Annotated in this window: 53 protein-coding genes, 1 pseudogene and 1 riboswitch (1 of these 55 running past the window's edge); of the genes and pseudogenes, 27 read left to right on the top strand and 27 right to left on the bottom strand. The window is 39.1% G+C overall.

Going from position 1 to position 57,671, the window contains the following annotated elements; all coding sequences use genetic code 11:
- The 4 genes in view from BI291_RS15135 to BI291_RS15120 are tightly spaced (at most 25 nt apart) and all read left to right on the top strand, a layout consistent with a single transcriptional unit that may run on beyond the window.
- A protein-coding gene (locus BI291_RS15135; RefSeq protein ID WP_083602099.1) for a DNA-binding domain-containing protein crosses the window boundary here: on the top strand, positions 1-209 show its final stretch. It extends 1,660 nt beyond the left edge of the window; only the last 209 of its 1,869 coding nucleotides appear in the window; its start codon lies off the left edge, out of view; its stop codon occupies positions 207-209.
- A gap of 16 nt (positions 210-225) precedes the next feature.
- Positions 226-1,182: a TniB family NTP-binding protein gene (locus BI291_RS15130; protein WP_074499606.1), complete on the top strand. Its 957-nt coding sequence runs from the start codon at positions 226-228 to the stop codon at positions 1,180-1,182.
- Positions 1,182-2,864: a TniQ family protein gene (locus BI291_RS15125; RefSeq protein ID WP_074499605.1), complete on the top strand. Its 1,683-nt coding sequence runs from the start codon at positions 1,182-1,184 to the stop codon at positions 2,862-2,864. The genes BI291_RS15130 and BI291_RS15125 overlap by 1 nt, the downstream gene beginning before the upstream one ends.
- A 25-nt stretch (positions 2,865-2,889) precedes the next feature.
- The gene (locus tag BI291_RS15120) at positions 2,890-3,102 is read left to right on the top strand and encodes an MbcA/ParS/Xre antitoxin family protein (RefSeq protein ID WP_074499604.1); all 213 of its coding nucleotides are present in this window, start codon (positions 2,890-2,892) and stop codon (positions 3,100-3,102) included.
- 477 nt (positions 3,103-3,579) lie between these two features.
- Here BI291_RS15120 and BI291_RS15110 read toward each other — a convergent pair whose 3' ends face one another.
- Positions 3,580-4,893, bottom strand: coding sequence for an AAA family ATPase (locus BI291_RS15110; RefSeq protein ID WP_217693842.1), 1,314 nt, complete (start codon positions 4,891-4,893; stop codon positions 3,580-3,582).
- A gap of 423 nt (positions 4,894-5,316) precedes the next feature.
- Here BI291_RS15110 and BI291_RS15105 point away from each other — a divergent pair, with 423 nt between their 5' ends.
- Positions 5,317-5,589, top strand: a complete 273-nt coding sequence (locus BI291_RS15105; protein WP_217693841.1) for a hypothetical protein — start codon at positions 5,317-5,319, stop codon at positions 5,587-5,589.
- A gap of 58 nt (positions 5,590-5,647) precedes the next feature.
- On the opposite strand, the gene BI291_RS15100 is transcribed toward BI291_RS15105, so the two are convergent.
- From BI291_RS15100 to yihA, 3 genes are all read right to left on the bottom strand, one after another.
- Positions 5,648-5,863, bottom strand: coding sequence for a hypothetical protein (locus BI291_RS15100; RefSeq protein ID WP_139302635.1), 216 nt, complete (start codon positions 5,861-5,863; stop codon positions 5,648-5,650).
- A 32-nt stretch (positions 5,864-5,895) separates the two neighbouring features.
- Positions 5,896-6,123, bottom strand: coding sequence for a hypothetical protein (locus tag BI291_RS15095; RefSeq protein WP_074499600.1), 228 nt, complete (start codon positions 6,121-6,123; stop codon positions 5,896-5,898).
- A gap of 1,079 nt (positions 6,124-7,202) precedes the next feature.
- The gene (yihA, locus tag BI291_RS15090) at positions 7,203-7,838 is read right to left on the bottom strand and encodes a ribosome biogenesis GTP-binding protein YihA/YsxC (protein ID WP_074499599.1); all 636 of its coding nucleotides are present in this window, start codon (positions 7,836-7,838) and stop codon (positions 7,203-7,205) included.
- Between the two features lie 195 nt (positions 7,839-8,033).
- On the opposite strand from yihA, the gene BI291_RS18340 reads away from it, so the two are divergent.
- The 5 genes from BI291_RS18340 to BI291_RS18225 all read left to right on the top strand — a co-directional run bounded on the left by BI291_RS18340 (position 8,034) and on the right by BI291_RS18225 (position 15,345).
- Positions 8,034-9,266, top strand: a complete 1,233-nt coding sequence (locus BI291_RS18340) for a cytochrome c (RefSeq protein ID WP_074499598.1) — start codon at positions 8,034-8,036, stop codon at positions 9,264-9,266.
- A 119-nt stretch (positions 9,267-9,385) separates the two neighbouring features.
- On the top strand, positions 9,386-10,009 hold the full coding sequence (locus BI291_RS15080) for a paraquat-inducible protein A (RefSeq protein WP_074499597.1): 624 nt from the start codon (positions 9,386-9,388) through the stop codon (positions 10,007-10,009).
- Complete coding sequence (locus tag BI291_RS15075; protein WP_074499596.1) at positions 10,002-10,628, top strand: paraquat-inducible protein A; 627 nt, start codon at positions 10,002-10,004, stop codon at positions 10,626-10,628. Before BI291_RS15080 ends, BI291_RS15075 begins: the two co-directional genes overlap by 8 nt.
- A complete protein-coding gene (locus BI291_RS15070) occupies positions 10,621-13,629 on the top strand; it encodes a PqiB family protein (protein ID WP_074499595.1) in 3,009 nt (1,002 codons plus the stop codon). Before BI291_RS15075 ends, BI291_RS15070 begins: the two co-directional genes overlap by 8 nt.
- A gap of 189 nt (positions 13,630-13,818) precedes the next feature.
- On the top strand, positions 13,819-15,345 hold the full coding sequence (locus BI291_RS18225) for a DUF418 domain-containing protein (RefSeq protein ID WP_083602095.1): 1,527 nt from the start codon (positions 13,819-13,821) through the stop codon (positions 15,343-15,345).
- Positions 15,346-15,356: 11 nt separating this feature from the next.
- Here the strand turns inward: BI291_RS18225 and thiE are convergent, their stop codons facing one another.
- Genes thiE through thiC form a run of 5 tightly spaced genes read right to left on the bottom strand, consistent with a single transcriptional unit; the run spans position 15,357 to position 20,963 of the window.
- Positions 15,357-16,853 (bottom strand): thiamine phosphate synthase, encoded by a 1,497-nt coding sequence (thiE, locus tag BI291_RS15060; RefSeq protein WP_074499594.1) that lies wholly within the window; start codon positions 16,851-16,853, stop codon positions 15,357-15,359.
- Positions 16,850-17,656, bottom strand: coding sequence for a thiazole synthase (locus BI291_RS15055; protein WP_074499593.1), 807 nt, complete (start codon positions 17,654-17,656; stop codon positions 16,850-16,852). Before BI291_RS15055 ends, thiE begins: the two co-directional genes overlap by 4 nt.
- A gap of 2 nt (positions 17,657-17,658) precedes the next feature.
- Positions 17,659-17,868, bottom strand: a complete 210-nt coding sequence (thiS, locus tag BI291_RS15050; RefSeq protein ID WP_074499592.1) for a sulfur carrier protein ThiS — start codon at positions 17,866-17,868, stop codon at positions 17,659-17,661.
- Positions 17,852-19,018, bottom strand: a complete 1,167-nt coding sequence (gene thiO / locus BI291_RS15045; protein ID WP_254849594.1) for a glycine oxidase ThiO — start codon at positions 19,016-19,018, stop codon at positions 17,852-17,854. The genes thiS and thiO overlap by 17 nt, the downstream gene beginning before the upstream one ends.
- Positions 19,005-20,963 carry a phosphomethylpyrimidine synthase ThiC gene (thiC, locus tag BI291_RS15040; protein WP_074499591.1) on the bottom strand — a complete coding sequence of 653 codons (1,959 nt, stop codon included), beginning with the start codon at positions 20,961-20,963 and terminating at the stop codon, positions 19,005-19,007. Before thiC ends, thiO begins: the two co-directional genes overlap by 14 nt.
- Before the next feature lie 98 nt (positions 20,964-21,061).
- Positions 21,062-21,160, bottom strand: a riboswitch (TPP riboswitch).
- A 146-nt stretch (positions 21,161-21,306) separates the two neighbouring features.
- On the opposite strand from thiC, the gene BI291_RS15035 reads away from it, so the two are divergent.
- Together BI291_RS15035 and BI291_RS15030 are read left to right on the top strand one after the other, a co-directional pair.
- Positions 21,307-22,983 (top strand): M1 family metallopeptidase, encoded by a 1,677-nt coding sequence (locus tag BI291_RS15035; protein WP_139302634.1) that lies wholly within the window; start codon positions 21,307-21,309, stop codon positions 22,981-22,983.
- 15 nt (positions 22,984-22,998) lie between these two features.
- The gene (locus tag BI291_RS15030) at positions 22,999-23,958 is read left to right on the top strand and encodes a lipopolysaccharide assembly protein LapB (protein WP_074499590.1); all 960 of its coding nucleotides are present in this window, start codon (positions 22,999-23,001) and stop codon (positions 23,956-23,958) included.
- Positions 23,959-23,993: 35 nt separating this feature from the next.
- Here the strand turns inward: BI291_RS15030 and BI291_RS15025 are convergent, their stop codons facing one another.
- Together BI291_RS15025 and BI291_RS15020 are read right to left on the bottom strand one after the other, a co-directional pair.
- Positions 23,994-24,287 carry a hypothetical protein gene (locus tag BI291_RS15025; RefSeq protein WP_139302633.1) on the bottom strand — a complete coding sequence of 98 codons (294 nt, stop codon included), beginning with the start codon at positions 24,285-24,287 and terminating at the stop codon, positions 23,994-23,996.
- 102 nt (positions 24,288-24,389) lie between these two features.
- Entirely contained in the window at positions 24,390-25,571 is a 1,182-nt protein-coding gene (locus BI291_RS15020) for a trypsin-like serine protease (RefSeq protein WP_074499588.1), read from the bottom strand.
- Positions 25,572-25,825: 254 nt separating this feature from the next.
- Between BI291_RS15020 and BI291_RS15015 the strand changes: the two genes are divergently transcribed.
- Positions 25,826-26,209 carry a PleD family two-component system response regulator gene (locus BI291_RS15015; protein ID WP_074499587.1) on the top strand — a complete coding sequence of 128 codons (384 nt, stop codon included), beginning with the start codon at positions 25,826-25,828 and terminating at the stop codon, positions 26,207-26,209.
- A 68-nt stretch (positions 26,210-26,277) separates the two neighbouring features.
- On the opposite strand, the gene rpmG is transcribed toward BI291_RS15015, so the two are convergent.
- The 6 genes from rpmG to radC form a co-directional block, all read right to left on the bottom strand.
- The gene (gene rpmG, locus BI291_RS15010; RefSeq protein ID WP_044834320.1) at positions 26,278-26,433 is read right to left on the bottom strand and encodes a 50S ribosomal protein L33; all 156 of its coding nucleotides are present in this window, start codon (positions 26,431-26,433) and stop codon (positions 26,278-26,280) included.
- A 10-nt stretch (positions 26,434-26,443) separates the two neighbouring features.
- Positions 26,444-26,680 (bottom strand): 50S ribosomal protein L28, encoded by a 237-nt coding sequence (rpmB, locus tag BI291_RS15005; RefSeq protein WP_074499586.1) that lies wholly within the window; start codon positions 26,678-26,680, stop codon positions 26,444-26,446.
- Positions 26,681-26,932: 252 nt separating this feature from the next.
- Positions 26,933-27,316 (bottom strand): hypothetical protein, encoded by a 384-nt coding sequence (locus tag BI291_RS15000; RefSeq protein ID WP_074499585.1) that lies wholly within the window; start codon positions 27,314-27,316, stop codon positions 26,933-26,935.
- Positions 27,303-27,971, bottom strand: a complete 669-nt coding sequence (locus tag BI291_RS14995) for an AAA family ATPase (RefSeq protein ID WP_074499584.1) — start codon at positions 27,969-27,971, stop codon at positions 27,303-27,305. The genes BI291_RS15000 and BI291_RS14995 overlap by 14 nt, the downstream gene beginning before the upstream one ends.
- A 155-nt stretch (positions 27,972-28,126) precedes the next feature.
- Positions 28,127-28,432 carry a PilZ domain-containing protein gene (locus tag BI291_RS14990; RefSeq protein WP_074499583.1) on the bottom strand — a complete coding sequence of 102 codons (306 nt, stop codon included), beginning with the start codon at positions 28,430-28,432 and terminating at the stop codon, positions 28,127-28,129.
- A 94-nt stretch (positions 28,433-28,526) separates the two neighbouring features.
- Entirely contained in the window at positions 28,527-29,198 is a 672-nt protein-coding gene (radC, locus tag BI291_RS14985; protein WP_074499582.1) for a DNA repair protein RadC, read from the bottom strand.
- Positions 29,199-29,285: 87 nt separating this feature from the next.
- Here radC and coaBC point away from each other — a divergent pair, with 87 nt between their 5' ends.
- The 4 genes from coaBC to BI291_RS14965 all read left to right on the top strand — a co-directional run bounded on the left by coaBC (position 29,286) and on the right by BI291_RS14965 (position 33,469).
- Positions 29,286-30,494, top strand: coding sequence for a bifunctional phosphopantothenoylcysteine decarboxylase/phosphopantothenate--cysteine ligase CoaBC (gene coaBC, locus BI291_RS14980; RefSeq protein ID WP_074499581.1), 1,209 nt, complete (start codon positions 29,286-29,288; stop codon positions 30,492-30,494).
- 62 nt (positions 30,495-30,556) lie between these two features.
- On the top strand, positions 30,557-31,141 hold the full coding sequence (slmA, locus tag BI291_RS14975) for a nucleoid occlusion factor SlmA (RefSeq protein WP_074499580.1): 585 nt from the start codon (positions 30,557-30,559) through the stop codon (positions 31,139-31,141).
- 115 nt (positions 31,142-31,256) lie between these two features.
- Positions 31,257-32,717, top strand: coding sequence for an aminoacyl-histidine dipeptidase (locus BI291_RS14970; protein WP_074499579.1), 1,461 nt, complete (start codon positions 31,257-31,259; stop codon positions 32,715-32,717).
- Between the two features lie 95 nt (positions 32,718-32,812).
- On the top strand, positions 32,813-33,469 hold the full coding sequence (locus BI291_RS14965; RefSeq protein WP_175573137.1) for a response regulator transcription factor: 657 nt from the start codon (positions 32,813-32,815) through the stop codon (positions 33,467-33,469).
- A gap of 46 nt (positions 33,470-33,515) precedes the next feature.
- Here BI291_RS14965 and BI291_RS14960 read toward each other — a convergent pair whose 3' ends face one another.
- The 3 genes from BI291_RS14960 to BI291_RS14950 all read right to left on the bottom strand — a co-directional run bounded on the left by BI291_RS14960 (position 33,516) and on the right by BI291_RS14950 (position 38,068).
- Positions 33,516-36,959, bottom strand: a complete 3,444-nt coding sequence (locus tag BI291_RS14960) for a PAS-domain containing protein (RefSeq protein ID WP_074499577.1) — start codon at positions 36,957-36,959, stop codon at positions 33,516-33,518.
- 150 nt (positions 36,960-37,109) lie between these two features.
- Positions 37,110-37,619, bottom strand: a complete 510-nt coding sequence (locus BI291_RS14955; RefSeq protein WP_074499576.1) for a flavodoxin family protein — start codon at positions 37,617-37,619, stop codon at positions 37,110-37,112.
- Positions 37,616-38,068 (bottom strand): VOC family protein, encoded by a 453-nt coding sequence (locus BI291_RS14950; RefSeq protein WP_074499575.1) that lies wholly within the window; start codon positions 38,066-38,068, stop codon positions 37,616-37,618. Before BI291_RS14950 ends, BI291_RS14955 begins: the two co-directional genes overlap by 4 nt.
- 231 nt (positions 38,069-38,299) lie before the next feature.
- Here BI291_RS14950 and soxR point away from each other — a divergent pair, with 231 nt between their 5' ends.
- Positions 38,300-38,743: a redox-sensitive transcriptional activator SoxR gene (gene soxR, locus BI291_RS14945; protein ID WP_074499574.1), complete on the top strand. Its 444-nt coding sequence runs from the start codon at positions 38,300-38,302 to the stop codon at positions 38,741-38,743.
- A gap of 16 nt (positions 38,744-38,759) precedes the next feature.
- Here soxR and BI291_RS14940 read toward each other — a convergent pair whose 3' ends face one another.
- The 3 genes from BI291_RS14940 to BI291_RS14930 all read right to left on the bottom strand — a co-directional run bounded on the left by BI291_RS14940 (position 38,760) and on the right by BI291_RS14930 (position 41,339).
- Positions 38,760-39,200: a hypothetical protein gene (locus tag BI291_RS14940; RefSeq protein WP_074499573.1), complete on the bottom strand. Its 441-nt coding sequence runs from the start codon at positions 39,198-39,200 to the stop codon at positions 38,760-38,762.
- A gap of 148 nt (positions 39,201-39,348) precedes the next feature.
- A complete protein-coding gene (locus BI291_RS14935) occupies positions 39,349-41,088 on the bottom strand; it encodes a sodium:solute symporter family protein (protein WP_074499572.1) in 1,740 nt (579 codons plus the stop codon).
- Positions 41,088-41,339 carry a DUF4212 domain-containing protein gene (locus BI291_RS14930; protein ID WP_074499571.1) on the bottom strand — a complete coding sequence of 84 codons (252 nt, stop codon included), beginning with the start codon at positions 41,337-41,339 and terminating at the stop codon, positions 41,088-41,090. Before BI291_RS14930 ends, BI291_RS14935 begins: the two co-directional genes overlap by 1 nt.
- Positions 41,340-41,622: 283 nt before the next feature.
- On the opposite strand from BI291_RS14930, the gene BI291_RS14925 reads away from it, so the two are divergent.
- The 4 genes from BI291_RS14925 to BI291_RS14910 all read left to right on the top strand — a co-directional run bounded on the left by BI291_RS14925 (position 41,623) and on the right by BI291_RS14910 (position 46,571).
- On the top strand, positions 41,623-43,476 hold the full coding sequence (locus tag BI291_RS14925; protein ID WP_074499570.1) for a putative nucleotidyltransferase substrate binding domain-containing protein: 1,854 nt from the start codon (positions 41,623-41,625) through the stop codon (positions 43,474-43,476).
- A gap of 4 nt (positions 43,477-43,480) precedes the next feature.
- A complete protein-coding gene (locus tag BI291_RS14920; protein WP_074499569.1) occupies positions 43,481-44,179 on the top strand; it encodes an exonuclease domain-containing protein in 699 nt (232 codons plus the stop codon).
- Positions 44,180-44,269: 90 nt separating this feature from the next.
- On the top strand, positions 44,270-45,289 hold the full coding sequence (locus BI291_RS14915; RefSeq protein ID WP_139302632.1) for an ABC transporter substrate-binding protein: 1,020 nt from the start codon (positions 44,270-44,272) through the stop codon (positions 45,287-45,289).
- A 10-nt stretch (positions 45,290-45,299) separates the two neighbouring features.
- Positions 45,300-46,571: a GGDEF domain-containing protein gene (locus BI291_RS14910; protein WP_074499567.1), complete on the top strand. Its 1,272-nt coding sequence runs from the start codon at positions 45,300-45,302 to the stop codon at positions 46,569-46,571.
- 12 nt (positions 46,572-46,583) lie between these two features.
- Here the strand turns inward: BI291_RS14910 and BI291_RS14905 are convergent, their stop codons facing one another.
- The 4 genes from BI291_RS14905 to prlC form a co-directional block, all read right to left on the bottom strand.
- Positions 46,584-48,545, bottom strand: a complete 1,962-nt coding sequence (locus BI291_RS14905; RefSeq protein WP_074499566.1) for a methyl-accepting chemotaxis protein — start codon at positions 48,543-48,545, stop codon at positions 46,584-46,586.
- A gap of 170 nt (positions 48,546-48,715) precedes the next feature.
- Positions 48,716-49,510 carry a class I SAM-dependent methyltransferase gene (locus BI291_RS14900; RefSeq protein WP_074499565.1) on the bottom strand — a complete coding sequence of 265 codons (795 nt, stop codon included), beginning with the start codon at positions 49,508-49,510 and terminating at the stop codon, positions 48,716-48,718.
- Between the two features lie 11 nt (positions 49,511-49,521).
- Positions 49,522-50,208, bottom strand: coding sequence for a DNA-3-methyladenine glycosylase I (locus BI291_RS14895; RefSeq protein WP_074499564.1), 687 nt, complete (start codon positions 50,206-50,208; stop codon positions 49,522-49,524).
- Between the two features lie 12 nt (positions 50,209-50,220).
- A complete protein-coding gene (prlC, locus tag BI291_RS14890; protein ID WP_074499563.1) occupies positions 50,221-52,269 on the bottom strand; it encodes an oligopeptidase A in 2,049 nt (682 codons plus the stop codon).
- Between the two features lie 162 nt (positions 52,270-52,431).
- Here prlC and gorA point away from each other — a divergent pair, with 162 nt between their 5' ends.
- From gorA to BI291_RS18620, 5 genes and pseudogenes are all read left to right on the top strand, one after another.
- The gene (gene gorA / locus BI291_RS14885) at positions 52,432-53,784 is read left to right on the top strand and encodes a glutathione-disulfide reductase (protein WP_074499562.1); all 1,353 of its coding nucleotides are present in this window, start codon (positions 52,432-52,434) and stop codon (positions 53,782-53,784) included.
- A 414-nt stretch (positions 53,785-54,198) separates the two neighbouring features.
- A complete protein-coding gene (locus BI291_RS18510) occupies positions 54,199-54,582 on the top strand; it encodes a hypothetical protein (protein WP_217693840.1) in 384 nt (127 codons plus the stop codon).
- Positions 54,583-54,647: 65 nt separating this feature from the next.
- Positions 54,648-55,825, top strand: a protein-coding gene (locus tag BI291_RS14870; RefSeq protein ID WP_139302631.1) for an IS3 family transposase whose coding sequence is annotated in 2 segments (ribosomal slippage) — positions 54,648-54,906 and positions 54,906-55,825 — 1,179 coding nt in all. Because the reading frame shifts where the segments join, the coding sequence is not laid out codon by codon here.
- 102 nt (positions 55,826-55,927) lie between these two features.
- A complete protein-coding gene (locus BI291_RS14865; RefSeq protein WP_074499559.1) occupies positions 55,928-56,617 on the top strand; it encodes a hypothetical protein in 690 nt (229 codons plus the stop codon).
- A 325-nt stretch (positions 56,618-56,942) separates the two neighbouring features.
- A pseudogene (locus BI291_RS18620) lies at positions 56,943-57,512 on the top strand (transposase); the annotation flags it as partial.
- Positions 57,513-57,671 lie beyond the last annotated feature (159 nt).

The following is a 57,671-nucleotide window of genomic DNA, read 5'->3' as shown; positions in this document are numbered from 1 at the left end:
AAGACTTACCTGTGAGTAAAACCGTTCAACAAATTAAGAATGAAATTAAGCAAAAACGCGCCAATGGCACCTTGGTACCAAGTGACTCCCTAGTGCGCGAAAACGAAATATCACAAAACACACAAACTGACATGGAGACTGACTTTGAGCAGCACACAACAATCACCGATGAAGAACGCGAATCCGCAACTGGCTTTGGCTTGGAATAACGAGGAGACAAATACTATGGCTAAACTGCTACCCAATGACTCACCTAAACTGCTTGATGAGACACATGCATTTTTGGCGCAAAAAATGAGAACACCTGATATTGAAATCGTCAGGAGAGCATTTGATGCTTGCCGCGCAACTCGTCATACAAGTTGCATTCAAGGCATGTATCTTACGGGTGAGTCAGGCGCTGGTAAATCGCACATAGCAAGAGGCTACGCTGAATTATCGCCACCTTATCAAACAGAATTACAAAAAATAGTGCCTATTCTGTACGTTAACTTGCCAGAGAAATCGACATCTAAAGCCATGATACAGCGACTTTATCGAAAGCTTACGGGGCTGAAGCGAATTACTGGCAGTGAAGAGGAAATTCAATCACGACTAATTTCTCGCCTTATAACCTGCCAGACCGAGTTAATTATCATCGATGAAGCTCAGCATTTAGTTCGAGAAACATCGAGCGTAAGCGCTCAACATGCTGCTGATGCAATTAAAGCACTCATGGATGATGAAGACGGCGCTGGAATTCCAGTCATTTGTGTCGGTATCGATTCAGCGGCTGAGTTGTTGACTGGCAAAGCTAAGTTTAAAGCGGAAAAGCAGTTGCAGCGCCGCAACAGAAAGCTTCACCGTATCACATCATATGCAGTGGGTACCGCCAACTGGCAAAGTTTAATTGAGATGTATCAGCAAGCGTTAGGCTGCAAAGCAAACCTTTGCACAGACAACATGCTTAAACGATTGCACATTGCCACTAAAGGCCTATTCGGTAACTTAACACCGTTATTTAAAGAAGCTATAGAAATTGCAGGCTCAAGACATGCTATTACCCAAAAAACACTGGCAAGTGCATTTGAGGTATTTCAGCCTAAAAACAAGCTAGGTTTCAACCCATTCGATACCACAATGTCAACCATCGAAATGGCAATTACCACACAACTAATTTCTCACAATAAGGATGCCGCATAATGACGTTAATGACCGAACTTTATCCTATAGAGAATGAAAGCATTCGCAGCTTTCTTATTCGCTTAGCTGTAGCCAATGATTATGAGCTTAGTAATCGCATTTTCAGAGAGTTTCAGGATACAAAAGCGATAAACATGACAAGCACTGAGGATAGCCTCGTGACATTTGCCTGTCAGCTTACAAACACCTGCACGGTAGAATCATTTGCACCGGTTCAGCAAAGTACTCATGAGGGCGGTAAGCAATTAGGGCATAATGCAATAACGCAGCGCACCCCCCAAGTGTGCCCTGATTGCATGATACAACAAAGTCATACGGACGCTCATTGGCAACTCTATCCAATCACACATTGTCACAAGCACCACAAAGGCCTGATTTCACATTGCCCTTGCTGTGGAGAGGCACTGCGCTGGGATGAGGATTTATTAAATTTTGGATGTAGTCATTGCGATACCCCATGGCATGAAATCGCGGCAATTATGCCGCAAGGGAAAGTACCGAATTTTATTGAACATTTTCATGGGTTATCTGGCGATAAACGAGCTGACTACCTAGAAGACTTGTTAACTGCCGCTATGCGAGCGTTACGTCCATATGACTCCGTGCATCATGGTATCAAACAACTCCCTCATCTTAATCTGGATTGGGAAAAACTATGTAGCCAAGGATATGCGCTACTAACGGATAAAAGCTTCATTGAACAGTGGTGCCAGTCATTGATTGACCAAAGACAAACATACGCCGTTATCAGCTCAGGCGCTGTCTTTTACCCTTTAAAGACCATGCAGGAAACACTGAAACTACAATGGTTAGTGCACGCATTTAATCCAACGCTGGCTAATACGAGCCCTACAAACAACCTATTGATGTGTCATGACATTACTCCATGCAATGCAAGAAATAAGGCAGTCAGCAGCCTAAATCAAGTTGAGGCGAACCAGCAACTTATTCATCACATTGACCAAAATGCCTTTGCTCACTTATTAGGCGGCGATGTAACACTGGCGAGAGCACTGTTTAAGGTGCCTTCTATATCATCCGTCACACCTGTTGGTCGAGGTCGATATAGCTTTATTGATATTCGTGACTTTATCGAACAAACGAAAGCTCAGTGCGTCGCTAAGTCATATGAAACGGTAAAGCTTGAGCAGGTAAGCGACTTGCTTGATGTTTACATGTTAAGTCCGGAAGAAATTGTGGTAGAAATATACCAATACAAGCTTCCTATTTTTATCGATAGAGCAGCTGAAAAATTGCTAGACGCCATAATGATAAGTGAAGACGTATTGATGAATCATTTAGAAACAGTCCACCTTCAGAGCTCAAGCGTTATTTCACTGACAAGAGCGTCAAGTATCTTAAAGCTGCCACGTCATCGAGTTAAACGACTCGGGGCTATAGGGTTGCTAAAAGAGGTAACAGTTAAACCATTTACTCACGATTATACCGGTGCATCTGTAGCCGCTTTTTTAACAAACTATATCTGTATTGAGCAGTGGGCGAGTCAGCATCACCTTTCAGAGCAAAAAGTAATTAATACGCTTCAAGTGAAAGGCGTACTTGCAGCAATGTCACCGTTTATCTATCTCAGAACTCCTGTATTGGAAAATATACTGCACGAGCAAACAAACTATGCTTGGCAGATTCAAGAACAGCTAGAGCTCTTCCTAGAAGCCGCGTAATCCAGACCTTAATTGGAGTATTAAAATGAAAAATGATGATTTAGCAACAATACTTGCTCGCCACCCTAAAATACATTCATCTCTTTTGGAGGTATTTAAAAAAGAGGACGTTGCTCTTCGTTGGCTAAAGTCACCTCGTATTCAACTAGGCAATAAAGCCCCTATCGATGTTTTGGCAGACGATGAGTCTGCCGTAGAAGATCTATTGTATCGGATAAAAACAGGAGATTTTTCTTGAGTTATTGTTATCGAAAATCAATCTAATAATACTAAAAACAGATAGCTATGTTACTTGCACAACACCTACAAAACTATGCCGAGAGCAAGTACTTAAATATTATCAACCATACTCATTTCCGTATGCAAGACTGTTACGTTTTCACAGCTAACCGCCTTCTTGCGGAGCTTAACAAATATGGCCGTTGCAACGATTTGAAAGTCGAAATCATTACTATCGAATATGACAATAAAACAGGCATACCCACCTTTATACTATTGGCAAATCACAACCTTAAATTTTTACTCAATAAATACGAACTAGAGTTTACAAGCAATTATTCAGAATAGTTTTTTAACCGTCTTGACCATTATCCTGCGGTAATTATTATTTAGCCATAAGGGGCTGCTAATAGCGAACTACGGACATTTAGCGTAGGTATACAAGTATCTAGGTTACTTAGTGTCAATTTAGATGTCTATTAATCACACATCTAAACTAATCCTTAATAAACATATCAACAATTTCCCGAATTGTCTCAAAGATGTTTGGCAGGCTTGTTCTCTGCTTTCTCCACCTGATAAAGAACAAAAATGACGGCTCTAACACGAATATAGTTTGATCTCTTTTACTCCACTCTAATAATCTAAAACCGTTATTTTCTTGAAACTTTTGTAAAGCTGATAACGTACTATTGATTGACGCTGCGGGTGGGGTTTTACCCTCTTCCAAAGAAAGTTCTTGTATCCTTGAATCTATTTCTTCACGGCTTAATTCAAACTTCAGTGGATCTAAAGTAAATATCATTAATATGATTTCATAAGTATTGAATTTTCTTGCTTTCTTACGTGGCCCTTTTGTTAATCTTAAATACCATGAGTCAAACTGTTTGTATCGACTGATTGCCACGTTGTGTAGAGCTTTAAATGCGCATTGCCTAGTAAATTCAATTACAGTGCCATGTTTAAAATGCTCGATACGTTTATCAATAAATAATTGAGCACAAGCTTGTTGAGTGATTATAGGTAACCCTGAAGACTCTTTTGCAATTAAATTTAATACACTTACAGATGGCGCTATTTTAAGTTTCTGAAACCCCTTAATAGATATCTTTTTTAGATCATCAGTAGACCACCTTTTTAAATCAATTTGTTGAATTCTCCCAACCAAATCTGAATTTGCATGTGCTAGATCTACGCCGTGATGAGTCGTTCCGACAACAATAACAGATACCTCATGATCTGTGAAAGTCTTCCATTGTTGGAATATATGTTCTTGAACTTTTTCAGTGAGGTAATGAAAATCTTCAACAACCAATATAGCATTAGAATTCTGTAGGAGCGGAACTAAGTGTGAAGGGGAAGGTTTAGCTAAAATTTTTTCTCGAATCTCTATTTCTGATTTAGTGTTCTTAATGCCTAGTTTCGCTTCACCGATAAGGCCAGCTAGCCAAGGCCAACCTATGCTACCTCCAATTTTCGCTTCACCTGACGATTCCGTAGCATCGCCTTTTTGAACTTCTTTAAGCCGACTAAAATCAACTTCTTCTAGGAGTCGAGCCCAAAATTCTTCTGAATTAACAGTTCCATCACACCTAACTACTAAAGGTACTTTATCTATTGATTTTAGTACTTTACGATATAAAGTAGTTTTACCAGTTTTAGAGGAGCCTGTAATAAGGCAAAGCGTTCCTTTTTCTTTTATGCTTTGGCGAAGTGAAAATTCATGCTTTCCATCATCTTGGGCTACGTAAGTGTTACTGGGTACACTTTGTCCGTTAAATATGTCGCTTATGTCGTACGTGTTAGCCAATATTTACTCCGTTAAAAATCAGTAATTTAGTAAAAAAAGTGCACTAAAGATTATGCTCTAATAAAAATAATACAGAATTAAATGTAAATTAAAAAGACAATAATAGAACTGTTTTGTTTAAAAGTAGGTCAAAAGTTGGTTATTCCCACTCCTTTTAACTTTGTAAATAGTATCACAGAATAAGTGACGTGATAAATAACAAAAACCCTAAAAAACAACACCTTAAGAGCAACCCAAGAGTTGTATTATCGGTTGTTTTTTGTTTCCAAACTTAATGATTCACAATCAGGGTTCACCGTCCGCTATTGGCACTTTACCGAGATTTATTCGTTTATTTTTAAACCATAGATAAGTTATGCTGACATTAATGAAAATAATAAGTTTATATCGTTAACAATGAAGCAGATATATAAAATAACATACTTGGCAACTAACAAAATTTATATAGGTAAACTTGCCTATGAGAGTTTTAGATATTTCGGTAGTCCATCAAAAAAAGTAGTTGATGAAGATTTTAGAAAACTACCTATCGAACAGCAAAAAGACTATTCAGTACGAAAAGAAATATTGTGGGAGTCAGCCACTTGCACAGACTCTGAATTGTCGGATAAAGAGGTTGAATATATAAAAATGTATCAATCTAATAACCCAAGTATAGGCTATAACAGGTGGCCAAAATTTAATGATAATTGTTAATGACGAAAGTCGCCTTATGGCACGAGGCAGAAATGGGCTGTATGCGATATCAAGCCCCTTATAAATCATCTATATTAACTTCTATTTCTTCTTGATCTACCCTTTGAGAAACAATGTTTGCTAACTCGTAATCTTCGATTAATTGCGTAATTATAACAAGCTCTTCTCCTTCAGGAGTGTTAGGTTCCGCAACGTCCCACAGCTTATCTACACGCTTGAGTGCATTTTCTAAGTCTTGTTTTGAGTTAATTGATTTTATCGATCTGATAGTCATAACATACATATTTTCGGAAAGATCAGAATAAATTACTCAAAATCTTTGGGGTTAAGTTCTTCTACACGACATAAATAGCCGTGAGCTTTAATTTCTTCATCATTTAAAGATTGATCTGAAAACTTTTCAAGCTTAATCGAGCGTTTATCTTTCATAAGTGTACATTGCAAAATGTCACCAATTTTTAATTTGTTTTCTTCATTGAAATCTTCGTCAGGGGGCAAAGGAATAGCCCCGTTTTTACCAACAGTTACAATCATAATTTAACCTATGTTTACAGCGTGTCGATTCAACGTTTAGCTTTAATTATACTTCAATTTCTTGAATTTCTCCTTATGGCACGAAACAGTCATTATAGGATCATTAGGCGGGAATGATATTGGTGCCTAGCAACGGAGCGGATGCTAGGTATAAGCGCAGCAGACAAAATACATAACAAAATAATTCCTACTCATTTCTTAATTCCCAATCTTGTGAATCAAAACATGCTGTTTTTTGATTCACAAGGTAGAAGTTTATGAATCACTTTTTAGCTAGATACAATGCCATTAACTACTCTTAAATACATTTAAGGCGTAAATACTTATTGTATGAGAATGGAAGATCACGTGTTAAGAATGGGAAAGCGAGATAGCAGCTAATCAAGCAGCAAACTATAGCTTTTAACTTTATTCAAAATGTAAAAGTAACCGTTTTACACAAAAAGACTCACTTACCTCATAACATCTTTTATATTTGAAAAAACCTCCTTTTATTAGAAGAAAGAACATGCCAATATATCAGGCAAGAGATACTGTGACTTTGTGTTATAAATTTTCTGATAATTTTTGGAATTTTTTATAATTTTCTTACCGCTACTGACGCAATAATCTTTACCATTTTTTCAAAATTTGGCTACAGCGCAAGAACTACCATACAAGAATTCTCATAATTTCTGACGATCCACACATTACATAAATATAACATCATTGTATAAACTCAAATATTTTAGAGTAAACACTTTACTTTTATAGAGTGGATACTCTATAATCAGTTTTGTTCCTAGCGAACACCTGTTGTAAAAATTTTATATTCTAGCTTTCCCCAAAGCTATCAAGCCGAAGATGATTCATCTTCGGTTTTTTTTTGCCTAAAAATGACTGTTTAAATTTCCTTAATAATTACAGCGTTTACCCGTAAAATTACAATAATGCTAAAATTTGACTACGGTAAGGGATGATAGGTTTGTTTGAAAAGGAGTTTCTCTATTGAGTAACCTCAGCTTTGCATAAGCAATGCGTTTATAGCATTGATATTATACAAACCTGAGTTTAAGTAGTACTTAATAGAGCATCGTGATTTATGCTTCAATCAGTTTTTCTGGGTCCATCCATTGGCAAATCACTTGGGTTGCTTGATCAACACCTGTTTTTTTCAATGACGAAAAGGCTTGCACCTTAATGTCGCCGCCAAGGGGTTGTAGGGTTTTCTTAACTTTTAATACTTCTGCGCTCGCCTTTCCTTGAGATAACTTATCTGATTTGGTTAACAACGCTAATACAGGTAGTTCACTGTCTACCGCCCATTCAATTAGATCACGATCTAAGTCTTTTAGTGGGTGGCGAATATCCATTAATACCACCAAGCCTTGTAAGCTTTCACGCTTTTCTAGGTATTCACCTAACGCTTTTTGCCACTTTTTTTTCATTTCGAGCGGTACTTTTGCAAAACCATACCCTGGTAAATCTACAAGTCGTAACTGTTCTTCAACTTCAAACACGTTAATTAATTGAGTGCGACCTGGCGTTTTACTGATACGTGCTAAACTTTTCTGGCGTGTTAACGTGTTTAATGCGCTTGATTTACCTGCATTAGAACGCCCTGCAAACGCAACTTCAATACCGGTATCTTCTGGAAGTTTTCGAATATCAGGCGCACTGATCACAAAGGATGCTTTATTTAAATTAACTGCAAAAGTAGACAAAACCGTTTCCATCTTTAATCTTTAGTAATGGGCCTATTATATCTGTTTTTGAAAAAAATTAGTGAAAACCTTACTTTTTTTAGCGTTTTTTTCTCACACAGGCTTAAAAAGCCTTTGGTTTCGTGTAAAATGCCGCGATAATTAAAAAACTAACAACGATGCTTGATTGGCTATGAATCAAGCGCAATATGAAACAGAGAGCAATCCATGAAAAACGTTTTATTTTCAATGGTCATCGGGTTGGGCATGATGGCTCAGGCTTATGCCTTTGCGGGTGACGCCCAATCAGGAAAAACAAAAGCAGCTGTTTGTGCAGCTTGTCATGGTAGTAACGGTATGGGTACCGCAGACAGCTACCCAAACTTAGCGGGTCAGCACGCTGATTATATCGTGAAACAGTTAAAAGCGTTTAAGGCTGGTGATCGTAACGATCAATTAATGTCACCAATGGCAGCAAATTTATCTGAGCAAGACATGGCTGATTTAGCCGCGTATTATTCAGCCTTTGGCATAGACGGCTCTGCTCCTGCAGGGGGAGGTGATGAAAGCACAACCCAAACAGCAGCTGCTCCAGTACCGGAATATCAACCAAATGCTAGTGCCGGTAAAGCCTTATATGAGCATGGTGATGCAGAACGTGGTATTACAGCATGTATCACTTGTCATGGTAAAGACGGTAACAGCAAAGTGTTGATTAACCCTAACTTATCTAATCAGCACCCTGAATACATTGAAAAGCAATTAAAAAACTTCAAAGACAATGCGCGTCATAACGCGTCAATGAATCAAGTGACAGCAAACTTATCTACCGAAGATATTGCTAACCTAGGCGCTTATTTTGCAGACACTGCTGCGGTAGGTGAAGTAAAAGCGTCTACAGGTAAAGTAGCCGTCAAATCATTTGTTGGTGATGCAAAATTAGGTAAAGAAAAATCTGCAACGTGTATTGCTTGTCATAATGCAGACGGTAACTCAACTAATGCAATGTATCCTTCAATTGCTGGACAAGGTGAAGCTTACCTTTACAAACAGTTGAAAGAATTTAAATCAGGCGTTCGTGATAACGCAATTATGGCCGGTATGGTTGGCGCGTTAAGTGAAGAAGATATGCAAAACGTTGCTGCATATTACGCTTCACAAAAGTTAAAGCCTGTTGCAGGCGATGCAGATGCTTTTGGTAAAGAGCTTTACGTTGGCGGTGATGCTGAGCGAGGCATTACAGCCTGTATCGCGTGCCACTCTGTCAATGGTGGTGGTATGGACAGTGCTAGCTTCCCTGCTGTTGGCGGCCAGCATCCGGGCTATTTAAAAGCCCAGCTTCAAGCCTTCCGTTCTGGTACTCGTGCTAACGATAAAAACGGCATGATGCAAGATATTGCCAGCAAGCTTTCTGATGCAGATATATCAGCACTTGCTAATTATATGTCTACATTAAAATAATAATTAACATCTCTTAAAAAGCAGCGTCATCGCTGCTTTTTTTATGTTCAAAATAAGTTGCGATTATATCAGGATCACATAAACTAAAATTACTTCCAATTTTACAAAGGGTTATATCAATGACAGCGTCGCTACCAACGGATACCTTAGCTGCCTGTCAACGCTGCGATACCTTGGTAAATCTTCCCAAGCTCTCAAACCACCAAAAGGCGCTTTGCCCCTGTTGTAATACGGTGTTACATTCCCCTAAAAAGCACACCCTTGATAAAACATTCGCTATTTCATTTGCAGGATTATTATTATTAATACCCGCTACTGTCATGCCGTTAATGGGCATATATGCCGCAGGTCAGTATAACCAAGCGTCATTATTTACATGTATTGTTTTATTAGCGAATGAAGGTTTTTATTTTATTGCCTTTTGTGTCTTTATTTTTGCCATTGCTGTACCTGCTGTTCGTTTATTCACAGCGTTTTATTTAACTTTTTGTTTGAAGTATACGAGCAAAAAACCTCACTTGATCGTGTTTTTCCGCTCTTATCATCTACTGAATAACTGGGCAATGATTCATGTATTTTTTCTAGGGATCATCGTGTCATTATATAAATTAGTGGATATTGCAGATATTGCTATTGGCACGGGTATTACCAGTATCATTCTATTGTTGATGTGTTCAACCATGCTATCCATCACGTTAGACCATCGATTTATATGGCAACAGCTGGAGCAAATCAATGACTAGAACAGCACTTTCGAATGGTTTAGGCAGTTGTCCTAGGTGCCAAAAAATTAATAAAATGCACAGTGAAAAACAACAATGTTCTCGCTGTGCTCATTGGTTTTACAGTCGTAAACCAAACAGCTTACAACACACCCTAGCGTGGACAGTGACTTCTTTAGTCTTATTTATACCTGCCAATATCTACCCCATGATGACACTCCATACCTTTGGCAAGACAGAGGCGTCAACTATTTTACAAGGTATTGCAACGTTCATTCAAACAGGGCATTACCCTATCGCGTTCATTATTTTTATGGCTAGCTTTATTATTCCGTTAGGGAAAATTATTGGATTATTTTTTCTGGTTTATCACGTTAAACATCGCAGCAATATGAGCCTGAAAAGGCAAAGCCATTTATTTCATATCGTTGAAAATATTGGTCCGTGGTCAATGCTTGATGTATTTGTCGTCGTAGTGATGGCGTCTGTGGTGAATTTAGGTTTTATCAGTAATATTGAAGTTTCTTTAGGGGCAAGTTACTTTGCCTTAATGGTTATCGCAACGCTGATGGCAGCACATAGCTTTGATTCTAGATTGCTATGGGACAACAACAATAAAAAAGAGCAAACACATGAGTAATAAACAACACCATCCGCTTGACGCAATTATATCATCAAAAGAAAGCGTTTCTGCTGTTTGGTTGGTACCAATTATTGCGTTGCTATTTGGTGCGTGGCTAATTGTAAAAGCGGTGTATGAACGAGGCGTTTATATCACCGTACAATTTAATCAAGCAAGCGGCATTGTCGTTGGTAAAACAGAAGTAAGATATAAAGGTTTACCGATAGGTGTTGTCAAACAAGTAGAAGTCACTGATGATCTACAAAGTTTATTAGTACAAATTGAAATGGTAGCGAGTAGTGAAGAATTACTCACTGACAATACAACGTTTTGGTATGTCACTGCTGATGTGTCATTTCAAGGTGTTACTGGGTTAGATACTTTAATATCAGGTAGTTACATAAATGTTCAACCCGATTTAGAGCACAGGGGGAACCCTAGCAGGTTTTTTGTCGCATTAAATGAAGCGCCAGAACTCGATAAATCTACCCCTGGTTTACACATTACTTTGAAAACCAATACTCTTGGGTCAATTAACACCAACTCACCGGTTAGCTTTAAGCAAATTCCCGTTGGCCATGTGTCAGGCGTGCAGTATAACGTTGACGATGCTACCGTCGACATTTCAGTGTTTATTAAGCCTGAGCATGCCTATTTGGTAAAAGAAAACTCTATTTTTTGGAACGCTAGCGGATTCGAATTTACCGGTTCTTTAACCTCAGGCATTAACATTAAAACCGAATCAGTAGGTTCCATTATATCGGGTGGTGTTGCCTTTGATGATCCTAAATTTTCAACACCGTTGCCCTCCGCAAAATCAGGTCATGAATTTACTTTGCATCCTGACTTTCAAACCGCCGAAATGGGGCATGAAATTACCTTAAAGCTTGATTGGGACACCGGTATAGATAAAGGAGCTTTAATTGAGTATCAAGGACTGACCTTAGGGGTCATAGAATCATTTAGTAAAATTGACCCAACGTCTCGTAAAATTACAGCTATCGCGAAAGTGAGCCCTCGTGTTGTTCCTTATTTAACAAGCGACTCGCAGTTTTATACCGTTACCCCAGAATTAGATTTAGGCGGGGTGACCAATTTACGCACATTACTAAAAGGTTCACATCTTAGTTTACGACCATCATTAAAAGGGGAGCCTCAAACACAATTCAATGTGTATGCACATAAGCCAGCTTATGATTATGACGAGCCAGGCTTACATATTATGTTAACCGCTAGCGATGTTGAATCTTTAAAAATAGGTACCAATATTTACTATAAAAAACAGCCTGTTGGTACCGTTCAAGCCATTGAAAATAAAACCTCTGAACAGGTAATTGTGCATATTCATATTAAAGAACAATATAAACAATACGTTAAAAGTAACACTCGCTTTTGGAATACCAGTGGCGTAAGAATAAAGGCAGGAATACAAGGTGTAGACGTTAAAGCACATTCATTACAGTCTATTTTAGCCGGTGGTATCGCTTTTGATACGCACGAAACCGTTAATGCTAAATCAGTGAATAATGGTGATCTATTCCCATTACTTTCATCGAGAAAAATCGCGAAACAATCATTGCCCCTAACACTGTTAGTTGCTGACGCTAAAGGTATAAAACGTTCAACACGTATTATTCATCGCGGCAACGTTATTGGTTCAGTTCACGCTATTCATCATAAACAAGATCATCACGAACTCGTTGTCGGGCTGTTACCAGAATTTGACTATTTATTGAAAGAATCTACAAAATTTTGGTTGGTAGATCCGCGGTTAACTCTCTCTGGCGTTACTGATACAGAAGCATTTTTCGGAGGAAGCTATATAGCGATATTGGCGGGAAAAGGAGCATTTAAACAACGCTTTCATATGTATCAAAAACCACCCGCTAAAGAACTACATGCCAGTGGGTTACAGCTCACATTAATGAGTGAAAACGGTGCTAGTCTTGTACCAGGGAGCCCAGTAACGTATAAAGGTATTTCAGTTGGTCAAATAGACAGTGTAGATCTCAATAAAAATGGCGATAGTACATTAATTACCATTACTATTGATGAAACTAACCAACATTTAGTTAATCAATTTTCCCGGTTTTATGTTTCCAGTGGCATTTCATTAACAACTGATTTAACCAGTGTTTCATTACAAGCAGAGTCTGCCGAAACAATTTTACGTGGAGGGTTGAGTTTTTATAACCCAAAAGAAGGTGCAGCTCCGTTAACGAAAGAAGGCGAAAAATTCACGTTATTTTCCAGTCGTCACAAAGCCAAAGTAGCCGGCCAGGCAATTAGCATAAAATTTACCAATATTGCCGGCATTAAAGCTGGACTAAGTATTAAGTTTCATCAACAAACCATTGGTTCAATTTCTTATGTTGACTTTATTAATCAAGAGCAAGGAGCCATTGCATATGGCTATTTAACCGATTACGGCAAGCGATTCGCGGTGGAAGGCTCAAGCTTTTATTTTGATGAAGCCAGTATTGGCCTCACCGGTAATAAACACATAAGTTCAGCACTACAGGGTGGCTTTATTGGTGTATCTCCAGGCAAAGGTAAGGCTAAAACGCATTTTATTGCTGCCAATTCCGCTCCTGCAACTAAAGCACTTCCTTTTGGCTTAAATTTAACCTTAACGGCTAATTCACTCGGGTCGATTCGAGTTGGTAACCCTGTGCTTTATAAACAAGTAGCTGTTGGCAGCGTTATTGGTATCGATCTAGCAAATAATGCAGACAAGGTTAATATTTATATTAATATTACCGATCGATATACCCCCTTAGTTACCCCTGAATCCAAATTTTGGAACACAAGTGGCTTTAGCCTTGAAGCGGGTCTTTTTTCGGGCGTTAATGTTGAGTCAGAATCATTAGAATCACTCATGTCTGGCGGTATTGCATTTGCAACCCCAAAGAGAATGTCGGCTGAACAGTTGGTTTTGCCAACTGTCTTTGATCTTTATCAATCCGTTGAGCCCAAATGGCAAACTTGGTCACCTAGAATCCCATTAGCGCCACAGTAGTAAATTTGTACTCGAAAGTTCAATACGTCCTAGTATTGATCTTCATCATTTAGTAAAACCTGGTATTTTTTAGTGAAAAAATTAACACTTTTATTAACTAAAATTAAAAAAACATTACTATTCAACGATATAAATATTGGAATATTAGTTGCTTAGATCACAAGAATCGATAATAAAAAATATAATATTATGACAACACAATCCCACGATTTATCACCAGTACATGCGCAACAACGGATCAATTTATTAGATTATTTAAGGGGTTTTGCGCTTATTGGCATCCTCTTTATGAATGTTGAATGGTTCAATCGGCCTGATGTTGATTTATTACAATTTGACTTTACACAAACCGGCGGAAACTGGGCAGCAAGCTGGCTCGTGAAAGTGTTTATCGAAGGAAAGTTTTATAAATTATTTTCTTTATTATTTGGTATGGGCTTCGCCGTTATGCTCATTAGAGCACAAGAAGTTGGTCGACCTTTTGGCGCTTGGTTTACTCGTCGAATGATAGTCCTTTTCGTTATTGGCATGTGCCACTTAGTGTTTCTTTGGGGTGGCGATATTTTACATGATTATGCCGTCGCTGGGTTGATGTTATTAGGCTTTGTATTTATATTACGCTGGAAAAAATTATCACGTTTTAATACCCCCACAGCCTTTGCAAAAACTGGATTCACGCTTATTTTACTGCCCTTTATCATATTAACTTTTGTTGGGATCGGATATGGCGTAACTCACGATAACCAAAAAACGTCAGCCTCTTGGCAAGAAAAGAGCGAAGTCATCGCGCAAGTTGAACAACGTATACTTACCGCACAAAGTGTAGGAGAGTTTTTATTAACATCAGCCGAGTATAAAGCGTTAAACGAAAACTCAAATAAGCAAGATGAAACTAAAAAGAGCGAAGCTCTTACTAAAATCCCCGAACAAGAGCAAACTAGCGATCACACTGAAAATTCAGACCTTGATCAACACACAGAAGAATCAACACCTGAAGAGCGTATTGAAAAAAGTGTCAATAAACAATATGAAAGCAAGCAAAAACGCCATTATCGTTCAGTTGAAGAGGAGCGCATATTTACAGAAGGCGATTATTGGCAAGCAACCCAACACCGGTGGGAAAAGGCGATTCGAGCATTAGGCAATACTCCATTCTTTGCACTCTTTATTTGTTTACCTTTATTTATGGTAGGTTATTGGTTGATCGCAAGTGAACGATTAAAACACCCAGAAAAACATCAGTCTTTTTTCAACACTTTATGCTACGGCGGGCTTTTCTTTGGATTAATATTAAGCGTATCAGGAGTTTACCTTAATTTACATCCAGCAACTAAAGCGGCACCTGAATTACAAGCTGTCGGTAATAACCTGTTTTTCCTTGGTCAATTTGTATTGTGTGCTGGCTATGTGGGTTTATTCGTTAAAGTACATCAAAAACGTTGGTTTACACGTGCGTTTTCTTGGTTGTCACCGTTAGGTAAAATGGCGCTAACAAATTATATAAGTCACTCTATTATTTTTACTACGATTTTCTATGGCTATGCTGGTGGTATGTTTGGCCAAATAGATCGCACGCAACAAATGCTTTTTGTAGTCGTCGTCATCATCTTCCAAGTGATTGTTAGTTTAATTTGGCTATCATACTTCAGGTTTGGACCACTTGAATGGTTATGGCGCAGCGCAACATATTTAAAACTTCAACCCATGAAACGCTAACCGCCATGTCTTTAACTAGGTTGCAAGCAACGTTGTAACCTAGTAACTGTTTTTTGGTAATCGTCAGCTTCTGTTATTGCGGTAACCACCGCAACGGCATCTACGCCCGTTTGCCAAACTTGTTCAGCATTCAAATGGTTTATACCACCAATAGCCACTACCGGAATATTGTCTGCGATAGTGAGTATATGGCTTAAATTATCAATGCCTTGAATTTGTCCTGTCATGTTCTTCGTTTTCGTCGGGAAAATAGCACCAATCGCTAAATATGAAGGGTTAAGTTGTTTAGCAAGAATAAACTCATAACAACCATGGGTACTAATGCCCAATCGAAGCCCTGCTTGGTTAATAGCAAATAAATCAGCATCGAGCAGATCTTCTTGACCTATATGAACCCCATAAGCCCCATGTTTGATCGCCAATTGCCAATGATCGTTAATAAACAATCTTGTTTTATAATGCTTGCTCAACGCTACGGCCTGCATGATGAATGCATCTAATTCTTCATCAGATAGATTTTTTAACCGAAGTTGTATGATTTCTAAACCTAATGGCAGTAATTTTTTTAACCACTCTACAGAGTCAACCACAGGGTATAACCCGAGTGATTGTTCCCCTTGAAAACTGCCAATAGCAGGGAATGGTGCTAAATCATGGTATTGTTGATTAAGGACAGATTCAACCGATGGAAATGCCGATGATACAAGCTTATTCATTTTTGGCTGATCAAATGCACCATATTGTTCAAGCTTATTTTCTTGTGCTTTCAGCCCCTGATGTATATACGTTTTTGTTAAGGTAAACGCATCTCTTAATAAGTAACCTTGTGCGATATATGATGCAATTGCCATGGCAAAACTACAACCACCGCCATGACTGAAATGCGTATTAACCCGAGATGAAGACAACCGAAACACCTGATCTTTCAAGCTATCATAGGCTAGGTCAGTCACCTTGTCTGACTCGCTATGGCCGCCTTTAATGATGGTAGTTTTAGCACCATATTGGCAAAGCCTTCGCGCTAATAAATTTTCATCATTAATCGTTGATTGAGTCAGCATTTTAGCTTCATCAAGGTTAGGTGTTACGATATCAATATACGGTAATATATCGCGAAAATGCGAAAATTGTAGCGTGGTTAACTTACCACCAACACTTGCGCTACCGACTGGATCAAATACCACAATTAACGTGGGATTTTCTTTTTTTAAGGCCATTAATATCGTAATCAACCATTGCACTTGATCAATTGTCGCAATTAAGCCTATTTTAATCACCGCAGGCTTTTTATCTTCTTTTAGTGCATCTACTTGTTCAGAAAGTAGAGATATATTTACTGGATTAATCGAATACAACTGTTGAGAATTTTGCACGGTATTGGCAGTGATCAGGTGACAAGTTTCAACGTTTAGGCTATGGCCTGTTTTAATATCTGCAGCAATGCCTGCCCCTCCGGAACAGTCTGCTCCAGAAATGGTCCAAACAATTGGTTTATCAGAACCCGTCATTTTGTTGCTCCATGATGGTGCCAAAAGGGCGTATCTAATGTAGGCGTACTAGGGTGTGCTGTTTGTCTTTCAGGCATAAGCCCCGCAACGTATGCTTTTTCACCTGACGCTACTGCCAATGAAAACGCTTGCGCCATTGCCACGGGGTTATCTGCCAATGCGATAGCAGAATTTAATAACACACCGTCGTAGCCCATTTCCATGGCTAAACACGCATCTGAAGGTTTACCTATTCCTGCATCTAAAATTAACGTGGCATTTGGTAATCTTAAGCGTATGGTTTCGAGGTTATAAGGGTTCATTAACCCTTTACCCGTACCAATAGGTGACGCCCAAGGCATGATCACCTGACAACCTAAATCATACAATCGCTGGCATAACACCAAATCATCAGTGCAATAGGGTAGCACTTTAAACCCATCAGCGATTAGTTGCTCTGTAGCCACTAGCAATTCAATCGCATCTGGTTGTAAGTTGTAGTCATCACCAATGACTTCAAGCTTTATCCAATCGGTCGCGAATATTTCTCTGCTCATTTTTGCAAGGGTGACCGCTTCTTTTGCCGATTTGCATCCCGCCGTATTCGGTAATAAAAAACCTTGTTTAACGTTAACGATCTCTTGGATATATCGCCAAATTTGTTCACCGCCCATGGCATTAGGGTTTTGCCTTTTTAATGAAAGCGTCACCACTTGTGAGTCACTGGCTAGAATCGCTTTTTTCATGATCTCAGGTGAGGGGTATAATGCGCTGCCAATTAATAGTCGACTGGATAAGGCTTGGCCATAGATAGAAAACGACATGACTACCCTCCCTGAATTGGAAATAACACATCTAGTGTGTCATGTTCCGTTAAGCATGTTGTTGCATAATCACTATTTGCGACAAAATCACTGTTTAATGCCACAGCAAACGTTAACGCTTGCTGTTGTTCCGTCAAATATTGTTGTAGAGCGTCAGCAACACTTGCTTGTTCAAACAAGGAAACTTGCTCACCATTAATGAATATATTCATGGGAAAAATTCACCGGTAATAAATGTTGATAAGAAGAATGTACGCTTTGTTCAGCTGAAAGTGTGGCATTCACAGCAGAGAGTAGTTGCGCCAAAACCACTGGGGCAATTAAAAAGCCATGCCGATAGAGTCCATTGATTTGAATAACCTTGTTGTCAATACTGATTTTTGGCTGGTTATCACTAAACGCAGGACGTAATTGGCTGATATGCTGACGAATATTAGCTTCTGCAAAACCAGAATGCACACTATAGGCGGCGCTTAATAGTTCCATCGCCGACCGTACTGTCATAGGTGAGCTATCATCACTTTCAATTTCAGTCGCGCCTACCACAAAATAACCATGTGTTTTTGGTGCAATATAGAGTTGATACCTTGGATGCATTAGTCGTACAGGACGCTGAATGTTTACATCAGGCGCGAATAACTGAAATAGTTCACCACGAACTGCTCGTAAATCATTTAATGGCATTGCCTGTTGGGCTACAGCCTGTCTCGCACCAGTACCTCGGCAATCTATCACTAACTCAACCGTACGTTGCTCGTCATTAATCGTTAGCTCAACACAATTATTTACTTGCTTTATTGCGCTTACATTGGATACGGTTAGCCACTCAACAGCTAACGTTTTTATTTCTTCTTCTAGCGCTAACAGTAATTTACGATTTCCAAGCTGCCCTTCTTCCGGTAGAAAAAGTCCCTGATTAAAGTGCCTTGAGAGCTCTGGCTCTAGATTCACCAATCGCTGACGATCCAGCTCTTGCACTGCGTGATTAGCATAGTGTTGTTGTAAAAATCGCTTATATCGTAGTAATTCAGAATGGTCTTGCTCGTGCGCAACCATAATAGAACCTTGTTGCTGAAAGTAAGTATAACTTGCAAGATTTGATAATAAAGTGGGCCAAAGTGCTAACGAAATAAAGCCCATTTCAACAATATTTGCATCACAATGCATTGCCTCACCTAAAGGGGTTAGCATGCCAGCCGCCGCATAAGCGGCGCTGTTTGTCCCGTTGATATCATCTTTATCAATTAAAGTTACTTTATGTCCTTCACGTGCAAGTGAAACCGCAGCTAAACGCCCCATTAAACCCGCACCAACAATGGCAATTTCAGCCATATGTCCCGACTGATGCTTATTTGGCAACATGGTATATTTCGCTGCCTGAATCTTTAAATTCCTGCGACTTTTCTGCCATCCCTCGTTCAGCACTTTCTAAGGCTGAAAGATCAGCAGTAACCGTTTCATCTAGTAATTTTATCGAAATAGATTCACCATTTTCTGCCTCTAATTTAGCAGCATAATCCCTTACATCTTGCGTGATTTTCATCGAGCAAAATTTAGGCCCGCACATAGAACAAAAATGCGCAATTTTTCCTGACTCTTGCGGTAACGTTTCATCATGATATTGGCGTGCACGTTCAGGGTCTAAACCTAAGTTGAACTGATCATGCCAACGAAATTCGAAGCGTGCTTTTGATAATGCATTGTCACGAATTTGTGCCCCTGGATGTCCTTTCGCTAAATCACCAGCATGAGCGGCAATTTTATAGGTGATCAAACCTTCCTTAACATCTTCTTTATTCGGCAACCCTAAGTGTTCTTTAGGCGTTACATAACACAGCATAGCGCAACCATACCAGCCAATGTTAGCCGCACCTATACCAGATGTAATATGATCATATCCTGGCGCAATATCCGTTGTTAATGGGCCTAACGTATAAAAAGGCGCTTCGTGACAATGTGTAAGCTGCTCTTCCATGTTTTCTTTGATCATATGTAATGGCACATGACCAGGGCCTTCAATCATCACTTGAACATCGTGCTGCCAAGCAATTTTAGTTAATTCACCTAACGTTCTTAACTCACTAAACTGTGCTTCATCATTGGCATCAGCAATAGACCCTGGGCGTAAACCATCACCTAATGAAAAGGCAACATCATATTGTTTGCATATTTGGCAAATATCTTCAAAATGCGTATATAAAAAGCTCTCTTTATGATGAGACAAACACCATTTAGCCATGATTGAACCACCACGAGATACAATACCTGTTACACGTTTTGCCGTCATTGGTACATAGCGCAATAATACGCCAGCATGAATGGTAAAATAATCCACACCTTGTTCTGCTTGTTCAATTAGGGTGTCTCGAAAGACTTCCCAAGTGAGATCTTCTGCTACCCCATTTACTTTCTCTAACGCTTGATAAATAGGCACTGTACCAATAGGGACCGGTGAATTACGAATGATCCATTCTCGTGTTTCATGAATATATCGGCCTGTTGACAGGTCCATTACTGTATCTGCACCCCATTTAGTAGACCAAACCAACTTTTCAACTTCTTCTTCAATGGAAGATGACACCGCTGAATTACCGATATTAGCATTCACTTTAATGAGAAAGTTTCGCCCTATAATCATTGGTTCAGTTTCAGGGTGATTGATATTTGCAGGGATAATTGCACGCCCTTCTGCAACCTCTTTACGGACAAACTCGGCCGTGATCTGCTCAGGTATTTGAGCACCAAATGATCGACCAGCATGTTGGTGCTTTAAAATTTCATCCTTCATTTCAGCACGCTTGGTATTTTCACGTATCGCAATGTACTCCATTTCAGGTGTAATGATGCCTTGGCGTGCATAATGCATTTGCGTGACATTTTTACCTTGCTTTGCCTTACGAATTTTCGGTAGATTTTCAAAGCGAATATGGTCTAAGCCTTCATCCGCTAACCTTGTTTGACTATACCCGGATGATGCTCCCGGGATACATTCGCTATCTTCACGTGCTGCAATCCATTCAGCACGTAATTTTGGTAAGCCAACATGTACATCCACGTTAACCGCTGGATCGGTATAAACACCAGAAGTATCGTATACACGTATAGGTTCGTTAGGCTCGAATAGCGGGTTTTCTTCACTGCCACCAACAAAAGTGTCTGCTACTGATATTTCACGCATCCCAACACGAATATCATGTAAGTTGCCCTCGACATAAACTTTATTTGAATTTGGATAGCTTTGACCAGAAACATTTTCTAAGAATTGTTCTGCTTGTTGACGACGCTCACGTTTTGTTAATGAACTCATTGTTCTCTCACCTTTTATTTGATTTCGTATTGCGTTAATGAAATTAACAGCAATGCAGATTTATAAGGCGGAGTTGGGGTAGATCAAGAAAATATAAAATCGATATTTCCCTTGTTTCCTTCGCTGAAATTACTCAGATCAGGTTCTACGGATCCCGCTTACGCGATCTCAGCCCAATGGCACTCCGACAAGATTGATAATGTTAGTTTTACTTTTTCAAGTAACATTACTCACCTTACTAATTCTAGAGAATGTTACGGTAGCCTGCAAGATTAATTCAGGCTAAGATAGAGAAAAACCAACAAAAATTATACAGTATACATAAAATCAAAAAGAAGACATTATGATGAAAAAAATTGCACTGAGTTTACTCACTTTAACAACAGCTCTTACACTACAATCACCTATCACAATGGCTGATAATTTATTTGGCACTAATGGCGAAACTACACGCCAAGACGTGTTACGCGGTTCAATCACACCTGAGCGTCAGTGGTGGGATTTAAGTCATTATCATTTAGCGATTGAAGTAGATCCTTCTACTCGAACCATCGCAGGTACCAATACTGTAAGTTATCGTGTTATTAGCAAAACTGATCGTCTGCAAATTGAATTACAACCCCCGATGAAGCTGACAAAAGCGACACAAAAAGGCCAAGTATTAAACATCGACCAAGATGGCTACAGTTATTTTATCCACACGTTAAACAACGCTCCTATAGGTAGTGAACAACAAGTAGTCCTACACTTTTCAGGTAAACCGCAAGTGGCAAAACGTGCCCCTTGGGACGGTGGTATCACATGGAAAAAAGATAGCAACGGTATTGATTTTATCGCCTCAAGCAATCAAGGCATTGGCGCAAGTATTTGGTGGCCTAATAAAGACCATGGCTACGATGAGCCTGATCAGGGTATCAAGATGAGTGTTGAAGTACCAGAACACTTAGTTGACGTATCTAATGGTCGTTTGTTAGCAATTGATCATAATAAAGAAAAACAAACCAAAACCTACCACTGGCAAGTTGTTAATCCGATTAATAATTACGGGGTAAATATTAATATCGGTGACTACGTCCACTTCGGTGAAAAGTATCAAGGGGAAAAAGGTGTGCTTGATATGGATTACTGGGTACTGCGTGACAACCTTGAAAAAGCTCAAGAACAATTTAAAGATGCTAAGCGCACCATTGAAGCGCTAGAACACTGGTTTGGACCATATCCTTTTTACGAAGACAGCTATAAATTAGTTGAAGCCCCTTATTTAGGTATGGAACACCAAAGCTCTGTAACCTATGGTAACGGATATCAAAATGGCTACCTTGGCAGAGATCGCAGTTTGACGGGTGCAGGTATGTTATTTGATTTTATTATCGTGCACGAAACGGGTCATGAATGGTTCGCCAATAACATTACCAGTAAAGACATTGCTGATATGTGGATCCACGAAAGCTTTACCAATTACTCTGAAAGTTTATTTTTAGAATACCACTATGGCAAAGAAGCTGCGTTTGGTTATACGCGTGGCCAACGTATTAACATACAAAACCAAAAAGCTATTATTGGTGAATACCACGTGCATAGTGAAGGCTCTAGCGATATGTATGATAAAGGCGGAAATATGCTGCATACCATTCGTCAAATTGTAAATAACGATGATTTATGGCGAGAAACCTTACGTGGTTTAGGAAAACAATTTTATCATCAAACCGTGACAACGCAGCAAATTGAACAATACATGGAAAACAAAACAGGTAAGTCGCTATCGAACATTTTTGATCAATATCTGCGTGACAACCGTGTTCCCACGTTAGAATATTTTTTAAAAGGCGAGCAATTACGCGTACGTTGGAGCAATGTAAAGCCTGGCTTTGATATGCCTGTAAAAGTAAAAATTAACGATAAAATGCAATGGCTTAGCCCAACAACTACATGGACAAATGTACAAATTAGTCAAAAAGATCCAACTTTTGTTGTTGATAAAAACTTTTATATCAATACTATGAACATATTAGGTAGTTAAACGGCTGTATGAAAAATGAAGCAACGATTGTTAAAAACGTTAACGTTACGTTATGCTTTTTTAACGATAAGCGTATTTAATACGCTTGTTGCTCATGCCTTAACTAAGTCATCTACCGATAATTTCAAAGAAAAATCGATAGACAGTGTATGTATTACTTCACCTTTCGATTGCTTGTCTCGAATAGACCTTGAGCTCAGTAAAAAAAACCAAAGTGAATTGGTTAAATATGACTTACTTCAATATCGATTTGTTGCGTTATTTAACTTACAACGTAATAAATCGTTACTCGAAGAAACAACTAAATGGCTAAGCCACGACAACCTACCAATCCCCTTTAAGATTACCGTTTATATTTACCATGCAAAATCGTTAAGAGCTTTCGGAAAATCCGAAAAAACAAAAATATATGCCGAAAAGGCGATAACCTTACTCAAGCAGATGAATGAAATATTTCCCTCTCCTATGCGACTTGTAGAGTTAGCCAATTTAACAATGCAATACGGCGAGGTACAGCAGGCCTATTCACTGTTGTCTCAGTTAACCGTGAAATTTAAAGACAGTAAAAACGCGCTCTTTAAAACCGAATTACATGGTAATTTAGGGCATGCGGCTGCAAAATTGCAAAAGTATCAAGAAGCTGAGCAGCGTTGGAAGGCAGCACTTTATTGGGGAGACATAGTAGGTAATAAGCAGCAACAAGGGGTTATTCGATATAATCTTGCCGATATTTATGAACAGTTAGCACAGTTAAACACGGCTACGTTGTATTTTGAAAAAGCACTGTCATTTTCCCAACAAGCGCAAGATTCAAATAAAATTTTGCTGATAAAATTTAGATTAAGTCAATTGTACGTCAAACAACAGATGAACTGCCAAGCATATCAGTTAATCAATTCGATAGAAAAGTCAGCCTTATCGTTAAGCAAACAACAAACGTATGATACGCTTATCAAGCACCTTAAACCATGCTAACTACGCAACTCAATTAGTTATTTTTATTGAGTAAGTTACTTTGTTTTCATTGGCTTAACTTGGTATTGAACTTTATGTTTTTTGATCCAATACTTAATTGGTACCCCCTGTTCGTACTTAACAGGAAAACTCGTCTTTTTCGTACGAAGCAGTGCAAATTGGTTAAAAGAATTATATTGTTCAGCATTCGATAATTTTACCTCTTCGACCTTACCATGTTCATTAACAAGTACATTTAGAAAAATAACGCTATTTGATACCTTGCCAAACGTTTCAGGATGTTTTGGTAGTTTTACCTCAGGTTGTTCCTGTGCGTGAAATACACTCATTAAGCAAACCAGTATAAACAACACACCTCTAAACATGTTTACACTCCAAATAAAAAAGGGCTAGCCTCAGCTAACCCTTATAATAACACAACAAGCACGTACTTACGCTTTACGACGCGCCGTTGCTAAACCTGCTAATGCTAAACCAAATAGCATAATTGAACCAGGAGTAGGAATTTGCGATACCTGTGCTGCAATCCAATTTGCGTATGGATTCATCAAAATTCCGCCAAAACGATCGCCATAAGCACCTGGTGCTACTGGAGATGTACGCGCACCAAAGGTATTAATACCCGCAATTTCGTATGTATCAGTTAAGCTATTATAAACAAATGACGGACCACCTGAGTCACCACCACCAATGTTTGCTTCTATGCCTTCTGGTAACCAAGAACTACAAATACCATACACATCACAGAAAAAGTCAAAATCGTACTCTTCGCCAGCACCACCACCAAACAAATCATCATTATCGGTGTATGTGCCATCAAAGTCTGCATGCCATACTTCAGCTTGACCTGAACCATCATCATCAAAACTAATCGCATCAACAATGTTCATGCCCACAAGCTTTGAGAAAAAGTCAGGAGAACCATCTGCATCACCATCATTAGTGTAATAGCCTGAATAGCCATCGCCACGCGTACCATAACCTACCATAGTAAACAATGAACCGTCACCACCACCTTGGTTAGCTAAGTTATTAGTATCAAATACTTGGCCTGAGAATAAATCGTATGTTTTTGTGCCCGCAGGAATATCGCGATCTAATTCAATGATAGCAACATCATCGTTTACACAGCCAATTGAACCATCAGGACATACATTAAAACCATCGTACCCCGGGTGTATATCAACTTTTTGAGCAGTAATAATATCGTTATATGTACCATCACTATTGAAAATAACACGGACATTGTTGTTCGGATCAGCTAGATTAATCGTGGTACCTTGATCATTTTCATCAACACAGTGTGCTGCACTCAATATATGGCGTTTATTTAACGCTGCGCCGGTACAAATGAAGCCAGAGCCATTCATTTCAATAAAAATACTCACGACACCACTAAAAGGCGAGCTCGCTGTATTAGGGTCAGTAATGCTGGCTAAATTATCACCGCGAGTAACTGAATTATCACCATTACCAGAAGCGATATACGCTTGTGCATTTGAGTTATCGATATCAAGGCTTAGAAGGTCTGCGTTTGCTTGGCCCATCACTGCCATTGAAGCAAGTGACATAGCACTAATCAGTTTGCGCGTCTTCGTTTTAATATTGGACATATTTGCTCTCTTTCTAGCTATTATTATTAACATTATAATTACAAAGCCTGTGATGCAAAAATAGCGCCAACAGAAATTAACAATAAATATCAAATAGTTAAAAAAAACAAAATATTTTGCTGTAAAAATAACTGACACAATTACATTGAGTTAACATCATCATTGTATTCTCATGATGTTAAACTTTAGTTGATTAGTTATGCTATGTTGTTCTACGCTTAATAATACAAAGTGAATTATTGAGTAACTGCGTTATGGATGACCAATTAACATCAAGCATACTAATTGTCGATGATAGCTCTACCAATATCCGTGTTATTTGCAATCAAATTAAAGAATTAGGCCATAAAATTCATATTGCTAAAGACGGCGTTCAAGCACTTAAATTATTGACAGAAATTAAGCCCACCATGATCTTAATGGACATCAGTATGCCTAACATGGACGGCTTCGAATGCTGTAAACGTATCAAACAATCAAAAAGTCGCAGAGATATTCCCGTGTTGATTATTTCAGGCTCTAACGATGAAAAAGACATGCGCCGAGCGTTGAATGTTGGCGCGAGTGCATATATGACAAAGCCCATTGATGCGCAGCAATTACGTACCAATATTGATTTTCATATGCCTTGGCATTGAAATATTTTCACAACCATCAGGCAATAAAAAACCCGGATAAACCGGGCTTTTAAATTAGATAACCAAAACTACTTAATTTTAGCTTCTTTGTACATAACATGCTTACGAGCTTTTGGATCAAACTTTTTGATTTCCATCTTCTCAGGCATAGTCTTTTTATTCTTATCAGTAGTATAAAAATGACCTGTGCCAGCACTAGAAACTAAACGAATTTTATCACGCATGATTTATTCCTTAGACTTTTTCGCCACGGGCACGAATATCAGCTAATACTGCATCAATGCCTTTTTTATCGATAATACGCATTCCTTTCGGAGTTAAACGTAATTTAACGAAACGGTTTTCACTTTCAACCCAAAAACGATGGGCTTGAAGGTTAGGTAAGAAACGACGACGAGTGGCGTTTCTTGCGTGAGAACGATTGTTCCCTACAACTGGTTTCTTGCCGGTTACTTGGCAAACTCTAGACATGTGAGTCACTCCAAAAATTAATTTCAGCTCGAGCTACAATTTCCCATGGCCGTCGCCTTGGGATCCTGAAAAAGGTGGCATATTATAGTGAAACTGATTACTTAAATCTAGCTTTTATCTACTTAATAAAGATAAATATAATTTTATTGTTATTTTTCAAAACATTAGTAAGATATCAACGGCCATTTATGCAATGTTTCACTCGCAATTTACGCATAAATTCTGAACTTTATGGCGATCAAACAAACGAATTTAGTCTACATTAGAGGCTAATAGTTTACTGAGCATTTTTTGTTGCTCTTCATTACATAATTCATTTATTAAAATACGGATAATATGTGATTTCGCAAGATTGGTATCTTTTGACAGAGTATGCAGTTGTTCAATGGCATCTTCACTCAAGGTAAATGTAGCGTGTCTAAACGGTTTTTTACTTTTTTTCTCGGCGTTTTCTAATTGAGCAGCAGCCGCTAAAGCTTCTTCTAATTTAGCGGGTCGATTAATGCCCTCACTTACCAAAGTAGGGCGCCCTTTAGCATAATTTTCAGCATCCGCAATAAAGTCATCAACCGTGAAATCTTTCTTTTTTTTACTTTGATTACCGTCCTTGGTTTTTTTTAAATCAGTTAAACTCATGCGAGTTATCCGGTTTCATGGCAATCAGTTCTTCAGCAATCGATATGATCTCAATTGCGGCTTTACTTTCACTGTCTATTTCTAACACCGAAGAGCCACTTTCTTCGCTATCATCATAAATGTTCCTGCTATAAGTCACAGCATTCAATACATTGATACCATATGACTTACACACATCTTTAGCTTCAATAATGCGATTGGCTTGGGTCGGTAATGCTGGGCATTGTGTGATCACAAACGAGGCAAGCATTTTTGGATTAACCATTTTACAAGTACTAAGCATATCTTCCATATGCGGTACAGTTTTCAAATCTCTGCGCTTTGGTCTTAGTGGAATAATAACATGATCAGCAACCGACATAGCAGCACGCAGCGCAAGATTATCTTGGCCGCCACAATCAACAATCACATAATCATAGTGTTGATTAAGGCTCAGTAAGTCATTGCGAATTTTACCATAAAGCTGAATACAATTAATCGCAGGTAATGAAGGATCTGTATTTCGTGCCTGAATCCAATCCGATGTTGTGCGTTGTGGGTCACAATCAACCATTAGCACGATACCCTTTTTAATCTTGGCAAAATATACAGCTAAGTTCTGAGCTAAGCAGCTTTTACCGCTACCGCCTTTTTCGCCACCAACTAAAATCATCATCTTGTTGATTTCCTTAATTACAACATACTTATACGAAGACTAATAAGTATAGACCATATCTAGGATCTGTTATTATTAGAGGTTAACTTTTGCTCAAACCTCGGAGGTGATAATCTTTGCAGTACTTATTTATTTGAAATAAATAAATCGTTCAGCTAATCATCAAGACGCAATGCAATTTCATACCAACCACTATCTTGCTTTAAACACCTAACAACTTGCCCAGTAAGTTTTTGACTTTGTGGCGCCGCCGCTTTAAAAATGACCGTCGCTTGCACATTAACTGGAATTTCCTGATCACAATCCAGTTTTAAACCGCCTCTGGAAAAATCTAAACAGGCAATCGTTTTATTAAATTCTGTACCTGAAGCATCTCGCCATTGAATATTGACTAATTCCTTTTCCATATCCAGTCGAAAAGACTGTCTTCGCTCAATTGGCGTATCACTTTGTTCTGTCATTATTTGATCTCAACATCCCACATCGATAATTTAAAATTACCGTTCATTGCCTAGCTATGCAAGAAAATCAAACATTTTTTAACCAATTCGTTAATTACAACAGTCCGTGTTCTGCGAATGAATAACATTGATGCCCTGCAACAATCATATGATCAAGTACCTTGATATCAACCAGCGCAAGGGCTTGAGTTAAACGATTCGTGATTTGCTTATCTGCTATGCTTGCTTCCGCAATACCAGAAGGATGGTTATGTGCAAGAATGACCGCGTTTGCGTGTTGGCGTATAGCCGTTTCAACAACCACGCGAGGATATACGGCTGCAGCATTGAGCGTGCCATAAAAAAGTTTCTCAAAGGCAATAACCTGATGTTGAGTATCTAATAATAAAACAGCAAACACTTCCCGATGTTCATGCCTTAACTGTCCAATAAGAAATGCTTTACTTGCTTGAGAGCTTGTCAGTGCGTCACCTTTAATTAACTCTTCGCCAAGGCACCTTTTAACCATTTCAAGACATGCTTGCAGCTGTACATACTTAGCGCTTCCTAAACCATTTATTTGACAAAATTCATGCTGACTTGCCTGAAACACAGCGGATAAACTACCAAACGTTAATAACAACTGCCGAGACAACTCCACAACGTTATTTCCTTTCACACCTGTGCGGATAAAAATAGCCAGTAGTTCCGCATCAGATAATGACTGCGCACCAAGTGATAATAATTTTTCTCTTGGCTTTTCCATGATTGGCCAATCTTTTAACATAGCAGTTCCTTTGCTTAGCAATTTTCAATAGTGATGAATAGTGATATTCTTATACGCTACCGATAAAAATAGTCTGACTTAGTAGATATGCAACAACTCGCAGATAAAAACATTGTCTTAGGCATCACTGGTGGCATCGCAGCTTATAAAACGCCTGAGCTAGTAAGGCGATTAAAAGAGCAAGGTGCGAATGTACGCGTTGTAATGACAGACAGCGCTAAAGCATTCATTACACCACTAACACTACAGGCCGTTTCCGGTTTAGCGGTATCAGACAGTTTATTAGATACTGAAGCAGAGCTCGCTATGGGGCATATCGAATTGGCAAAGTGGGCTGATTTAATGCTTATTGCACCAGCAAGTGCAAACACCATAGCGCGTATAGCACATGGGTTTGCTGACGACTTACTTTCTACGATAGTGTTAGCAACAGATGCTCCTATCGCCATTAGCCCAGCGATGAACCAACAAATGTGGCATGCACAAGCAACACAAGAAAATATTCACACACTTATACAGCGAGATATACTTATCTGGGGACCAGGAAGTGGCGAACAAGCTTGTGGTGATATTGGCTTGGGACGCATGATCGAAGTCAGTGAAATTGTAACACATGTATGCAACCACTTTGCCTCTAACGATTTAGCTGGCCAACACTGGGTGATCACAGCAGGTCCAACGCGAGAAGCTATTGATCCTGTTCGCTATATTTCCAATCACAGCTCAGGAAAAATGGGTTATGCCATCGCTAAATCTGCATTGCAAGCAGGTGCGAATGTTACCGTTATTTCAGGCCCTGTAAGCTTGGCACCTATTCAAGGCTGTAACATGGTATATGTCGATAGCGCACAACAAATGTTACAACAAGCCCTTAATCATTGTAGTAAGGCGACTGTTTTTGTCGCCTGCGCTGCCGTCTCTGATTATCGCATGGCAGAAGTGGCTGAACACAAAATAAAGAAAACAGCAGATACTGATCAGCTCACACTCACCCTTGAAAAAAATCCAGATATTGTTGCTAGTGTTGCTCAATTAACGGCTAAACCTTTCGTTGTAGGCTTTGCCGCTGAAACGCAACAGGTCGAACAATACGCCAAAGATAAATTGATACGTAAGAATTTAGACATGATCGCTGCAAACGATGTCAGCAAAGCAGGGCACGGTTTCAACAGTGAAAACAATGCGCTTAAAATATTTAGTCGTGATAAAAGTGTTGATATACCACTGGCAAGCAAACAACATGTTGCTGATCAATTAGTCGCTATTATTAAACGTCAACTAGATGAAATACTTTGAGTTTATCGCTACAATCTTGCAATAAACAAACGAATTAACCTTAATCATTAGAGAATAATAATATGTCGGGTTCCGCAAAGCCTAATCGTAAACAACAAATCTTAGAATGTTTAGCATTAATGTTGCAAACTAGTCCTGGGCAACGCATCACTACCGCCAAACTTGCAGAACAAGTAGGGGTATCTGAAGCCGCGCTTTACCGACACTTTCCTTCCAAAGCAAGAATGTTTGAAGGCTTGATAGAGTTTATTGAAGAGTCAATTTTCTCACGCGTAAACTTAATTTTAACCGATCACAAAGAAGCACTGGTTAGATGCCACCATATATTACACGTTTTATTAATTTTTGCTGAGCGTAACCCTGGCATGTGCCGTATTTTATCTGGTGATGCATTAATGGGTGAGAATGAACGTTTGCGTGCACGCGTTAACCAATTTTTCGAAAAACTCGAATCACAATTTAAACAAGTGTTACGTGAACGCAAACTACGAGAAGGCAAAGGTTTTGACATTCCAGAGTTGGCATTGGCCAACATATTAGTTGCGTTTGCTGAAGGAAAAATTTGTCAATACGTGAGAACCGGATTTGAAAAGAAACCCAGTGAGAGCTTTAACGATCAATGGTTATTTTTAATGGCGAGTAAATAAAGCTTTACCCTGAATACATACAAAAAAAAGCACTGAGCTATCAGTGCTTTTTTATTCATATCATAATATAACCATAAACCTACTTTTTAACGCACAATAAAAAGGAACCTCCGTCGTGAGTCAACTAGCTGAACTTTCTCCTTCAATCTTATGGCAATTATTCGAGCAACTCTGCCAAATTCCTCGCCCCTCGAAACATGAACAACGCGTTTCAACATGGATACAACAATGGGCTACCTCGCTAAACTTAGAGGTTAGCGAAGACAGCGTCGGAAATTTACTTATTCGTAAACCTGCGGCAGCGGGAATGGAAAACAAAAAAGGGGTTATTTTACAAGCCCATATGGACATGGTGCCTCAAAAAAATAATGACAAAGAACACGACTTTCTCAATGACCCAATTGAGGCCTACATTGATGGCGAGTGGGTCACAGCCAATGGCACCACACTAGGTGCTGACAATGGTATCGGGCTTGTATCAGCACTTGCGGTACTAGCCAGTTCAGATATTGCGCACGGTCCATTAGAAGTATTAATCACAATTGATGAAGAAGCAGGCATGACTGGCGCTTTTGGCTTACAGTCTGATTGGCTAGAAGGCGACATTTTAATTAATACTGACTCCGAACAAGAAGGTGAAGTGTACATGGGTTGCGCCGGTGGTATTGACGGCAATGCTAGATTTGACCTCGACTTTCAACCTGTTAAGAAAAATACCACAGCATTTAACCTCTCAATATCTGGGCTAAAAGGCGGCCATTCTGGCGTTGATATTCACACGGGTCGTGCTAATGCCTGTAAACTGTTAGTGCGTTTCTTATTGATTGCCACAGAGCGTTTTAATATACAATTAACAGAGCTTAATGGCGGCAGCCTGCGAAATGCAATTCCTCGTGAAGCTGAAACAAGCTTTGTTGTTGAAAATAAACATATCGAAGCATTAAAACAATGTCTCGCTGATTATTTAGCCACAGTACGTTTTAATTTAAAAGCCACTGAACCCAACATAGACATGTTGCTTATTTCTCCAGAAGAATTCGAACAGTGTTGGACACCAGCTTGCCAAGCTCAAATTTTAAACGCAATAAACGCCTGCCCGAATGGTGTTATACGTATGAGTGATGATATTGAAGGCATTGTAGAGTCTTCACTAAACTTAGGCGTTATGCGTACTAAAGGAACTCGCTTTGAGTGTATGACATTGATCCGTAGCTTACATGATGACGGCCGTTCGGAGGTTGAATCGATGGTTCGTTCTGTGTTCAGCCTTGCAGGGGCAAACATTATCTTTGATGGTGCCTACCCAGGCTGGAAACCAGATACCACTTCACCCATTATGGCTACAGTTCGCGACGCGTATCAGTCATTATTTAATACATTACCTGAAATTATGGTAATTCATGCGGGGTTAGAATGTGGCTTATTTAAATCGGCCTATCCGCAATGGGATATGGTTTCTATTGGACCAACGATCAAATTTCCGCACTCCCCTGATGAAAAAGTACACATTGCATCTGTGAATAAATACTGGCAATTATTAGTTGAAGTCTTAAAGCAAATACCTGAAAAAAGCTGACCTTTAACCGTAGAAGCGTATTAGACTCAAGTCTAATACGCTTTTTTATATTATCGCTATATACTCAGTTTAGGGAAAACTATGGAACACGAATTATGATCCAGCCAGAACAAATAATAATAGCTGATGATCACCCATTGTTCAGACAAGCTTTATTAGACACACTAAAAGTTCAATTGACAAAAACACAGTGGGTAGAAGCACAGACCATTGAAGAGCTAGAACAACAACTACAAGCAAATCAAGCAGCAGATATGTTGTTACTTGATCTCAATATTCCAGGCGCTCACGGCTTTAATACGTTGATCCATGTCAGAAACCATTTTCCACAAATTCCTGTCGTTGTTGTCTCTGCACACGAAGAACAAGACACCATCAGTAAAGCCATGGAATATGGCGCTGCGGGCTTTGTGCCTAAATCAACACCTGTTGATACAATTTTTGTTGCCATTCAGAAGGTTTTTATGGGTGATATTTGGCTACCGCCTACCTTTACGCCGAGTAATAAAACACAACATATTGATATTGCTGAAAGTGTTGCGAGTTTAACGCAGCAACAATATCGAATTTTGATGATGTTTGCCCAAGGCATGTTAAACAAACAAATTGCCTATGATCTGAACGTATCAGAAGCAACGATTAAAGCGCATGCAACTGCGATTTTTCGTAAGCTTAATGTTAGAAACCGAACACAAGCCGTTATCGCGATTAGTCAATTAGACTTATCAGAACAACAATTTGCTGAAGAATAACACTCAGCGATTAAAAAATTGGCTAAGCGTAGCGATAAAGTATCTTTTACGTTAAGTATTTATCTTGTAATTTCTTCGCTAACATGGCGCTCATCATTGCTCTTAGCGCTGCAGGTTTAACGAGCTTTCGCATAAAGCCAACATCTGCCGCCTTGGTTTTTTCTTCAATGTCTTCATCTGTAGTAGCAGTGATCAATATCGCTGGCAAGTATTGATTCGATTGTTCTCTTAACGCTTGTATCAAGTCAAGGCCGTTATGATCATCATCGAGCTGATAATCTACCAATAATATTTCAGTATCATTATAGTGCTCTGCAAATAGTGCTTTTGCTTCTTGATAGGATGCCGCCGCCAATACATTACATTGCCACGCATTTAATAGCTCAACCATGCCACTTAGCACATCATGATCATTATCAATACACATCACGGTAATATCACTAAAACCTACATTAATTTGTGGTTTTTCTATGACTGGCTGAACATTTATTGCGGCCTTGTTTAGCCCAACAGTGAAACTACAGCCCTGTGAAAGTTTAGAGGTTAATCCGAGCTGATGTCCTAAAATATTTGCCAAGCTTTGCGTAATATTTAACCCCAAACCTAACCCTCTACTGCTACCAGATGTTTGTGGCGTGTTCAATTGGGTAAACTGTTCAAACACTATATTTTGTTTGTCTTCTGGAATGCCGGGGCCATTATCAGCCACTTGAATGGTCACTTTTTCGTCATGACACCTTGCCCCTAACAACACTTTTCCAGGACTTGCATAGCGAAACGCATTACCGATTAAGTTTTGTAAAATTCGGCGCAGCATATGTTTGTCTGAAAGCACCCATAACGAGGTTGCCGCAACACGAAAATCTACCGATAACTCTTGTGCTGATGCAGAAAACTCTTGGCTTAAATCGTTAAATAACGGTTGCAAGGGGAAGGCTTCAAAGTGTGCTTTAATGTTGCCACTTTCAATACGGGCAATTTCGCTTAAATCCGCTAAAAGATCATTCGCCACTTTCAATGAATGATCAATATTTTTCACTTGTCGCTGCTGAACTTCATTTAAGTTATCTTGACTAGCAAGTGCCGAGGTAAAAAGTCTAGCAGCTTCTAGAGGTTGCATTAAATCATGGCTACAAGCCTTTAAATATAAGCTTTTTTTAATATGCGCTTGTTCTGCTTTTTCGCGTGCAAATTCTAACGCTTCATTGGCTTGCTCTAACTTTTGTGTTCGTTCTTGCACAACAGTTTCTAAATCGAAGTTTTCAGCTTTAAGCATTTGTTCTGCATGTCGATAAGCAGTAATATCAGAAAACATCATGACAAAGCCGCCATCAGGTAATGGATTACCTTCAATACGAATCACTTGACCATTATCATGCTCTCGCTCTGAACTATGTGAACTCCCAGATCGTAAATAAGCAATACGTTTATTTACCTGTTGTTCAATATTACCTTCTCCTACTAAGCCTCGTGAAATGTTATAGCGGATCAATTTTTCGATTTTAACCCCTGCATAAATCAGTTCTTTCGGGTATTTAAAAATATCGAGGTATTTTTTATTCCACGCGACCAATTTTAAGTCTCGATCAACAATAGAAATCCCTTCACTAGCATTCTCAATCGCACTTTGTAATAAATGCTGTATCTGCTGTTGTTTTTGATTTGATGCATCTTCAACCAATACTGCTAGTTCATCTAGCGCAATATCTCTTCCATCCAACGCTGACGAAATAACCAACTGTGCAGACGAAGATCCCATAACACTTGCCAAGGTATTTTCGGTATATTGCAATAAGCGCTGATTATACACAGCCAAACCTAATGCTCTTTTGTTGTGTTGTTGGTTAAATTGCGCAAAGCTATCCGCAGCTTTTTTAATCCCCACAAAACGGGAAACAAGTAATTCAAGTTCATGGCTATTAATTTTACGACTTTTACGTGAAGTTGCTTGCATATCAGGTAATTGCCATTCAAGAAATACAGAGGCTTGAACCCGTTCTTGAACACTTTGTCGGCTCATAATAGATAACGCCCACATCACCAGTACATTAATGCCCAAGCTCAATAAATTCGCGCTACTTTTAGCCGGTAAAATACCATCAGTAATTGGGGATTGGTAAAAGCCAAATTGAGGTAAAAAGTTGAGTAAAAGCCATAAAGTAAAACCCACTAATATACCGCCATACACACCTGTTAAACTAGCTCTTCGCCAATAAAAAGCAGCAACAAGGGCAGGGGTTAATTGTGCAAAAGCACCAAAGGCAATTTCACCTAAAGAACTTAACGTATCAGGCGAAGCAAGCAAGAAAACACCGTAGCCAAGTAATATCACCATTAACACTAATAACTTACGAATTTTTAGTAATCGAGACCTAAAATTATCGTAATCTGTGTGACGCGTATTACTAGAGCGGAATATCATGGGAAAGACAATTTCATTGCTTAACATGGTACTTAATGCAATTGAAGAAATGATGACCATAGAGCTAGCGGCAGATATTGCGCCCAAAAAAGCCACTAGCGTTAACCAAGTTTGTTCTTGTGTCCAAGGTAAGAAAAGCACGTAAGTATCGGCAGGAACTGAATCTCCTAACAATAAATCACCCGCTAAACCAAGGGGTGCCGCAAATAATGCAAAGACTAATAAATACAGCGGAAACACACGTCGACTCAGCCACGTATCTTTTTCATCTTTAAGTTCAACGACCATCACCTGAAATTGGCGTGGTAATGATAAAAAAGCTGCCATAACAATAATTAACATTGCTGACATAGATAATAGGTTAGGCGTATTGAAGTTTTGATATAACTGAATATTAGCCCCAGATTGGTGCCAAATTTCACTCGGCGAATCAAAAAGAACAAAACTGACAAATAAGCCAACGGCTAAGAAAGCAATAAGTTTGACTAAACTCTCAAACGCAATGGCAAGCATCACACCTGGGTGGCGCTCAGTCACGTCTATATTTCTAATACCGAACATTACGGTAAAACCTGCCAGTACTAAGCTAACAATCAAGCCAAAGCCCCATGTACTCACTACGTTAGTGGCTTGCAGTTGTTGGAAAGAGTATACGATGGCTTTTAACTGAAGTGCGATATAGGGCATTGTGCCAATGAGTGCGACCAACGTAACAATTATGGCTAGATTATGTGATTTACCAAACCGAGAGGCGAGTAAATCAGCGATTGAGGTTAAGTTTAGTTTTAAACTGATACGAATAATGCGCTGAATAAAAGGCCAGAAAAATAAAAAAATAATGATAGGCCCTAAATAAATAGGAATATGCGATAAAAAATTACTTGATGCTTGGCCGGTCGTGCCTAAAAAACTCCACGATGTGCAGTAAACACCAAGTGAAAGCGCATAAATATATTTTTGTGCCTGCTTGGCTAATCGATGGCGATACTTATCACCCAAATAGGCAATAATAAACAACAACCCAATATAACTAATGCTGATCAGGGTTAACTGCCAATTAGGAAACATAACATCACTCAAAAAACTATGAATAAGCTAAGTGTCTAAATATTAGATGATAAAAGCAATTAGATTTTGGTCTAATTGCTGTTCGGTTTTGGCCTTTTGCGCAAGAATAAACGCGAAAGATCAACAGGCCCTAGTTATATATTTTAACGCTTAATACTGTTTTAACGCCTGCGTTGTTTCGACAATATATTGTTCGAAATGCTGCTCTGATATCTCTTGCTGTATTACAGGTAAGTAATAATTCCCGATAAATCTCATGTCAAAGTAATCTGCTGTTAGTGCAAATGGTTCCACAAAGCAAGATGGTGCTACTTTTTCCGCCCCTGTTGAAATGAGGGCGTTTCGTTTATTTTTTAACGCTCTACCCAGCAGTTTTTCAATGGTGACCAAGTCAGTTAATCGATCAAAAAATACTTTCATTTGCGCTGACATCGCATACCAGTAGATAGGACTCGCATAAATAATGAGATCATACTGACATATTTGTTCAGCTAATTTGAGAAAGTCATCATCTTTATTTTTGTTTTGATAGTCATAATACGAAAATTGATAGTGAGACAAATTAATAATATCAGCAGGGAATGATAATGCTAACGCATTAGCACACTTAACGGTATTGCCATTATCTCGCGACGTTGCCACAATAATAACCGCTTTCATATTGTAACCCCCTGACTGCAATGCGTTGATTCTTGGTATGTATTTCTTTCTTGAGGAATATCGCTCAGGTATTCAACAAATTCAACTTCAAAACCATTAGGATCAACAAAATACGTATTTTTTCGCTGCGGTAATACTTCACCACTTTTTGTTCGTTCAAACCCAGCGGCTTTAAGACGATCAATTAATGCTTCCAGGTTTTGAGTAACAAAAGCAAAATGAGCTAAACCCACGCTATTCCCCTGTAAATCCCGATTGGCCCCTGTACCGCCGTCATTAAACGTTAAATATTGGTAGTCATCGCCAAAATGCAACCATTGCCTCGCGTTGCCATACCAAATTTGCGTATCACGCCCACGTATGCGCCAGTGTGGAAACGCAGCTTGGTAAAATTTCAGCGTTTTAGGAATACTGTTTACTACTAAATTAATATGTTCTAAATGCAGCATTACGCCTCCTTATTGGTTTATTTGATCGCCATCGTGTTATTAATCAAAGCTAAATAGTATGTCAAAAAGGCCGACAAGGGCTTAGTGTCATTGTGATCTGTAAATAGTTGATTTGGCATAGACATTATGCTTACTCCTGTTCTTGTGAATAACAACGCAAGCTTAAAACCTCAAGTTACGTTGAGGTAAAGTGTTTTTTTGCTTATAGTGAAATAAAAGAAGGAGCTATTAATGCAAGAAGCAAATTTATCGGTAGGGCGTGTAGCCAAACGAGCGGGTGTTAAGGTATCCACCTTACATTTTTACGAAGCTAAAGGGTTGATAAAAAGTTGGCGAAACAATGGTAACCAACGACGTTATAAACCTGACGTATTAAGACGAATTTCAGTGATCAAAGCGGCACAAAAAATGGGAATTAGTTTAGAGGAAATAAAGCAAGCCTTTGCTGCGTTGCCAAAAAACCGTACGCCTAACACTCAAGATTGGCAACAATTAGCTAGCCAATGGCAGCAAACCTTAAATGAGAGAATTACTTACATGGAAAGGTTGCGAGATTATTTGAGCGGCTGTATTGGTTGTGGGTGTTTATCAATGAACAGCTGCCCGCTTTATAACCCCGAAGACACCTTAGGCGACACAGGCTCTGGCCCGGTTATTTTAGATAACAATCAATAAAAACTATTCACACAGTTTATTTGACCGTTTGTGTATAAAATTCAGCGATGTATTTACCGCCTTTTATTTCGCCAATAAACCGTAATTTTAGTTTGTCACTTTTGTTAGGTATCAACGCACCTATATCCGTTTCGCGTTTCCAATAATAAGGCGTTTCTTTCATGCCTAATTGGTAGCCTGTGGGGTTATTCGCTTTATCCACCGTAAAGAGTGTTGCGGTATCAAGTGGAAACGTAGAATTTACCGTGGTAATACCGTTATCATGCATAACGTTGATTTCAAACTCGCCTGACTTCAATATGCATTTTTGGTTTATCACATCACAATGGCCAAAAGGCTGCATTTGGTACAAGCGTAGATCACTCGCTTGATCTTCTAAATACAAATCTGATAACACATAACCACCTAATATAAGAAATGGAGCCAGTAAAATGGCAAGTTTGGTGTGACGGTTCATCCATTCATCCTATTTTTATATATAAAATTTGTGCTAATACAATCTAATAATGTCTCTAGTATTAGCACAAATATTCTAGCAATTTAACGAAATAGAAAAGCTTCTACCCATACAAGTAGAAGCTTTTGATTAATGCGCGAGCATTTAATTAATGGTCATGAGCTGCCGAAATACCACCATGCGGCGTACGGAAGTTGGTAACCAAGTCTTGAATTACTTGTGGTGCTGGACCTGTCGCTTTAAGCACGATAAACGCCACGGTAAAGTTAACTAATGCACCTACGGAACCAAAAGCATTAGGTGAAATACCGAAGAACCAGTTTGGTTCCATGTCTCCTAAGAAAGCACTCGGAGCATAAAACATAATACCTTTGTGCTGGAATACATAAAGCATAGTGACACCGATACCCGCACACATGCCTGCTATCGCTGCTTTACTGTTCATTTTCTTAGAGAAAATACCCATCATTAACGCTGGGAAAATACTTGATGCCGCCAAACCAAAGGCTAACGCCACCGTTCCCGCGGCAAATCCGGGTGGATTCAGCCCGAGATAACCGGCCACTATTATGGACAAGGTCATCACTATTCGGCTTGCTAACAGCTCATTTTTCTCTGACATGTCAGGCACGAGCACCCCTTTCATCAAGTCATGAGATATCGCCGACGATATTGCCAATAACAAACCAGCGGCGGTAGACAGTGCCGCCGCTAAACCACCGGCAGCAACAAGTGCGATGACCCAATTAGGTAAGTTTGCAATAGCAGGGTTAGCCAAAACCATAATGTCTTGGTCAACTTTTACCATTTCATTGGTTGTTTTGTCTGCCGTATATTGCACTTTACCGTCGCCATTCTTATCTTCAAACTTCAATAGACCGGTTTTTTCCCAATCTTTAAACCATTGAGGGCGCTCAGCATATTCAAGATTTTGTCCTGCAGCGGGCTCAATAGTATTCATTAAGTTAAAACGTGCCATTGCGCCAACTGCCGGCGCAACTGTGTAAAGTAACGCGATAAATACAAGTGCATAACCTGCTGACTGACGTGCCGCTTTTACTGAAGGTACCGTAAAGAAACGCATAATTACGTGTGGTAAGCCTGCCGTGCCAATCATTAACGACAAGGTATAAGCAATCATTTCTGTGTAACCGCTCATATTGGCCGTTGTATACTCTTTAAACCCTAGGTCAGTGACCACCATGTCCAACTTATCGAGCAAATAAACGCCACTGCCATCTGATAAGGTTGAGCCTAAGCCGAGTTGTGGAATTGGATTACCCGTTAATTGTAATGAGATGAAGATTGCTGGAATGGTATATGCGGTGATCAACACCACGTATTGGGCGATCTGCGTATAGGTAATGCCTTTCATACCACCTAAAGTGGTGTAAACAAATACCACAAACATACCAATGTATAGGCCAGTGTCATATTCTACTTCTAAAAAGCGAGAGAACGCTACACCAACACCTTTCATTTGGCCGATTATGTAAGTTAAAGAAGCTATGATCAAACAAACTACCGCTACAATACGCGCTGTACGTGAATAAAACCTATCACCAATAAACTCTGGTACGGTAAATTTACCATGTTTACGCATATACGGCGCTAAACACAGCGCTAGTAATACGTAACCACCCGTCCAGCCCATAAGAAATACCGAACCACCGTAACCTAAAAAGGCAATTAAGCCAGCCATAGAGATGAACGATGCAGCACTCATCCAGTCAGCACCAATTGCCATACCGTTTTGTAGTGGCGTAATACCGCCGCCTGCTGCGTAAAATTCACTCGTAGAACCTGCTCGAGCCCACCAAGCAATTAAAAAATATAAACCGAAGGTGCCACCTACCGCGATCCATGTATAGAGTTTTAACTCATCCATTACGCGTCCTCCACATTATATTTTTTATCAAGGTCGTTCATTTTCTTACCGTACCAGAAAATGAGACCAACGAAGGTATAGATAGAGCCTTGTTGTGCAAACCAGAAACCCAGTTTGTAACCACCTAGACGAATGGTATTCAATGGCTCAACCAATATTAAGCCGAATCCGAATGACACCACGAACCAGATAGCAAGACAGATAAAAATCAGGCGCAGATTTTCTGCCCAATATGAATTTTTGTCTTCCATTGTTTTCTCCTAGCATTGAGCTTTAGAGCCCATTATTAATGCGCATTTTTTAATTTTTTTGCGCTTTTAATACCTGTTGTTTTTATCGTTAGTTTTATAATGCTTCTTACTTTATAAATAGAAATGACACAATAAAACTAAACTAAGATACACACTAACAAGGTTTTTTTTGCCGAGGTATTACACTTTAGTCTAGGGGGTGACGATCTTAGTTGACCAAACACCTAAAAATGCACTACAACAGACTAAGATTTCACATGATGATTTTATATAGGGAACAATCATGGATAATGAAATAGCCGAAGTTCGTGACTTTATTCAAGCCATTCCTCCTTTTGATCAACTACCATTAAACAAAATTCAATCATTAATAAGCGCTATTCGAATTTGTTACATCAAACAGAAGCAAACACTTCCACCAAGCCAGTGTGAGCAAAATTCACTGTTCATTATTCGCAAAGGTGCTCTTGCGTATTTCGATAAAAATAATGAATTAACTGGAAAATATGGTGAAGGTGATATATGCACTGCTTTTTGCCAAACAAAAAATAGCAAAGACATAACAGTAAAAACCGAAGAAGATACGCTTGCGTACTGTATTCAATATCAAACATTGCAAGAAATTATTCGCCAATACCCTGCGGTGATTAATTTTTTTCAAGATAGCTCGGCACAAAGATTAAAGAGTAAGATGTCACAACTCAATGAGGATGCTATTTTATCATCATCGTTAATGAACACTGATATCAGCCAGTTTTACCACAGCCCGGTAGCCACTATTACGGAAAACACATCAATTCAACAAGCGGCAATTGAAATGACTACGTTAGGTTTTTCATGTTTGGTTGTTACTTCCAACGATACTGATCGCGTGCCAGTTGGTATAGTGACCGATAAAGATTTACGACAACGATGTATTGCTAAAGGGTTAAATTTTTCATTGCCTGTTAGTGAAGTAATGACCAAAAACATGTTGACGATTAATGAAGGAAGTCGCGCTTATGATGCGCTTATGTTGATGACGGCTAAACGCATTCATCATTTACCCGTTTTACAACATCATAAACTCGTAGCCATGGTGACTATTACAGACTTAATGAACCATGAAAGTCAAAATGCCGTTAACTTAACTCACCTTATTCGTAAAGCAAGTTCATTAGAAGAATTAACACAAATTAGTAAATTGTTACCTAAGCTACAAATTAAAATGGCCAAGCTAGGCACCACAGCAGATCATGTAGGAAAAAGCATCAGCGCGATCACATCAGCTTTTACTATAAGGTTAATAGAGTTGGCTGAGCAGCAACTAGGTAAAGCTCCTGTCAGCTTTGCTTGGTTAGCAGCAGGTTCACAAGCTCGAGAAGAGCAATTTGCCCATTCCGATCAAGACAATGCATTAATTATCAGTAATGACATGAAACCAGAACACGACCAGTGGTTTTTAGCTTTAGCCACGTTTGTTTCTGATGGACTAGCTACTTGTGGCTTTATTTATTGCCCAGGCGACATTATGGCGACCAATCAGCAATGGCGTCAAACTCAAAAAGTTTGGCATGAATATTTCAATAATTGGGTGAATACTCCTAGCCCTCAAGCGCTACTAAATAGTAGTGTTTTTTTCGATTTAACCACGGTTCACGGCAATGAAGAATTATTAAACGAGGTAAGAACACAGCTGTTAACTAAAACGAAAAAAAGCACACTTTTTCTCGCGCATTTATCAAAAAATGCACTGTTAAATAGACCACCATTAGGATTTTTTAGGGACTTTGTATTAATAAAAGACGGAGAAAACAAACGCGTACTAGATTTAAAACACAATGGTATCGCTCCAATTGTTGATTTGGCGCGAATTTACGCATTAAGCCAAGGTATTACGGCAACCAATACCATTGAACGCCTTAAACAAACGGCTGGCACACCTGCCTTAACGAAATCTTCTGCAGCGAATTTAATCGACGCTTTTGAATTTTTGTCATTATTACGAATGGAGCATCAAGCTAAAAAGCTGGCAGCTAACTGTCAAGCTGACAATTTTTTAGCGCCAAAAGATATCTCAAAATTAGAGCGAGAGCATTTAAAAGACGCTTTTAAAGTGATTAAAACATTGCAAGACGCTAGACAATCGAGTTATTAATCTCATGTGGCGTCATCAGTTTTTATTCAATTGGTATTTTGGTTTAGAGATAGCACGGAAAAAAGCCTTTTTATCGGCACCCGCTGGCCCATTAAAAGACTACCTTTCAGTTCCATTTCCTGCACTAGATACACCTGTAAATGCGCTCAACGTAATTGCGCTTGATTTTGAAACCACAGGCCTTAATGCAGTAAAAGACAAACTATTAAGTGTTGGACATGTAGAAATCAATCAACAACAAATTTTGCTCGGTAGCAGTTACCACCAAATTATCAACACGCAGCGTGAATTAGTCGCTGACAATGTAGTGATCCATCAAATAACCGATCAACAACAACAACAGGGGAAGCCTTTAGCACAGGTCATTGAGCAACTGTTAAGTACCATTGCTGGCAAACCACTGTTAGTACACTATGCTCGCATCGAAAAACAATTTTTACAACAAGCCTGCCTGGCGCTTTATGGTATGGCTCCTCCTTTGCCAATTATAGATACATTATTATTAGCCAAAAGGCGCTTAGATAAACGCGATGTAGCATACGACCCATCAGAACTCAGATTAAGTGCGCTACGAAAACACTACCATTTACCTCACTATCAAGCACACAATGCCCTAAGTGATGCCATAGCCACAGCAGAACTATTTTTAGCTGAAAGCCAACATCATTATGCTCACGCTACACTTAAAGATGTATTGAGCTAGCTTATACATATTTTAAAATATTTGTAATAACGCTGTTTAACAAAATAGATCAGCTATACTTACGTGAAAGCACCAATATGAGACAAGGATTTGAAGCATCGTTGGCGTACAGCCGTTATGGTAATTGCAGCACTAGGATGTGTATTTATACTGCTATTGAAGTACATAGATAATAACAATGTCACTCAACAACACTCCGTAAACGTCGCTGTTTCCCTAACACCACTATCAGCACCATTTTATGTTGCTAAGGCTATCGACGCCTTTGATAAACAGTGTAATTCCGTTAACTTTGTAGATGTTGTGGGTGGGAAGCGTGCTTTTGATCTAGTATCATCAGGGCACGTTGAGTATGCCACCTCATCCGATTCTGTTATTGCCTATCAAAGTTTACACCACACACCATTAGTTACTCATGCTATGTTTGTACAATCAGATAACGACATTAAGCTACTCAGTAATAAAGCGGCATATATCCGAGATATTAAACACTTAGCAGGTAAAAAAGTCGGTGTTACGTTAGGAACGGCAGGCGAATACTTTCTCACGGCTTTGCTCGCACTAGAAGGGTTAACACTTGAAGATATCATGGTAAAGAATTATTTACCTGACGACCTGCACAGCGCAATGTTAGCCGAACAAGTTGATGCTATTGTTTCTTGGGAGCCCTATGCCTTTCAAACAATCCAAATCATGGGCGAAGATATTAAATTACATCAAACAAAAAACTTAAATTCGTTAAGCTTTAATCTTATTTCTACTAATAGGCAAGCAGAAGATATTACAACTACACGCTGTTTATTAGCCGGGTTAATTAAAGCTACAGAGTTTATCGCCATTCAACCTAAAAAAGCCAAAGCAATTGTTAAAAATAAACTAAACGTTGAACAAGCTTTTATCGATTGGGTATGGCGCGATTATATTTTCAAAGTTGGCTTAGACAATTCGTTATTATTAAGTATTGAGGCGCAAGCAATGTGGGCATTTGAGCAACACTTATTATCATCCAAAGACACGGAACCTTTGACCGCTCATAACCAGTATAAAAGTTATATTGATGTAAGAGCGTTGTCACAAATAAACCCTCAGTTAGTTAACATTTATTTTTAACAGGTAACACATGACAACAGCATTAATACAACGTGTTTCATATTTCGCCATAGGGTGTTGTTTTGTCTTTTTTCTTATTATCTTTAGCGTATTTTTTGCTTATCAAAGCATTACTTTAGCAGCCCAAAGAGAAGCCTTTGCTCAACGTATTGAAAGTCATACAGATATCTTTAAGCAAGTCATTTTAAGTAAGCAATTATTTGTTAAAAATAACGATATTGACGAGTGGCTAAATTACCATAATCAATTAGAAAAAATACTCAGCACAGCGCCAGAAATGACCGCGAAACAACAAGTTATATTGAACAGCATTCAAAGCCGGAACCTAAATCTCAAAGCATTATTCGAAAAACAAACACAAGAGCAGTTTAATAATGCTAACAAAATTCTGCAGAACCATTTTAACGCAAGATTATTAACCCAGCTTGAATCTATTCGAGCAGATGCCGTTAATTTGTCAGCAGATGTTCAAGAAAATATTCGCGACACCGTTGAACATAAGTTCATGCTCATAGCAATTGTACTGTTATTATCATTAAGTACATTAACATTTACCGCGATAAAACTTCGGCGCATTCTAAAAACATCCCTTACGGAAGTAGACAGCGCCATAACACATAATGCTACCGATGACTTTCAAAAAATTGAGTTAACTTACCCTTCTGAAGAGTTTGAGAGTATCGTACAGCACTTTCAAGAAATGAATAAAAAACTGCAAGAAAACAGTATTTCCATTGATGCCATGCAACAAATTATTGCAAAAAGAACCGAAGTATTGGAAGAGATGACCCGAACCGATCCGCTCACAAAAGTGGCAAATCGGCGTGCTATTTATGAGCGCGGGGCATTAGAATATTCTCGCAGTAAGCGCGCTTCTTTAGCACTAACCGTTATGCTTTTTGATTGTGATTTCTTTAAAAAAGTCAACGATGAATACGGTCACTTTTGCGGTGATGAATTACTTAAACATCTATGCCATGTTTGCCAATCAGAAATTCGAGACGTAGATTTTCTAGGGCGATATGGCGGAGAAGAATTTATTGTTATCCTGCCAAATTGCGATAACAGCGGGGGTATTGAAACGGCAAAGCGAATTCAACAACAGCTTGCTATTCAACCATTAGTGTTTAAAGGGCAAGAAGTTTTTGTCACACTGAGTATTGGTATCTGTTCGTTAACTTCAAACCATAAAGACTTCGAACAACTGGTCAATGATGCAGATCAAGCCATGTATCGTGCAAAGCATAATGGCCGAGATCGTATCGAAGTGTTTGCCGCTTAAACGTATTACTCACTAACTTAACTCTTGCTCGCTATTCATCACAATACGCAATGTTTGATTGATGTCATTTACTTGACCATTAACATCTTTCACAATTTTGTCTGCAAGTGTTCGAGAATGCATTACTTCATTTTGCACACTTTCCATCGCTTGTTCAAATTCAACAAAGTGACTTCGTTGTTGATTAATTTGAGCCAATGCATCTTCCGCTACATTCGCTGAAGTGATTGCTTGCTCAACCACATTTTCAGCATTTTCTTTTAATAGCGCCGCGATATCTTTTTGTTGGTGAGACGCATTTTCAATACCGTAAATGTTATTTTCTAAGGTCGAACTTGCCTGGTTTAACTGCTCTAAACGTTTACTAACTTGGTTAAGTGACTCTTGCGTTTTACCCGCTAACTGACGTACTTCATCAGCAACTACCGAAAAGCCTCTACCATGTTCACCCGCACGTGCGGCTTCAATTGCAGCATTTAATGCCAGTAAATTGGTTTGATCAGCGATTGAACTGATCACATCAACAATTGAACCCACACTTTCTACCGATTGCGACAGAGATAGAATAGCTTCCTTACCTGCACTTGCAGCTTGATTAGTTTGCTCACTTGCAGTCAAGACTTCATGCACTTTGGCTTGGCTATCATTCATCGCTTGTTCTGTCGTTTTTGCATTATCTACAACTTGTTGTGACAACGTATTAACGTTATCAGTCACACGTGATAAGGCATCCATAACCTGCACTACATCGGTTAAATGCTGATCGGTACTCGCAGAGGATTCTAAAATATTACCCGCTTGGTTTTCCATGGTTTTCATTGCTGTCGACACTAAATTTAATTGCTGTGCTTTTTGTTTATCTTCTTGAGCAAGTTTTGACACCATTTGATTAAAGCTATGTGAAATTTCACCAAGCTCCGTTTTTAAAGGTATACCCGTTATGTTGTCAACACGGCCTTCGTTTACCAGCGTCACAAAGCTATCGCGAAGTTTACGTAGCGGATTTAACACTACGCTCCGCGTTAACCAATAATTAGCTGCTAAAAAAAGGATTAGAAATGATAGCAGTCCAATAACAATATAAGACAACTGTTGATTCACCTGCTTTTGCGCCTGCGTAATTTCAGCTTCGCCATTTATAATAATATTTTCAAGGTCATCAACTTGATTACTCAGCAACTTCAAACCTTCTTGGCGTTGCTGTTCATTATCTAACGTATTGCTCAATTCAATATGATAACGCCTGATCAAAGATGTTAGCTCAGACAATGCATCTTCGCTCATATCTTCTTTATCATCCTCATCGGCAAAAAAGTCATCTTCATCACCGCTATCATCACTGTAAATTTCTAATAATGGCTTTGTCGAAAGTTGATCAACTAAATCTTTGAGTGCTTGAAGTGGAAACGATAATGAATCACTGTTGGCTTTCTGTTGAGCAAACATGTTTTCTCTACTGTCCACTAAATCAAATAAAGCAGTCGCTAAACGATTGGTTAATTGTAAATAAGCTTGCTTGTTCGCGGCATCTAGTACTTCAGTTTGTTCTACATAACCAGCTAGCTGCTGATTAATCGCTGAAATACCTCGTTCGCCATTGCGCAATAGAGCAAGAGGGTCTCCACTTAATTTGCCCATTGCACGATATTTAGTTGCGATTTCTTTTTTAAGACCCCTTGCCTTAGTTGTAATGCCAGCAGCAAGCTGAGATAACGACAACTGCTCAGCGTTGATAATAATATCATCAAGAATAGCTTCAGCTTCGGTCAATTGACTAGCATCTCCAGACTCTAAATACCGTCTAACCGTACGACTAAAATTAACCGTAATTAATGATTTTAACTGCTGGTACTGATCATATTGCTTTCTACTTTGTGACAGTGATTCACTCACTTGATACATCGTCGCAAGAAAAATAACAGCAAAAGCACTGATTGCAATGACGGAAGAACGGGAAAAAGTAGAGACGCGCACAACATTACCTACAACTATAATAAGTGAGTAGGCATTCTCGTTAAGTATTATGACGATTAGGTTACATAAACATGACACTTTTATGTCAAAAGGTCATTATAGATTCATTCCGTCACATTAATATGACAGCTTTATGATAACGCTGGCAAACAAAACAAATTACAATTGATTTAATTAATTTCAGCCTTTGGAATAGCGCGATTTACATAAACATCAAAACGGTTTTTCTTCATTTTAATACTGGTAGATGGCTTTTTTGAGGCTAAGTTTTCAGCATAGCTAGGACGCTTCACAACAACACGATATTGCGCGATATCAAGCGCTGGCGCTAGCAAGGAATCGCTATCTACGTCTTCACCTACCAATGATTGAAACACGCGCATTTCTTTTTTAACCGCGGCAGACTTTTCCCTATGAGGATACATTGGATCTAAATAAACCACATCAATATCACTTTCGTGTGTCATATTATCAATAGATGAAGCAAACATTAGTGACATACGATCAGTAATGTCATTCACATCAACACTCAAAGCCGCACGCTGTAAGCCATCGTCAAGTAATGCAGCAACCACAGGGTTACGCTCGATCATTTTTACTTCGCAGCCTAGTGTGGCTAATACAAAAGCGTCTCGGCCTAAACCTGCGGTTGCATCTAACACGCATGGGGTAAAGCCATGCTTTAAACCGACTGCTTTTGCAATGTCTTGCCCACGGCCACCACCAAATTTACGGCGATGTGCCGTAGCGCCTGAGACAAAATCAACCGCAATGGCACCAAGCTTTGGTTCATCGAGTTTGATCAGCTCTAAACGCTGAATATTGACTTGTAACAAAAATATAAGCGAAGGAAAGTTTACTGCCGACGCAACGTCGCCAATATAATCAAAACCCCATTTGGCAGCGATTGCTTTAGCTTTATCGGCATCCACTGAATCGACATAACCAACAGCAATGTGTTGCATAAAAGTTATACTCACGAAATTAACTGGTTATCGCCAGTAGAAAACGCCACCAATCGACTTAATTGTGACAGCGACATACCAGATTCTTGGTGCCAATGGTTAAAGCTCTGTTGAATAGTCTTCAACGTTGATTTGGTGTGAAGACCACCGGAGATCAAGTCATGAGCTCGAAAATAACCTTCGACATCTCGACTCAACAAAAACGTATCTTTACCCAACATACGCAATGCATACGGACCAGTGTTCCCCCCTAATCGTTGTCCATTCTTTTTTAAATATGCCCACAAGCCAATAATATCAGCAGTTGGCCATCTTGCGATGAACTCAGCAAAGCTATGACCATTCTGCCGCTCTTCAAACATCATTTGAGCATTAGCTTTGATGGTTTTCACTTTATTAAAGTTACGGATGATTTTAGGATCACTTGCTTTTTGCTCTAACATCTCTTCTGGCATCATCAATATTTTTTCAATATCAAAGTTAAAAAACGCCTCTTCAAAGTCAGGCCATTTTTTTTCAACCACACGCCAAACAAACCCTGACTGAAAAATCTTTTTAGTCATTTCAGACAAAATACGATCATCAGTAAGTTCATCAATCCCTTGTTTTTGCGCAGCTAATAGCACATTGAGCTTAGCGTCACCGCCTTTGCGTTCTGCTGCACGTTGATAAATCTCGTCAACTGTTTCTAATGTCATGTCATCAGCCTATTAAGCAGCAATACCACTATGGCGCAGTAGTGCGTCAATATTTGGCTCTCGGCCTCTAAAAGCTTTGAACAGCTCACTTGGCTCTTGTGAACCGCCTTTTTCTAGAATGTGGTTCAGAAAATCTTTGCCTACTGCGGAATTAAACACCCCTTCTTCTTCGAACCTTGAAAAAGCATCCGCGGATAATACTTCAGCCCATTTATAGCTGTAATAGCCTGCAGCATAACCACCACCAAAAATATGCCCAAAACCATGCTGAAAGCGATTAAAGTCAGCCGCTGGCACTACTGAATATCTATCTCTAACTTCATTAAGCACTTGTTGAATGTACTGATCATTTTCGGTATCAGATTTGTAATTGCTGTGCATAAGAAAGTCAAACAAACTAAATTCCAATTGACGCAACATTTGCATCGCCGATTGATAGTTTTTCGCCGCCAACATTTTATCAAGCATGTCTTCTGGCAATGACTCGCCCGTTTCATAATGACCTGAAATAAAAGCCAATGCTTCTGGCTGCCAGCACCAATTTTCTAAAAATTGACTGGGTAATTCAACAGCATCCCATGGCACACCATCTATGCCGGATACACCGCAAGCGTCTATTTGCGTTAACATATGATGTATGCCATGACCAAACTCATGAAATAAAGTCACCACTTCATCATGGGTAAATAATGCGGGTTTCTCTCCTATTGGGCCATTGAAATTACACGTTAAGTACGCAACGGGGTATTGCACCTCGCCTGAAGTTAATTTTCTACGGCCAACACAATCGTCCATCCATGCACCACCTCGTTTTTTCGCTCTTGCATATAAATCAAGATAAAAACTTCCACGATAATGTTGATTGGCATCATGAATGTCATAAAACTTTACGTCTTCATGCCAAGTATCAATACCTGTTTTCTCGGTGATTTTAATACCAAATAAACGATTAACTACTTCGAATAACCCTGATACAACCTTATGTTCAGGAAAATACGGTCGAAGCTCTTCATCAGAAATAGCAAAGCGACTTTGTTTTAATTTTTCACTGTAATAGGTTAAATCCCATGGTGCTAACTCATTAACATCATAGTGTTTTTGGGCAAACTCTTTAACTTGCTCAAGATCTTCAATACCTTGGCTTTTCGATTTTTTAGCTAAGTCTTCCAAAAAGCCCAACACTTCGTTTGTTGAGTTCGCCATTTTGGTGGCTAACGATTTTTCAGCAAAGTTGTCAAAACCAAGTAATTTCGCCAATTCATGACGTAATGCCAAAATTTCATTCATTATATCGCTATTATCATATTCACCTGCATTCGGCCCTTGATCTGAGGCACGTGTTACAAAGCCGCGATAAAGTTTTTCACGCAACTCTCGATTGTCACAATACATCATTACCGGTAAGTAACTTGGAATATCTAAAGTAAACAGCCATCCTTCTTTTTCCTGAGCCTTCGCCTGAGCAGCGGCAGCGTCTTTAGCGGAATCAGGCAAACCATCAAGTTCCGATTCATCGGTAATATTAACGGTATAAGCATGCGTTGCATCAAGTAAGTTATTACTAAAGGTTGAGCCCAGTTCCGATAAACGCGTGACAATTTCACCATAGCGCTTTTTCTGCTCAGAAGGTAACGCAATACCCGATAGGGTAAAGTCTCGCAAGGCATTATCAATGACTTTGCGTTGTGCGGTATCAAGTGTTTGATATTCATCACTCGTTGCAAGGTTTTGATAAGCTTCAAATAAGCCTTGATGCTGGCCAACAAAGGTACCGTATTCAGATAATAAGGGTAAACACGATTCGTAAGCATCACGAAGTTCTTCACTATTGACGACCGAATTCATATGTGAAACCGGTGACCATAGCTTACCTAAAATGTCATCAACATCATTAATGGGCTCAACTAAGTTATCCCAAGTATAACTGTCGTTATTCTTTATCACCTGTTCAATGGTTTTTTTACAATCAGCAATGGCCTTTTCTACTGCGGGTTTTACATGCTCTGGAAGAATTTTAGAGAATTGCGGTAACGAAGTGTTTTCTAATAATGGATTACTCATAGTAATGTCAGCTTATTGGTGATGCTATTATGATAGTAGATGTAAAGGCTAAACTGTATTAATTCAAGTATCTTAGTAAACATTGCTTGAAAGGATGAATGATTATCCGCATATTTAAGGTCTTAAACCTATTATCTGCACACAGATCAGGAGCAAAAACAGATGACTCAACACTTTGACTTTCTAGCCATTGGCGCAGGCAGCGGCGGTATCGCATCAGCAAATCGCGCAGCAAAGCTTGGCAAAAAAGCCGCTGTTATTGAAGCAAAACAAGTGGGTGGCACCTGTGTAAACGTTGGTTGTGTACCTAAAAAAGCCATGTGGTATGCAGGGCAAATTGCCGATGCCATTCATTACAGCCATGATTACGGCTTTAATCTTTCTGCAGATAATTTTGACTGGTCACGATTAGTCGCCAATCGTGAAACTTATATCAAGCGTATACACGCTGCATATGGTCGTGGTTTTGAAGCTAACGGTGTTACGCTAATTGATGGCTTTGCCAAGTTTGTCAATAAAAATACTATCGAAGTGAACGGTGAAAAAATCACGGCTGACCATATTGTCATTGCCACTGGTGGCCGCCCAAGTATTCCAAAGATTCCCGGCGCTGAACACGGCATTGATTCCGATGGCTTTTTTGCTTTAACACAACAGCCAAAGTCTGTCGCCGTAATTGGTGCAGGTTATATTGCCGTTGAATTAGCCGGAGTATTACACGCACTGGGAAGCGACACACATTTAGTCGTCAGAAAAGCAAAACCGCTTCGAGATTTTGACGACATGTTGTCTGACACCTTAGTGGAACAAATGGCCAAGCACGGCCCAACATTGCACAATCACAGTACACCAACGTCCATTGAGAAACACTCTGACGGAACCTTAACCATTCACCTAGAAAACGGCAAAACAGTTGGTCCTGTTGAAACCGTTATTTGGGCAATCGGTCGCGAACCTGCAACCGATAACATTAACATTGAAGCAACCGGTATCGAATTAGACAAAAAAGGCTTTATTCCTACCGATAAGTATCAAAATACTCAAGTTGAAGGCATTTATGCCGTAGGTGACAACACAGGCAGAGTACAGTTAACGCCTGTTGCTGTTGCAGCAGGCCGTCGATTATGTGAGCGTTTATTTAACAATAAACCAACTGAGCATTTAGATTATAGCAATGTTGCCACTGTGGTCTTTAGCCATCCAGTCATCGGAACTGTCGGTTTAAGTGAACAAGAAGCAATTGACGAATACGGAGAAAGCCAAGTAAAAGTCTATCGTTCACAATTTACTGCGCTTTACCAAGCCATTACCGACGATTACCGTGATCCAACAAAAATGAAACTTATCTGCGTAGGTAAAGAAGAAAAGATAGTGGGTATTCACTCTATTGGATTTGGTAGTGATGAACTTTTACAAGGTTTTGCTGTAGCAATGAAAATGGGCGCCACAAAAGCTGATTTTGATAATACCGTAGCTATCCACCCAACATCAGCAGAAGAGTTTGTTACTCTTTAGATCGAGGTCTGGAAAACCTACTCTGTAGATTTGTAAAGTCTGGAAAAAATACTAACCTCAATAGAGTTCATTTCTCTAAGGGGTTAGTATGGTTTCCGTTATTCACTCAAAAACTTCTATGTTCCCCGTATATATCCTACGTCAAAAGTCTTAAAGCCTTTTTTACTAAAAGGTTTTCCTACATTTTATTCAAAAGAAAACGAGTATATTCTTCCCGTTAATCTATGGCTTAATTATCTTCAAAATATTCGAAGAGTATCTGATATTTCTTGCTGTGTTAGAGCGATAAAAAGATACTGGCTCTTTCTTGAAAGTACAGGGTGTGAGTGGAATGCTTTTCCTCCGACTGACTACCTCAAGCCCACTTATAGATTCAGAAACGATGATTTACTAAAGTCGGCAAAAGAAGGAGAGATGGCATATTCAACAGCATCGTTATATATGCTTCAAATTATCAAATTTTATGAGTGGGCTGCTCACGAGCGTTTTATAACTTTTACAGAAGACAATAAGCCATTTAATTACCAATTAGTTCACATCGCAAACACAGGGATGATGAACCACAATAACCCTAAGTTTGTTGTTCGCTCTACAGACCTGAGAATCAGAAAACCAATTAAAAATGAAAATCAAAGTCTAAACCCTTTATCCAAAGAAGAACTGGCTCAGTTTGCTACCTGCTTAACCAAATACTCTGATGAGTTCATCATTCATCAACTGCTGCAGCTTCAAGCGGGTTTAAGGGTTGAAGAGGCATGCACATTTCCAGTTGCTTCAATAGAAAAGCCAAATCTGTAGTGGCACAATAAATTTGGCCATCTAATTAGAGGTGATAGAATCACCGCAACTGATTAGGTATTAATATGACAAAAAGAACTAGACCAACTTATTCACCCGAATTTCGGTTAGAAGTTGCAATGCAGGTGGTTGATGAGAACCGCTCAGTAAGAGAAGTTGCTGACACGATGGGATTGGGTAAATCAACTGTTGATAAATGGGCTCGCCAATTGAAACATGAGCGCAATGGCAATTTATCTAACGTAACACCACTTACGCCTGAGCAGCTGAGAATACGAGAATTAGAGCGTCAAATTAAACGACTCGAAGAAGATAATTCAATATTAAAAAAGGCTTCAGCTCTCTTGATGCAGGACTCTCTAAAAGGTTTTCGCTAGTCCATCGACTTCAAGAGAGCTGGTCAGTGAAACGCCTTTGCCAAGTGTTTTCTGTTCACCGCAGTAGTTATCGCTACTGGTGTGCTCATCCCAAAAAGCAATCTGCACCGCGCATACGATCGGTAGCAGAATTAAAGCGGTGGTTTGGGCTTAGCAATGGCTCTGCAGGAGAGCGTAGCTTAGTGACATTGTTGAGTAATTCAGGTTTTAAAGCGAGCCGTTGGCTGGTGAACAAATTGATGAAAGAGCATGGTTTAGTGAGCCGTCAATTGCCTTCACATAAATATGCTAAAGCAGAAACAGAACATGTAAGTATCCCAAACAAGTTGAATCGAGCGTTTAATGTTAATGCACCCAATAAAGTTTGGTGTAGTGATGTCAACTATGTTTGGACAGGTAAAAAATGGCTTTATTTAGCTGTGGTTTTAGATTTGTATGCACGTAAAGTCGTCGGATGGGCAAGCTCAAATAGTCCTGATAGCGAGTTAACGAAAAAAGCTTTACGCATGGCCTTTGAAAGTCGAGGCAAGCCTAAGAAAGTATTGTTCCACAGCGACCAAGGCTGTCATTATACAAGTCGTAGTTTTCGTCAACAGCTTTGGCGATATGGCATCCAACAAAGCTTGAGTAGACGCGGGAATTGTTGGGACAATGCACCAATGGAGCGTTTTTTTAGAAGCTTTAAAACAGAGTGGATGCCACGTAGAGGTTATGAAAATACCACTCATGCAATAAACGCCATTCACCAATATATTGTTGGTTATTATAACCGTCATCGCCCCCACCAGAATAACGGTGGGTTATCGCCATTAGAGGCCGAACACAAATATTGGAAAACTTATAACAAGGTGGCCAGTTTTAGTTGACCACTACATTCTAGCTCCCAGTAATGCTATTGCAGATACAGAATTATTAAACAAAGATGTTGTAATCCTTTGTTCTAAAAATGTAATCCTGAAGAGGAAGTTATGAAATATTTTGTTTCCAGAAGGCATTTTGCCCGTGGCACTCAAACAATTTCAGTTCAAAAGAATAAAAAGATAGTGTACTCCACAAACGTTGTAAGTTTTCTTCGAGAGCATAAGGCATCTATACCAGAAATTAGTTCTCGTATGGCGCCCTATGACCCAGATGGGAGCCTATCATGCGACTGGGATCCTGATTTTACATGTGAAGAATGGAATCAGTCTGATGCTGTTAGAGATCTTGTAAATGTTATGGAAAATAGTGTAATGACATTTACAGTAACTCAAGCATATTTTGATGCTAATGATAGTGCTCAGAAAAAAATGAATTTCATATATTCACTTCTCTTAGCTATTCCTGTAAGTCGGTATGCAGAGTTAGCTACGGCTCTCACAAAAAATGCTATTTCAAACAAAATCAACATATTAATTAGTACGGGAGTAGGATGGGTACTAGCAGACCTAATAACATCGTTAATGGACTCTGATTTAAAACTTGGTGATCAAGTAACAATAACTGGAGGCGTGATTACTGTAGAATCAAGTGGAGGTAGTGGAGGTGGAGGTTATGAAGATGATGAATATGTCGACGGAGATTCAGGAGATTTAACATTGGTGTGTAATACATTTTCAACTAATACAGGCACAGGTACACCTTATATAGTACAATATAAAACTTGTTACTTTTCATAGGATGTAAAAGTGAATTTAGATCTATTTTTTCCAATACTAGTATCAATACCATCGTTATTGATATTAGTATTAATTTCTAATAAATATGTAAACATAGTTGCACTCTGTTTTACCTTTTATACAATTTCAAGTTTATTGGATCATTCAAAGTGGCCATTTGAACATTACGGGTATATTGTTTCATTCAGTTTTTTATTCTTAGCCATAATAATCATCAACAAGGTTAAAAAAGAGAGTAAATAGGTAAACCCACTATATCATTGATCTGCTTTAATCAAACAGGACACTTTAATAATGGAATATAATCAAATTATTGAGGTGTTAAATGACAAAAAGAACAAACAGAAGTTACACGGCTGAATTTAAACAAGAAGCTGTAGCATTAGTAACCGACCAAGGTTATTCAGTCCCTAAGGCAGCAGCGTCTTTAGGTATCACAGATAAACTACTTTATAACTGGAAAGCTAAGTTTGAAGCCGAACGTCCTGGTGCCAGTTTAAATGCGGATGAACGAGCTGAGCTATTAAGACTACGCAAGGAAAATAAAGAGCTAAGGATGGAAAAAGAGATATTAAAAAAGGCCAGCGTCCTCCTGCTAAAGGAAAACAAGTAAGGTTTAAAACCATTAAGCAGAGAGGGCTTTAACGTCAGTGATTATGGCGTTCAGAAGTTGATGGCCAAACTTGGTTTGATTGTTACTCAGCGCGTTGCATATAAAGTAACAACCAAGCGTAAACTCAGTGATGCGGTTGCTGATAACCTATTGAATCAGAACTTTAATCCTGTTACTTCCAATCAAGTGTGGGTTAGAGATGTGACGTATTTAAGAACTGGCGAAGGTTGGATGTATCTAGCTATTGTTATGGACTTACATTCACGCCGTATCGTTGGCTGGTGTCCACTTCCCCATTAATGACACAGTTCTAAATTAGAATTTTCCAGTTTTTCTCGGTAAACTGCTGTCCACTTCCCCATTAATGACACAGTTCTAAATTAGAATTTTCCAGTTTTTCTCGGTAAACTGCCGGCGGCAGGTTACCCAGACTCTCATGTG

Origin of the sequence: Thalassotalea sp. PP2-459 (genome assembly GCF_001913705.1) — a bacterium.
Lineage (GTDB): Bacteria > Pseudomonadota > Gammaproteobacteria > Enterobacterales > Alteromonadaceae > Thalassotalea_C > Thalassotalea_C hakodatensis.
Note: the sequence above shows the minus strand (reverse complement) of the source record. Positions and strands in the feature narration are given on the sequence as shown.

Coding starts and splice junctions, on each gene's coding strand:
- BI291_RS15015 (WP_074499587.1), top strand. CDS start 25,826: ATGGATGACCAATTAACATCAAGCATACTAATTGTCGATGATAGCTCT.
- BI291_RS14955 (WP_074499576.1), bottom strand. CDS start 37,619: ATGAAAGCGGTTATTATTGTGGCAACGTCGCGAGATAATGGCAATACC.
- BI291_RS15070 (WP_074499595.1), top strand. CDS start 10,621: ATGAGTAATAAACAACACCATCCGCTTGACGCAATTATATCATCAAAA.
- BI291_RS15130 (WP_074499606.1), top strand. CDS start 226: ATGGCTAAACTGCTACCCAATGACTCACCTAAACTGCTTGATGAGACA.
- coaBC (WP_074499581.1), top strand. CDS start 29,286: ATGCAACAACTCGCAGATAAAAACATTGTCTTAGGCATCACTGGTGGC.
- radC (WP_074499582.1), bottom strand. CDS start 29,198: ATGTTAAAAGATTGGCCAATCATGGAAAAGCCAAGAGAAAAATTATTA.
- soxR (WP_074499574.1), top strand. CDS start 38,300: ATGCAAGAAGCAAATTTATCGGTAGGGCGTGTAGCCAAACGAGCGGGT.
- thiE (WP_074499594.1), bottom strand. CDS start 16,853: ATGACGGGTTCTGATAAACCAATTGTTTGGACCATTTCTGGAGCAGAC.
- BI291_RS18340 (WP_074499598.1), top strand. CDS start 8,034: ATGAAAAACGTTTTATTTTCAATGGTCATCGGGTTGGGCATGATGGCT.
- gorA (WP_074499562.1), top strand. CDS start 52,432: ATGACTCAACACTTTGACTTTCTAGCCATTGGCGCAGGCAGCGGCGGT.
- BI291_RS14900 (WP_074499565.1), bottom strand. CDS start 49,510: ATGCAACACATTGCTGTTGGTTATGTCGATTCAGTGGATGCCGATAAA.
- BI291_RS14935 (WP_074499572.1), bottom strand. CDS start 41,088: ATGGATGAGTTAAAACTCTATACATGGATCGCGGTAGGTGGCACCTTC.
- slmA (WP_074499580.1), top strand. CDS start 30,557: ATGTCGGGTTCCGCAAAGCCTAATCGTAAACAACAAATCTTAGAATGT.
- BI291_RS15075 (WP_074499596.1), top strand. CDS start 10,002: ATGACTAGAACAGCACTTTCGAATGGTTTAGGCAGTTGTCCTAGGTGC.
- BI291_RS18510 (WP_217693840.1), top strand. CDS start 54,199: ATGGCATATTCAACAGCATCGTTATATATGCTTCAAATTATCAAATTT.
- thiC (WP_074499591.1), bottom strand. CDS start 20,963: ATGAGTTCATTAACAAAACGTGAGCGTCGTCAACAAGCAGAACAATTC.
- BI291_RS14865 (WP_074499559.1), top strand. CDS start 55,928: ATGAAATATTTTGTTTCCAGAAGGCATTTTGCCCGTGGCACTCAAACA.
- BI291_RS15080 (WP_074499597.1), top strand. CDS start 9,386: ATGACAGCGTCGCTACCAACGGATACCTTAGCTGCCTGTCAACGCTGC.
- BI291_RS15120 (WP_074499604.1), top strand. CDS start 2,890: ATGAAAAATGATGATTTAGCAACAATACTTGCTCGCCACCCTAAAATA.
- BI291_RS15030 (WP_074499590.1), top strand. CDS start 22,999: ATGAAGCAACGATTGTTAAAAACGTTAACGTTACGTTATGCTTTTTTA.
- BI291_RS15125 (WP_074499605.1), top strand. CDS start 1,182: ATGACGTTAATGACCGAACTTTATCCTATAGAGAATGAAAGCATTCGC.
- thiS (WP_074499592.1), bottom strand. CDS start 17,868: ATGAATATATTCATTAATGGTGAGCAAGTTTCCTTGTTTGAACAAGCA.
- BI291_RS14965 (WP_175573137.1), top strand. CDS start 32,813: ATGATCCAGCCAGAACAAATAATAATAGCTGATGATCACCCATTGTTC.
- BI291_RS14925 (WP_074499570.1), top strand. CDS start 41,623: ATGGATAATGAAATAGCCGAAGTTCGTGACTTTATTCAAGCCATTCCT.
- BI291_RS14895 (WP_074499564.1), bottom strand. CDS start 50,208: ATGACATTAGAAACAGTTGACGAGATTTATCAACGTGCAGCAGAACGC.
- yihA (WP_074499599.1), bottom strand. CDS start 7,838: ATGGAAACGGTTTTGTCTACTTTTGCAGTTAATTTAAATAAAGCATCC.
- prlC (WP_074499563.1), bottom strand. CDS start 52,269: ATGAGTAATCCATTATTAGAAAACACTTCGTTACCGCAATTCTCTAAA.
- BI291_RS14910 (WP_074499567.1), top strand. CDS start 45,300: ATGACAACAGCATTAATACAACGTGTTTCATATTTCGCCATAGGGTGT.
- BI291_RS14920 (WP_074499569.1), top strand. CDS start 43,481: ATGTGGCGTCATCAGTTTTTATTCAATTGGTATTTTGGTTTAGAGATA.
- BI291_RS15100 (WP_139302635.1), bottom strand. CDS start 5,863: ATGACTATCAGATCGATAAAATCAATTAACTCAAAACAAGACTTAGAA.
- BI291_RS15025 (WP_139302633.1), bottom strand. CDS start 24,287: ATGAGTGTATTTCACGCACAGGAACAACCTGAGGTAAAACTACCAAAA.
- BI291_RS15020 (WP_074499588.1), bottom strand. CDS start 25,571: ATGTCCAATATTAAAACGAAGACGCGCAAACTGATTAGTGCTATGTCA.
- BI291_RS14940 (WP_074499573.1), bottom strand. CDS start 39,200: ATGAACCGTCACACCAAACTTGCCATTTTACTGGCTCCATTTCTTATA.
- BI291_RS15000 (WP_074499585.1), bottom strand. CDS start 27,316: ATGAGTTTAACTGATTTAAAAAAAACCAAGGACGGTAATCAAAGTAAA.
- BI291_RS14960 (WP_074499577.1), bottom strand. CDS start 36,959: ATGTTTCCTAATTGGCAGTTAACCCTGATCAGCATTAGTTATATTGGG.
- rpmB (WP_074499586.1), bottom strand. CDS start 26,680: ATGTCTAGAGTTTGCCAAGTAACCGGCAAGAAACCAGTTGTAGGGAAC.
- BI291_RS15095 (WP_074499600.1), bottom strand. CDS start 6,123: ATGATTGTAACTGTTGGTAAAAACGGGGCTATTCCTTTGCCCCCTGAC.
- thiO (WP_254849594.1), bottom strand. CDS start 19,018: ATGTTGCCAAATAAGCATCAGTCGGGACATATGGCTGAAATTGCCATT.
- BI291_RS15035 (WP_139302634.1), top strand. CDS start 21,307: ATGATGAAAAAAATTGCACTGAGTTTACTCACTTTAACAACAGCTCTT.
- BI291_RS14995 (WP_074499584.1), bottom strand. CDS start 27,971: ATGATGATTTTAGTTGGTGGCGAAAAAGGCGGTAGCGGTAAAAGCTGC.
- BI291_RS14990 (WP_074499583.1), bottom strand. CDS start 28,432: ATGACAGAACAAAGTGATACGCCAATTGAGCGAAGACAGTCTTTTCGA.
- rpmG (WP_044834320.1), bottom strand. CDS start 26,433: ATGCGTGATAAAATTCGTTTAGTTTCTAGTGCTGGCACAGGTCATTTT.
- BI291_RS14930 (WP_074499571.1), bottom strand. CDS start 41,339: ATGGAAGACAAAAATTCATATTGGGCAGAAAATCTGCGCCTGATTTTT.
- BI291_RS15055 (WP_074499593.1), bottom strand. CDS start 17,656: ATGTCGTTTTCTATCTATGGCCAAGCCTTATCCAGTCGACTATTAATT.
- BI291_RS18225 (WP_083602095.1), top strand. CDS start 13,819: ATGACAACACAATCCCACGATTTATCACCAGTACATGCGCAACAACGG.
- BI291_RS14950 (WP_074499575.1), bottom strand. CDS start 38,068: ATGCTGCATTTAGAACATATTAATTTAGTAGTAAACAGTATTCCTAAA.